This is a genomic window from Streptomyces sp. MBT65 (assembly GCF_016612545.1).
GTDB lineage: Bacteria > Actinomycetota > Actinomycetes > Streptomycetales > Streptomycetaceae > Streptomyces.
This window is the reverse complement of record NZ_JAENRY010000031.1, coordinates 1-44,276: the sequence shown is the minus strand read 5'-3', so window position 1 is coordinate 44,276 and position 44,276 is coordinate 1. Positions and strand designations below refer to the sequence as shown.

The following is a 44,276-nucleotide window of genomic DNA, read 5'->3' as shown; positions in this document are numbered from 1 at the left end:
CAGGGATGAACCGAGTGCTGGACCGGCGCCCCCGCTGGACCACCAGCCCCATGGCAGTGCTGGTCCGCCGGACCCTGCCGTTGGCCTCGGCGCTCGTCGTCGTGGCCCTCGGGGTCGGATTGGTCCTCAAGGGGGCGGCATCCGCACTCGGCTGAGCTACGTTTGTGGAGAATTGGCCCGGATGCGAATGGGAGTCACCCATGCCCGAAGAACCGGGCACTGAACGTGTGATCGCGAGCCGCTACCGGCTCCTGTCCCCCCTCGGTGAGGGCGGGATGGGCACGGTGTGGCGGGCCCGCGACGAAGTGCTGCAACGCGAGGTCGCGGTCAAGGAGGTGCGCGCCTGGATCGTCATGGAGCTGGTGCGGGGCGTGTCCCTGGCCGATCTCCTGGACGCCGAGGGGCCGTTGACGCCGCAGCGGACCGCGCACATCGGTGCCGAGGTGCTCGCCGCGCTGCGGGCCGCGCACGACGCCGGGGTGCTGCACCGCGATGTGAAACCGGCCAACGTACTGATGTCGAACGACGGCCGGGTCGTGCTGACCGACTTCGGTATCGCGATGGTGGAGGGCAGTTCGGCGCTCACCATGACCGGCGAGGTCATCGGTTCGCCCGAATTCCTCGCCCCGGAGCGGGCGTTGGGCCGTACGCCGGGTCCCGAGTCCGACCTGTGGGCGCTCGGCGTACTGCTGTACGCGGCGGTCGAGGGCCACTCGCCGTTCCGCCAGAACACCCCGCTGAGCACCCTGCGCGCCATCGTCGACGAGGAGTTGCCGACGCCCCGCCTGGCGGGACCGCTCACCCCGGTCATCGAGGGGCTGCTGCGCAAGGACCCGATCGACCGGCTCTCGGCCGAACAGGCGGAGCAGGATCTACGGCTGGTCGCCGCGGGCGGTGCCCCGCGCGCCTCCACGGCGCCGACGACGCCGTACACACCGACGATGGCGGGCTCCCCGCAGGACCCGTACGGGCAGCAGGACTCACGGACGCCGGTGCAGGGCTTCGGGCCGCCGCCCCCCTCCTACTCGACGCCGACGGCCGCGGACGAACCGCAGCGCAACCGGCGGGCGGGCGCCGTGATCATCGCGGGTCTGCTGGCGCTGGCGCTGGCGATCGGCGGGCTGACGTACGCGCTGATGAACCGGAACAACGACGGGGACAACACCGCGGGGACGGGCTCGAGCACCCCCAAGAGCCAGCCCTCGGACAAGACTTCGCCCAGTGCGAGCAGCGAGACCACGGCCGCGAGCGAGACGCCGAGCCCGAGCGCCAGCAAGTCCTCCTCGGCTCCGCAGTCGGTGCGGGTGACGGTGGAGGGCGCCAACACCGAGTACTCGGGCAGTTGTCCGCCGCCGACCTCGAAGGCGCCGACGTTCACGGCGAGCATCACGGTGGGGAAGGTGCCGGCCGAGGTGTCCTACCGGTGGGTGACGAAGACCGGTTCGCTCTCCGACTCCGGCTGGAAGACGCTGTCGTTCCCGTCGGGCGGCGGGAAGACCCAGCAGGACCGGGTGCGCCTGACGACGTACAAGAACAGCGGGACATTCACGAACGAGATCAGTGTCGAGATCCGGACCCCGGTGAGGACAACGTCCAACTCGGTGCCGTTCTCGGTGACATGCGTGGCGGAGACCCCGTCGGACGGGGCCTCCCCCTCGGATTCGGCATCACCTTCGGACGGGTGAGACCTCAGGCCGCGCTGGTCAGGACCGGCAGATAGCCGCCGGACTGGCCGGCCGCGGTCGGGTGGTACGACTCGCTGATGCTCAGCAGGTTGAGACTGTGCAGCCAGGAGCTGCCGGAGCAGATCTCGTGGCCGGTGAACGGGGTGCGTACGTCGCCGAAGGTGAAGCCGTGGTCGGCGGCGCGCTTGGCGAGGGCGGCGTCGAGGTAGTCGGCCGCGCCGTTGATGGCGGAGCGCTTGGTCGCGGAGAGGCCGAGGCAGGTGGTGCCGAGTTTGTAGAAGCGCGGGTAGCCGAGCACGACCACGTGCGCGGCGGGGGCCTTGGCGCTGATCGCCGAGTAGACCTTGTCGAGTTGGGCGGGAAGCGTCGAGTCGACGTACGCCTTGGCGGTGGCGATCCGGGTCAGGCAGGAGCTGTCGGACTGCAGGACGCAGGTCGTCATGACATCGGTGAAGCCGGCGTCGTTGCCGCCGATGGAGATCGACACGAGGGATGTCGCGGAGCTGAGCGGGCCGAGTTGACTCGCCAGAACATCACCCGTTCGGGCGCCGGAGCAAGCGGTGAAGTCGAACGTCGAGGGTGAATGCGCGGCCGCCCAGAGGTAGGGGTAGGCCTTGGTGCTGCGGTCGCAGGACCCGCTGGAGCTGATCTTGCTGCCCGCGCCGACCCCGGAGGAGTAGGAGTCACCGAGGGCCACATAGCCGCCGGTGGCGGCGACTTGGGATGCCTGCGCCGTCATCGCCCCGGTGAGGGCGAGGCCGGCGGCGAGGAGGAGCGAGGTCACGTATGCCGTAAATCGGGAACGTCTCATGGAACCTCCCTTAGCAGGATCTCTGCCACAACTGTCGTACCAACTACGCGCATTGCCGGGAAGTGTGCATGCCAAGGGAGAGCTTGCGAGCGTCCCAGATTGCGTGCTCATGACAGCCCTGTGACAGACCGCCAACTCCCTTGAACCACACCGGTTCATGACCCAGGCTTTGCTCAGCCTTGGTGCGGAACGCAACGCTCCAGGGTTGTGCGCGCGACAGCGTGCGCACCCCCACAGTCGCGCGCCGGACCCGGGCGCGCGCCGCCTGGAGGAGGACTCCCTCGTAATGGCACTCCTGCGTAGCAACAAGCTCCGGCTCGCCGCGATAACCGGTGCGGCCACGGCCGCTCTCGTCGGCGGGCTCACCGCACTCCCCGCCCAGGCCGCCCCGGCCACGGGCAAGGTCCTGGCCGCCGGCTCCCCCACAGCCGTCGACGGCAGCTACATCGTCACCCTCAAGAAGAGCGCCGGCCTCAAGGCCTCCTCGGCCGCCGGCAAGGGACTGATCAAGGAGTACGGCGGCACCGTCCAGAAGACGTTCGGCACCGTGCTGAACGGCTACACGGCGAGCCTCTCCGCGACCGAGGCCGCGAGACTCGCCGCCGACCCGGCGGTCGCCGCGGTGGAGCAGAACCAGCGCGTCCACCTGACCGACACCACCCAGTCCAGCGCGCCCTGGGGCCTGGACCGCATCGACCAGGCCGCGTTGCCGCTCTCGGGGACGTACACCTACCCGGACACCGCGGGCAGCGGCGTGACCGTGTACGTCATCGACACCGGCGTCCGGATCACCCACACCCAGATCAGCGGTCGTGCCTCCTACGGCTACGACGCGGTCGACGGCGACACCACCGCCTCCGACGGCAACGGCCACGGCACCCATGTGGCCACGACGATCGCGGGTTCGACGTACGGCGTCGCCAAGAAGGCGAACATCGTGGCGGTCCGGGTGCTCGACAACAGCGGTTCGGGTACGACGGCCGGGGTCATCGCGGGCATCGACTGGGTGACCTCGAACCACACCACCCCGGCGGTCGCCAACATGTCGCTCGGCGGCGGCGCTTCGACCACGCTCGACACCGCGGTCGCCAACTCCATCTCCAGCGGGGTGACTTACGCGATCGCGGCGGGCAACAGCGCGGCCAACGCCTCCTCCTACTCCCCCGCCCGGGTCGCCACGGCGATCACGGTCGGCGCCACCACCAGCACGGACGCCAAGGCCAGTTACTCCAACTACGGTTCCGTGCTGGACATCTTCGCGCCCGGCTCCTCGATCCTGGCGGGCTACAACACCAGTGACACCGCCACCGCCACCCTGTCGGGCACCTCGATGGCGACCCCGCACGTGGCGGGCGCGGCCGCCGTCTATCTCGCGGGCCACACCTCGTCCACGCCGGCCCAGGTCGCCACGGCCCTGGTGAACGGCGCCACTTCGGGTGTCGTGACCAGCGCGGGCACCGGGTCGCCGAACAAGCTGCTGAAGCTCGTTCCGTAGCACTCGTCCGCCCCACCCGAACATCCGTTTCCCCGGAGGCAGCACGCGCCTCCGGGGAACATTTGTACGGAGATGCCCGAGAACAGGTACGCGCGGCTTTTGTGTCTTGACGTCCCGGGTCGGGCTGCGCCACATTGAAGTCCGGCATCCGGCGCGCTGGGGGGCAAAGTCGCCAATGCAGACCTTGGGTATCAAGAGAACATCCACCGCTGGCACCGAGCGGGCGCGACCAGGACCGGGGAGGGACCTGTCGGCGTTGCTCGCGGGTGCGGCCGTGGCCCTGGGGGCGGTCGGCGCGGTGCTCGCGCTCGCCGACTCCGGATCGCCGCTGCGCGGGCCGTTCGCGCTGTTCTTCCTTTTCTCCGCGCCGGCCGCGGCAATCGCCGCGCTATTGCGCGGACTTGATCCCTTCGCCCGCTTTCTCGTCTCGGTGGCGGGCGCGGTGGTCGTCGACATGCTGGTGGCCCAAGGAATGCTGGCCGTGCACCGGTGGTCGGTCGACGGCGGAATCATCGCGGTGGCGGCGATCAGTTGTCTTGTTCCACTGCCGGTATTCGTGCGGCATATGCGTCGCCGTACAACGGCTGACAAAGGAGTGTAACGGGCAAACCAATAAAAACGTGAGGCCTCGTTGCAGGCCTTGCCATACAGGTTCAATCATCAATACCGTCGTACATCTCACCCGCACTGGTTCATCATTGAGCGGCTCTAGGGGAGGGCTCAAGGACCGCGATGAATCCGGGGCGGGGCGCGGTAGGGGGGTGCCGTGCTCGATGACCTTACTGGTCGTCGAGTCGTGCCGCGCGGCCGGCTTTCCTGTGTTTCGGGGGTCGGCCAGCTTTGCCAGCTCACCACGCGGGCACGGAGATCCATTGTTCCGTGGCGCCTGTGAGAACCCCCCTTTCGAACCGGAGCACAGAGCCGGGCCGCCCAGGGGCGGGCGGTCCGCCGGACGAGAGGGACCAGACTCGTGAGTTCTGTTCTGCGCCCAGCGACATCGGGCGGCCAAGATCCGTTAATGTCGGCCGCATATCGGCCGATCTCCTCTCACCTGGCGATCACACCGCCGGTGAGCGTGGTGATTCCCGCGATGAATGAGGCGGAGAATCTCCCCTACGTCTTCAAGACACTTCCCGCGTGGATACACGAGGTCGTTCTTGTGGACGGCAATTCCACCGACAACACCGTCGAAGTGGCCCGCGAGCTGTGGCCCGGGGTCAAAGTCGTCGAACAGCAGGGCAAGGGCAAGGGGGATGCCCTGATCACCGGATTCGAGGCGTGCAGCGGCGACATCATCGTGATGGTCGACGCCGACGGCTCGGCCGACGGGAACGAGATCGTCAGCTATGTCTCCGCCCTCGTCTCGGGCGCGGACTTCGCCAAGGGCTCCCGCTTCGCCAACGGCGGCGGCACGGACGACATGACGTTCGTCCGCAAGCTCGGCAACTGGGCGCTGTGCACGATCGTCAACCGCAAGTTCGGCGCCCGCTACACCGATCTCTGCTACGGATACAACGCGTTCTGGCGGCACTGCCTCGACAAGATAGACCTCGACTGCACCGGCTTCGAGATCGAGACCCTGATCAACATCCGGGTGGTCAAGGCCGGTCTCAAGGTGCAGGAGATCCCCAGCCACGAGTACCTCCGTATCCACGGCACCAGCAATCTGCGCGCCGTGCGGGACGGGATCCGGGTGCTCAAGGTGATCCTCAGGGAGCGCTCCAACCGGCGTGCGCTGCGCGGCCGTTCGCACTCCACGATGATCGACGGTCTCGACCGGAATCCCGATCCGCAGCTCACCTCGGTCCGGGGAGAGGTGTCTTGAGCGGTCCCGGCATCTCCGTCGTGATCTGCGTCTACACCGAGGACCGCTGGGAGGACATCCTCGCGGCGGTCTCCTCGGTGCGTACGCAGTCGCGGCCCGCGCTGGAGACGTTGCTGGTCGTCGACCACAACCCCGCTCTCCTGGACCGACTCACCAGGGAGTACAAGGACGTTGAGGAGACCGGTGAGGTCCGCGTGCTGGCGAACGCGGGCCCGCGCGGGCTGTCCGCGGGCCGCAACACCGGCATCGCCGTCTCGCGCGGCGAGGTCGTCGCCTTCCTCGACGACGACGCCGTGGCCGAGCGGGAGTGGCTGCGGTACTTCGCCGAGGCGTACGCCGATCCGAGAGTGATGGCCGTCGGCGGTCGCACGATGCCCATCTGGGCGTCGGGCCGCCGACCCCGGTGGTTCCCCGAGGAGTTCGACTGGGTGGTGGGCTGCACGTACAAGGGCCTGCCGCCGGGCCGGGTCCGGGTGCGCAACGTCCTCGGCGGCAACGCCTCGTTCCGGCGTACGGCCTTCGACGCGGCCGGCGGCTTCGCGTCCGGTATCGGCCGCGACGGCGACAGACGTCCGCTCGGCGGCGAGGAGACGGAACTCTGCATCCGGCTCACGCGGGCCAGACCGGACGCGGTGCTGCTGATCGACGACCGGGCGGTGATCCACCACCGGGTGCCCGAAGTACGCGAGCACTTCGGGTACTTCCGTACGCGGACGTACGCCGAGGGTCTCTCCAAGGCGCTGGTGGCCCGAAGCGTCGGCGCCGACAAGGGACTTGAGTCGGAGCGCCGGTACACGACCCGGGTGCTGCCGGCCGGGGTGGTGCGCGGGCTGCGCGATGCCGTGTTCGCCCGGCCGGGCGGCGCGGGCCGGGCGGGGGCGATCGTCGCCGGGGTGTTCACGGCAGCGGGCGGGTATGTCGTCGGGAGCTTCCGGGCCCGGCGCGGCGGGGTCACCTTCTCGGTGCTGGGGATCGAGGGGGACGTACACGAGCGTGGGGGGCGGACATGAGTGACACACCGGTGCCGATCCTGATGTACCACTCCATCGCCGCCGCCCCGAACGACGCCACCCGCGCCCTGTCCGTCGCACCGGAGGCGTTCGCCGAACAGCTGGCCCTGCTCGGCGACCTGCACTTCACACCGGTCAACACCGCTGATCTGGCGGCCAGTTGGCGCTCGGGCAAACCGCTGCCCGAGCGCCCGGTGCTGATCACCTTCGACGACGGCTACGAGGGCGTGCACCGGCACGCGCTGCCCGCGCTCGCGCAACACGGCTTCGCGTCCACCCTGTTCGTCTCCACCGGCTGGATCCGGGGCGCCCACGACACCGGGGGCGGCCTGGACACCATGCTCGACTGGGACCAGGTGCGCGAACTCGCGGACGCCGACGTCGAGATCGGCGGCCACAGCCACACCCACCCGCAGCTCGACCAGCTCGACGACGACAGCCTGTACGCGGAGCTGGTCCGCTGCAGGGAGATCGTCGCCGACGAACTCGGCGCCGTACCCGCCTCGTTCGCGTATCCCTACGGCTACTCCAGCCGCCGGGTGCGCGTCGCGGTGCGGGAGGCGGGGTTCGCGCAGGCGCTCGCCGTCGGCAACGACCTCGCCCGCCGTCGGCAGGGGCCGTACGCGCTGCGTCGGGTGACTGTGCGCCGCAGTACGGGTGTCGAGGAGTTCGAGCGGCTCGTCGAGGGCCGTGCGATCGCCCGCAACTTCGCCAGGGACCGGGTCCTCACCCAGGGGTACGCCATGGTCCGCAGAGCCCGACAGGTCCGCCGGAAGGCCAGCCGTTCCCGTGTCTGACACGACCACCACCACCCAGGCCGCAACGCCCGAGACCGAGGCGCCCCGGCAGCCGGGGCGCCGTCTGCGCCTGCCGGGGAGGGGCAACTCCCCCGGCGGCAGCCCGCTGTTCCGCAATGCCTACGCCCTGATGCTCAACACCGGGATCTCCGCGGTGCTCGGGCTCGGCTACTGGCTGATCGCGGCCCACTACTACTCGGCCTCCGCCGTCGGACAGGGTTCGGCGGCGATCGCCGCGATGAAGCTGCTCGCCGGACTCACCGCGGTGACGCTGACCGGCGCGCTGGCCCGGTTCATCCCGGTCGCCGGACGAGCCACCGGGCGCCTCATCTTCCGTACGTACGCGGGCAGTTCGCTCGTCGTCGCGCTCGGCGCCGGGATCTTCCTGCTGACCCTGAGCGACTGGGGACCCTCGTACCGCTTCCTGCACGGGCCGGTCCCCGCGCTCGGCTTCGTCGTCGCCGTCGTCGCCTGGAACCTGCTCACGCTCCAGGACGGGGTGCTGACCGGGCTGCGCAGCGCGCCCTGGGTGCCGGTGGGCAACACCGTGTTCTCCGCGGTGAAGTTGGCGCTGCTCGTAGGCCTGGCGTCGGTGTTCGCCGCGAGCGGTGTCTTCGTGTCGTGGGTCGCCGCGATCGCGTTCTCCGTGGTGCCGCTCGGCTGGCTGGTGTTCCGGCGGCTGGTGCCCCGGCACATCAAGGCGACCGAGGAGCACGCGAAGCCGCCGACGCTGCGGGAGATCGGGCGGTTCCTCGCCGGGGACTACACCGGCTCGCTGTTCTCGCTCGCCGTGGTCTACCTCGTGCCGGTGATCATCGCCTCGCAGGTCAGCTCCGAGGACAACGCGTACTTCTACATCACCACGACGATAGGCGGCACGGTCAACCTGCTCGCCATCAACATGGGTGCCTCACTGACCGTCGAGGGCTCCCACGACCCGGCGCGCATCGCCGCCAACACCCGCGCCGCGCTCAGGCGGATGGCCCGGATCATGCTGCCGATCTGCGGGCTGCTGTTCATCGGCGCCCCGTACATCCTGGGCGTGTTCGGCGCGGGCTACGCGGACGCGGCGACCCCGCTGCTGCGCTGGTTCGCGGTGGGCGCGTTGCTGCGGGTCGTCATGGAGACGTACTTCGCGGTGCTGCGCGCGCAGAGCCGTACCGGTGGACTCGCCTGGTTGCAGGGCCTGTTGTGCGTCCTGGTGCTCGGTCTGACGCTGCTGCTGCTCCCCCGTATGGGCCTGACCGGCGCGGGCGTCGCCGAGATCTCCAGCCTCGCGGTGATCGTGACGATCGCCGCGCCCAAGCTCTTCAGGACGCTCCGGGCCGCGCCGGCCGCGCCCGCGCCCGAGGACGCGGCTCCGGACGGCGACCTCGCCGACCTGGGTACGCGCGAGATCCCGGCCGCGCCACGTCGGCGCGGTCCGGCCTGGGCGCTCGACTCCGACACCCTCGCGCTCGGCATCCATGTCGACTTCGACCACCTGGAACGCCGGCCGGACGTACGCCCGGGCCCCGGCACCCCGCCCACCGGCACCCCGATCGTGTCCGGCGATCAGCATCCGACCTGGGCGCTCGGCATCAAACGGCCCGGGATCGTCGGACTGCCGGTGGAAGAGCGGGAGCCAGGCGCGGAGGCCTCGCTGAGTCCGTCCGCCGAGCCGGAGGTGGACGCGCCGTTCGAGCCCGCCAACGGCTCCGACCGGGTGGTCGTACCGGAGGCGGCGCTCGTGGCGGCGGAGATACGGGAGACGGAGTCCCGGGAGGCCGAAGTCCCGCCGCCCGAACGCCCGTTGTCGCTGCGTGAGCGCCTGGTGCCGACGCGCCCCGGGGTCGTCCTCGGCTGTCTGCTGGTCGCCGCGCTGCTCCTGTACTGGGTGCCCGCTGCGCGGCTGGGCGAGTCCGATCTGGACCGCATGGGCGGGCTCGGGCTGATCTCGGTGCTGCCGCTGCCGACCCTGGTCGGGGCCGCGCTGCTGATCACGGTGTTCGCCTCGCTGCTGTGGCTGGGCCGTGAGCACAAGACGCTGCTGCTGATCACCCTGCTCGCGACCGTGGTCTCGCTGCACGCGCTGCCCGCGGTGATCGAGCCCGAGCCGCGCTTCCCGACGGCCTGGCAACACCTCGGGTTCATCGACTACATCGACCGCACCGGGTCGGCCGTACCCGACCTGGACGCACGCTGGAGCTGGCCCGGCTTCTTCGCGGTGGCCGCGTTCATCGGCAAGGCCTGCGGGGTCACCGACTGGACCGAGGTCATCCGCTGGTGGCCCACCGCCATCCAACTCGCCTATCTGGCACCGATGTTCCTCCTCGTCCGCTCGCTGCGGGCGAGCTGGCGGGCGAAGTGGACCGGCATCTGGATCTTCGTGCTCAGCGGCTGGGTCGGCCAGGACTACTTCTCCCCGCAGGGCTTCACCTTCCTCCTCTACCTGGCCTTCGTGGCGATCCTCCTGGTCTGGTTCCGGGCGCCCGGGGTCCTGTGGACGAGGATCCGCCCCGGCGAGGCGGAGGTGGAACCGACCGACCGGCGCCAACAGGCCGTGCTGCTGCTGGTGTTGATCGGTCTGTTCGCGGCGAGCGTCCCGGCGCACCAGCTCACGCCGTTCGTGATGCTGGGCGTGCTGACGGTCCTCGTCCTGATCGGCCGCTCCGAACTGCGCGGTCTGCCCATCCTGTTCGGGGTGCTGGTCGCGGTCTGGCTCGGCTTCATGGCCGAGCCGTACTGGTCCGGGCACTTCAACGACCTCTTCGGCGGGGTCGGCGGCGTCGGCAGCAATGTCTCGACCTCCGTCTCCGGCCGTATCCAGGGCGGCAGTTCGACCCACAAGCTGGTCCTCTACACCCGCGTCCTGCTGGCCGGCGGCGTCATGGCCTTCGCCTGCTGGGGCTGGTGGCGCCGCCGCGACCACAAGTACCGCGAACGCTCCCTCCTCGTCCTCACCTTCGTCCCGTTCCTGGGCTTCGGCATGCAGTCCTACGGCGGGGAGATGGCGCTGCGGGTCTTCATGTTCGCGGTGCCGGGCGCGGCCCTGCTCGCGGGCCTCGCCCTCTTCCCGCGCACCGGCGCCACCGCCAAGGAGCGCGAGAAGGACCGGATGAGCCTCGCCCCGCTGGCCGCCCTGCTCGCGGGTCTGCTGCTCATGAGCGGCTTCCTGGTGGCCCGTTGGGGCAACGAGGGCTTCGAGCGGGTGCGGCCCGGCGAGGTCGCCGCCATGAACTACGTGTACGCCCACGACAAGCCGACCGTACGGCTGCTGTGGCTGACCAACGACACGGTCAACGACGTGACACCGGCGATGCCGTGGGGCGCGAAGGACATGGAGCGGGTCAACTACGTTCCCACGCTTGCCCCTTCGGACCCGGTGCTGGTGTCCGGTCTGGTCAAGGCGCTCAAGGACGCGGGCCCGAACTCGTATCTGATGCTCAACAAGAGCCAGGTCGTCTCGCTCCAGCTGGACGCGGGCTACTCGGCGACCTGGGAGCCCCGGCTCATCCAACACCTAGACAACCGGCAGGAGTTGAAGAAGGTCCTCGTCAACGCGGACGTGACCATGTACGCGCTGCGCGAGCAGCCGGCCGGCCCGGTGCCCAAGCCCGACCCCGGTCCGATCGGACCGCAGATCACCTGGACGCCGTGGTCGGTGGTCGGCGCGCTCGCCGCGCTCGCCCTGATCCTGATGCTGACGGCCCGCGAGGTGGTCCGGGTCGCGGTGCGGCCGAGCGTGCGTCAACTGCGGTGGCTGCAGAGCAGTTTCTGGTTCTCGCTGCCCCTGCTGGCGGTGCTGCTGGCCTCGCTGGTGCAGCGGTTCCTGACGATGAAGTAGCCAGGCGCTACGGGGTCAAGTGGCTTATCGCGTCAGCCACTTGACCCCGTAGGCCGTCAGGTCGAACTGCTGCCCGTCGACCTTCGCGGTGATCTGCCGGTCCAGGGTGTTCACGACCAGGACCGTCCTGTCGCTGGCGATGACCTTGACGTTGGGCACGTCGTCGGCGGCGACCGACACGGTCTCGAACTTCGTGCCGGGCCCGAAGGCCGCGTCGAAGCGCGAGAGCAGGTCGTACATGGGGAGTTGACGCCCGCCGTCGGAGCCGTCGGTCGGGGTCCACAGGCAGCCCGCGCAGGTCGTGCCCTTCTCGTCCTCCGGGTTCCAGTAGAAGCCGGAGGTGGCGCCGCCCTTGGCCATGGCGATCAGGCCGGCGGCCTGGACGGCGACGCGGTGGGTCTCGGACCAGCCCTTGCGGTCGTCGTTGCCGTCGGCGGGTTCGACGTAGTACTCGGCCCACCACAGCGGCAGGTCGTGCGTCTGCTCCCTCACCCACTCGCTCACCGCGGTGAGTTTGTCGGTGGCCCCGAACTCGTTCGGCAGCAGTTCGTCGTCGTTGGTGTAGCTGGAGCCGTCGACGACCACGAAGTCGGCGCCGACCTTGTGCTTGTTCCAGTAGTCGAAGGCGTCGATGCTCCGCTGGTCCATCGCGCCCCAACTGCCCTTGAAGGTGCTGGAGGCGTTCGCGTCACGCGGGTCGACGCTGTCCATCACCAGATACGGACCGCCGACCATGATCTTCGGGTTGACCTTCTTCAGCGCCTTGTAGACCAGGTTGTAGAGCCTGGTGTAGCCCTCGTAGTCCCAGCGCTGTTCGGCGTTGTTCCAGAAGCCCTTGAACTCGTTCCACACCATGAAGTGGGTGACGTCCGGGTACCGCTTGGCGACCGTCGCGGCCAGCGCGGCGAAGTCCGCGTAGTGGTCCGGCCTCGGGGCCGTCTCCAGCGACGCCTGGCTCCAATCGGTGTTGCCCACACCGGACTTGCCGCCCTTCATCCAGTCCGGGGAGCAGCACAGCGTGATGACGGGCGTACCACCGGACTTGCGGACGAAGTCGATACGGCGGTCCAGGGCGCCGAAGTCGTAACGCCCCTTCACCGGCTCGGGGTTGTCGGCGCCCCAGCCCATGATGGCCTGGTCCTGCGGCAGTTGGGACTTCTCCAACAGTCTCTCGACGCGCTCGGTCGCGGTGTCACTGCCCTCGTCGGCGCTGTACTGGGTGTGGGTGAAGCCCCAGCCGACCTCGGGCCGGTCCTCGTCGGGCGGGGTCGCCGGGGTGCCGTGCACCTTGTCGCCGTCGCGCGAGGTGCCCGCGGTGCTTCCGCCGCCGGGAAGCGTGTTGACCAGGGTCACGATCAGAGCCAGTGCGGCCGCACCTACGCCGAGCAGCGCGGTGAGCCGCCACCGAAGTGCCCCCGAATTCCACCCATGACGTCCCATCAAGGACAACACTAACGTCGGGTCCGGGTGGTGGGGCAGGTCTCCGCGTACACAGCCTTGTAACAGGGCGGAGGTGATACGCGGCGGACACGGAGCGGACACATCGGATGGACCGGGCGGAGCCGACACTCGGGGGCGCACTGCGGAAAGCGGGTGCACACGGCGTCGTCGTGCCGGATCATGGCCCCATGTCCACCAACCCGCACGACGCGCTGCCGATCCGGCTCAACGTCGACGACTCCGACTCCCCGTCCGATGTCGTCGACGCGCTGTTCCTCGGCCGCTTCGCGACGGGTGAGCAGCCGTACTCGCACGCGGCGAACATCGACCGCGTACGGTCCGGGGCGACCCTGCTCCCGCCGGGCGCCCGGGTGCTGCGCGCCGCCCGCGACGACGACCGCAGCGCGACGCTGGCCGAGGGCGACGGCTGGACCCTGCTGATCTCCCGCTGGAACCGGGGCGCCGACGTCACGGTCACGGCGACCAGTGAGGAACTAGCCGAGAAGGTCCTGGAGCAGGCGACCGACGGCGCGGCCGACGAGCCCGAACCCCAGCCGGAGAACGTGACGATGGGGTTCTGGTACGTCTCCCCCCGGCGCGGTCCGCACCGTACGACCCGGCAGATCTCGGCGGGTACGTGGGACGAGGTGCGAGCCAACTACACGCGTCCGGTGGCGGATGCGATGGACACCCTGATGAAGACGACGCCGGAGGACATCGCGGGCCGGCTGCTGTTGCTGCACGGCCCGCCGGGCACCGGCAAGACCTCGGCGCTGCGCACGCTGGCGCGTTCCTGGCGGGACTGGTGTCAGGTGGACTGCGTCCTGGACCCCGAGCGCCTCTTCTCCGACGTCGGCTATCTGATGGACATCGCGATCGGCGAGGACGACTCGACGGGGAAAGGCCGTTGGCGGCTCCTCCTGCTGGAGGACTGCGACGAGTTGATCCGCGGCGAGGCGAAGCACACGGCGGGCCAGGCCCTCTCCCGCCTCCTGAACCTGACGGACGGACTGCTCGGCCAGGGCCGCAACGTCCTGGTGGGCGTCACCACGAACGAGGACCTGGAGCGTCTGCACCCCGCCGTGGTCCGCCCCGGCCGCTGTCTGGCCCGTATCGAGGTCGGCGCGCTCACCCGCAAGGAGGCGGTGAAGTGGCTCGGCACCGAGGAGGGCGTCGGCCGCGAGGGCGCGACCCTGGCGGAGCTGTACGCACTCCGCCGGGGCACCCAGCCGACGTCGGTACCGGACCAGCGGGAGGGGGCAGACGCGGGGCTGTATCTGTGACGACTCCGGTCGCCACGGGTCTCGACTCCGGTCGCCATGGGTCGCGACTCAGATCGACACGGGTCGCGACTCCGGTCGACGCTGACGGCAACTCCCTTTGGGCTACGCCCCGTAGGCCGCCCGCAGGGCATCCCGCACGGCCGCCTCCGCATCCGCCTCCGCAAGCCCCAGCCGCCGCACCTTCTCCGCATAGGCCTGCGCGGCCAACGACGCCTCACGCTCCGCCGCCGAGCCCGCGGCAGCGACCAGCGTTCCGTTGCGGCCCCGCGTCTCGATCACCCCGTCCGTCTCCAGGGCCCGGTACGCCTTGGCGACGGTGTTGGCGGCGAGGCCGAGCGACTCGGCCAGCCCGCGCACCGTGGGCAGCCGGTAGCCGACCGGCAGTGCTCCGGACCTGGCCTGCTCAGAGATCTGGGCGCGGATCTGCTCGTAGGGCGCCGCGCTGTCATCGATGTGGATCTTCAGGGTCACGGCCCGATTGTCCCGCACCCGGCGGCGGACGCACCCCGGGAAAATGAGAGGCACTCCGGCCCGGCTCCGCCGTAGCGTGCGACTCCATGACCGTGATCGTGCGCGACCTCCGCCCCGACGTCCGAGCAGACCTGGACGGCTTCGTCCAGGTACGCCATGTCGCCCTCCCCTTCATGGTGTTCACCCCGGAGTCCGTCGCCTTCGACATCGCCCACGCCCATCCGGAGGCCGCGCTGCGCAGGCTGGTCGCGGAGGAGGACGGCGAGATCATCGGCACGGCCCAGGTGGGCATCGCCTACGACAGCCCGGAGCCGGGCCAGGGCTTCGTCAACGTGCACGTGCACCCGGAGCACACCCGCCGTGGCGCGGGCGGACTCCTGGTCCGCACCGCCGAGGAGCACCTGGCCGCCGCGGGCGCCACCCGGCTCCTCTCCTGGGTCCTCGACACACCGTCCAACCGCGCCTTCGCCGAGCACTTCGGCTATACGGCGAGCCGGTCCGCGCACTTCCTCCGCCTGGACCTGGCGCACGGCATCCTGCCTCCGCTCCAGGACCCGCCGTCGGACGTGGAGATCCGCCCGGGCTCGGCCTTCTCCGACGACCCGCGCCCGCTGTTCGCGCTGGACGCGGAGGCGACGCTGGACGAACCCAGCGACATCGACGCCGAGTTCAGCGACTACGAGGCCTGGCTGGACGAGACCTGGCGACACCCCCTGTTCAGCGCCGAGTTGACGTCCGTGGCCGTCGTCGACGGACGCCCGGCGGCCTTCAGCGCGGTCCGCGCGGACGGCGGCACGCGCTACTTCACCGCCATGACCGGCACCGCCCGCGCCCACCGCGGCCGGGGCCTCGCCAAGCTCGCCAAGAACGACTCCCTGCACCGCGCCCGCGCCGCCGGATACACGGAGGCGTTCACGGGCAACGACACCGGCAACGGGCCGATGCTCGCGATCAACAAGTGGTTCGGCTACGAGATCTGCGCCTCGGAGGTGCGCTATGTCCGTGAACTCACCTGATCCCACCCGCCAGTTGGACGTCGTCCTTCTCAAGGCGGGCCGTACGAAGATCCGTTACGCGGCGGAGCTGCTCTTCGACGACGGTGTCCGCCTCGCCGTCCGCGCCCCGTGGGCCGGTGACGGCGCCCGCGACTTCGGCTTCGTGCGCCTCGAGGGCGGCGACGTGTTCACCGAGTACTACTGGCGGGACCGCTGGTACGCGGTGAAGGAAGTCCGGGACAGCGCCGGGGAGTTGAAGGGCTGGTACTGCGACATCACCCGTCCCGCGGTGCTCTCCGGTGCCGAACTCGTCGTGGAGGACCTCGACCTGGACCTGTGGCGGTCCGCGGACGGTGCGGACGTGCGACGGCTGGACGAGGACGAGTTCGCGGAGAGCGGGCTGGCCGAGTCGGATCCCGTGGCCGCGGCGGCGGCCGTGGCGGCGCTCGACGAGCTGGAGCGGCTGGCCCGTGAGGGCGGGTTCGACGCGCTGCTGGAGTGACGGGGGGAGGCCGGCCGGGCTACGGCACGGCCACCACCGCGTACCGCTCGTCGGCCACGGTCCCGCCCCACAGCAGCGGGTCCTCGGACAGCCGCTCCACGCGCACGTGCCCGGCGCCGGGCACCAGGGGCGCCAGGAGCCCGGTGAGGCGGTCGGCGGGTATGCCGACCGGGCCGGCCGTCCCCCAGCGGCCCTCGATCAGCACGAGCCGGCCTCCCGGGCGCAGCAGGTCGCACCAGTGGCGCAGGACCCGGGCGGGGTCGGGCAGCGTCCACAGCACATGCCGGACGAGGACGACGTCGAAGCGCTGCTCGCCCACCGGCGGCGCCGCCGCGTCACCTATGAGGAACGCCGCGTCACGGCCGGCCAGCTTCGCGCGAGCGAGGTCGATCATCGCCGGGGAGAGGTCGACGCCGGTGACCCGGTGCCCCTGCTCGGCCGCGAGGAGCGAGAGGGTGCCGGTGCCGCAGCCGAGGTCCAGGACGTCGGCCGCGCGGGCGGGCAGCCAGCCGCGCAGCCGATCGGCCCAGGCCCGGCGGATCTCCGGGTCGCGCAGGCCGTGATCAGGCTGTTCGTCGAAGGCGGCGGCCTGCGCATCCCAGTCGACGTTCACTACAGGTTCACTCATGCGCCAAGCGTGACACCCACCACTGACAGTCGAATCGTGACAGCCGCCACAGACAGACCCGCGCCGATGAGTCACCCTCCCGGGAACGGTCCACCTCGTGAGAACACGAACCCGGGTGGACACAAGGAGGCAGCCATGCGCCGCGTGACCGTGCAGAAGCCCCTGAAGAAGTCGGACACCCGCCGCGTGCGGGACGAGCCCGACGAGCGCCCCACCGAGCGCCCCGAGGTCCGAAAGGACATCGCCCGCACCTGGTGGCCGGACGGCTGAGCCCGGTCCACCACCGGTCGGCCGAGCCGCTTCCGATAGTGGACGCGGTCGTACGGCCCGTCCGCGCGCGTGCGTCCACGAAGCGCAGGAGCAGCCGCCCGGCGGGCACGTCGGCGGCGACGGCCGCGCGAACCTCTTCCGGTCCACTCGTCCTCAACACCTCTCCGGGCTCCGCGAAGCCTTCCTCCCTGAGCCCTCGGTTAGCTCTGCCTTAACGCGACCATAAGGATCTCCCTCCCCCCTCTCCAGCAGGCGATGTCGCGGTTTTCAGGGGCTAGCTTCTGATCACCCCCACGGGATCAGTGCCCGCACCGCGAACCGTCCGAGGAGTTGGAGTCCGTCATGCCCGCACGCCGCAAGGCCGCCGCTGTCGCCGTCCTCGGTCTGACTCCCCTCGCGCTGACCGCGCTCGGCGCGGCGCCCGCGGTGGCGCACGGTTCGATGGGGGACCCGGTCAGCCGGGTCGCGCAGTGCTACGCGGAGGGGCCGGAGCACCCCGCCTCGGCCGCGTGCAAGGCGGTGGTCGCGGCCGGTGGGACACAGGCGCTCTACGACTGGAACGGCATCCGGATCGGCGACGCGAACGGACAGCACCAGACGCTGATCCCGGACGGCAGGCTGTGCAGCGCGAACAACGAGGAGTTCAAGGGCCTCGACCTCGCCCGCGCCGACTGGCCGGCGACCGACGTGAGCAGCGGCTCGTACACCTTCAAGTACCGCGTCACCGCCCCGCACAAGGGCACCTTCAAGGTGTACATCACCAAGTCCGGCTACGACCCCGCACGGCCGCTCGCCTGGGCGGACCTGGACCTGGAGCACCCGGTCGCGACGAGCACCGACCCGGTCGCCGCGGGCGGCTTCTACACCTTCTCCGGAACCCTGCCGCAACGCTCCGGCAAGCAGCTCCTGTACGCGATCTGGCAGCGCTCGGACAGCCCGGAGGCGTTCTACTCCTGCTCGGACGTCAGCTTCGGCAAAAGCGGAAGCGGAAGCAGCAACGCGGGCGCCAACGGCGGTGGTACCACCGGGAGTTCGACATCCACCCCGGCAGCTCCCACCACTCCCGCGCCCACCGCCTCCGCCCCTTCCGACCAGCAGATCGCGGCCGGTGCCGACAAGTCGACCGTCGAGCACCACGGCCACGGGGACGCGGACGCGAGCACCTCGGCGGAGCCGGTCGCCGCGACGGACCAGGTGAACGAGCCCCAGCCCGCGGGTAGTTCGCAGAAGCTCGCGGCGACCGGCAGCAACGACAACTCGCCGTATCTCGCCATGGGCGGCGCGGCCTCGCTGGCTCTCGGCTCGGCGGCCCTGTTCGCCTCGGTCCGCCGTCGCGCGGCCAACGGCGATGGACGGCACGGCCGTTAGGGCGGCTGTGCAGGGGGCGGGGCCTGTCCGGCGGCTCAGGTCGGACAGGCCCCGCGAAGGTGCGATCAGCTCAGCGCCGACAGGCAGTTGGTGGTGGTGGCGTGCGCGGGGTCGAGGGCGTTGGCGACCTCGTGGAAGGCGATCCGGTCCGTCAGCCCGAGCAGGGCGTGCTCGGAGAGATCGAGTGAACACAGGTTCTGGATCAGCACGTTGTGCACGTCGGACCCGCTCAGGAACTGGCTGCGGTACGGCGTGACCACCTCGTCGTACCGGGTGGCGATGACCGTGTAGTGGACGCCGGGGACGGTGTCGCCGCCCGCGTTCAGCTTGGTGAGGAAGGCCGAGCCGGCGATCTGGTCGGCGAGGCCGGGGGCGGTCGCGGAGATCACGTCCTCGGCGCCGGGGAAGTACGGCAGGAGTTTGGTGAGGCCGTCCAGGGTGGTGCCGTGGTTGTCGGGCGCGATGCCGACGAAGGTGTCCACCTTGGCGGCCCCGCCGAGGAACTTGAGGTAGTAGCGGGGCATCATCCCGCCCTGCGAGTGCCCGACGAGGTCGACCTTGGCCGCGCCGGTCGCGGCGAGCACCGTATCGACATACGTCTGGAGTTGCGCTGCCGACTTGTCGATGGCGCCGAGACCGTAGACGAGGGGGACGCCGGGGAGTTGGCCGTAGTCGAGGGAGAAGACGCAGTAGCCGCGGGCTTCCAGGTACGGCGCGAGAACCAGCCAGTTGTCGGTGCTGTTGGCGAACGTTCCGTGTACGAGGACGACCGGGTCGGGGTGGGCGGCGGAGGGCTTGCAGCTGTAGTCGTTCCAGCCGGTGCTCGGGGCGCTCGCCGCGTGGGCGGCGGTGGGGAGAGCGGCGACCGCGGCGGTCAGGAGCAGTGCGGTCAGCGGTCTGAGCACTCGTTTCCAGGGCAGCATCGTGTGATCTCCTTGCGGCTCAAGGGAGTTGCGACGGCCTTACGCCCTGTGATCCGGATCACAAGAATGCTGTTCACTCGTCAAGTTACGAGCGAGTAGGTGAAGTGTGAAGTTACGCGTCAGTAAAAACTGTCAGTGATAACCAGTCACCAGGTGGGCCTGATGGGACCGTAGGGCGCAATACGCAGCAAACGGTCACACAACACGCGCACTTCACTCTCGCCCAGCAGTTCGACCCACGGCCGCACGGCGTCGACGGCCGCCTCCTCCGCCGCCCGCGTGCAGGCCCAGCCCAGCTCGGTGAGCACGACCAGCCGGGCGCGCGCGTCGACGGGATGCGGGCGCCGCTCGACGTACCCCCTGCGCACCAGGTCGTCGACGAGCTGACTCGCGGCCTGCTTGGTCACTCCGAGGTGGGCGGCGAGATCGGTGACCGTCGCACCGTCCGGGGCGAGACGGACGAAGGCGAACCCCTGCGCGGGCCGCACCCCCTCGAAACCACGGGCGACGACGCCCTCGTGGATGCGCTGCGTGAGCTCACCGGCGACGGCGAGCACGGCGGCGGACAGGGCGATGGCCTCGGAGTTCTGCACGGAGGCATTGAAACACCCTTGACGAACTGGTCAAGCAGCTTGACCATGGGACCACATAGTCAAGCAGCTTGACCATCTTGAGAGAGGCCCACCCATGCCCGTCATCCGCTCGACCGAAGCCGTCACGCACGAGATCCACGGCGCCCGCTTCGTCTCGTACGCCCATCCCCGCACCGGCAGCAAGGAACTGTGCGCATGGCGCGGGGAGATCCCCGCCGGCACCAAAGCCCCTCTGCACACCGTCAACCACGAGGAGATCCTGCACATCCTCGACGGCGAGCTGGTGATCACGCTCGACGGCCGTACCGAACGGGTCGCCGCGGGCGACACGCTGATCATCAACCCCGGGGCCACCTTCGGCGCCGAGAACCCCACCGACCGGACCGTCATCACCTGGGTCACCACGTCCATCGGCCTGGAGGCGGAGCTGGCCGACGGCTCACGCATCGTCCCGCCGTGGGCCAACTAACCTACAGGCAAGGGGAGTCCGGCAACCTGCCACACGTGACGCATCCGGAAGTGATCACCACCCCGGTCGGTACGACGTTCCCGTTCCGTAAGGTTTTCGACCGCCCCGGGCACGCCGAACGGGGCGAAGCTGAGCGGTGGACGCGGGCGGGTGCCGCCGCGGACGTACCGGTGCGAGGAATGGAGTGACCATGTTGGTCCGTGGTGTCGGGGGGATCATCCTCGTCGTGCTCGGCGCGGTCTGGATCGCGCAGGGCACCGGCGCGATGAACGGCTCGGCCATGTCCGGCCACGGCCAGTACGCGGTGCTGGGCGTGGCGGCCGCGCTGATCGGGCTCTTCCTGCTGGTGCGGGCCTGGCGGGTGCGGAACCGAAACCCCCGCCAACACCCCTGAGCGCAGGGGCGGTTGTCGGCGGCGGAGATCAGTCGGCCAGCGCGGCCGGGCGTACGGCCTCCGGCCCGAAGCGTCGACGGGCCCGGTCCGCGGCGGCTTCGACCGCGCGGGCGCGATCGACGGCGGGATCCATGGAGAGCTGCCGGTAGGCACTCCCGGCCGGCCGCAGGTCGTCGGCGCGGAGCACGAAGGCGCGGACGCGGGCTCGTTGCAGCCCCAGGGAGGTCAACAGGCCCAGGGCGGTGGCCGCGAGGGCGGGTGAGTGGTCGGTGGGTTCCGGCAGGGCGCGGGTGCGGGTGGTGGAGATGGAGGTCCCCCCGCTCGAACGAAGTCGAGAGTGGGCGAGGTCGGCGTAGCGGACCGTGAGGGTGAGGCGGCTCGCGAACTGCCTTTCCCCGCGCAGGCGTTGGCCGATCCGGTCGGCAAGTCCCAGGACGGCACGGCGGTGTTGGGCCGGGTCCAGGCAGTCCCTGCTCAGGGCCAGGTCGGCGGCCAGGTGTGCCGCCGGTTCCGCGGGGACGACCGGGCGGGGGTCGTGACCGCGGGCGCGCTCGGTCAACAGCCGTGCCTGGCCTGCACCGAGGAGCCGTTGCAGGGTCGCCGGAGGCAGGTCGGTGAGCTGGCCGATGGTGTGCAGGCCGTATCGGTGCAAGGTGTCCGCCATGGTGCGGCCGACGCCGGGCAGCGCGGTGACCGGTCGGGGGTGCAGCCAGTCGGCCGCCTGCCCGGCGGGCACCCAGGCGGTGTCCCCCGGGGCGGACGCGTCGGCCGCCATCGCCGCCAGCATGCGGTTGCCCGCGAGCCCGGCACTGCTGTCGATGTCGTAGAACGCCTTCAGCCTCATCTTCACCGTCTGGACCGCGTCGTAGGCGGACATGTCGAAGTACCGGAGCGCCGAAGTCAGGTCCACCTGAAGGGCGTTGGGCGGGACGGCCTGGACATGGGGCGTGAATCCGGATACCAGTTCGATTATGTCGTCGTACTGAACCTCGCTCAGCGCGGCATGCAGATGGAAGTGGGCGATGTGCCGCTGACGTGTGCCCATCCCGTTCATCCCGCGCTCCCCGGGCTGCGGTGGCCGAACTTCTTCAGGTCGGCGGAGCGGGTGCAGGCGGGCTGGAGGTCGGCGTACGGGTGGAGGCGGGCGCCGGTGGTGCCGTTGGCCAGGGTGCGGTGCGGCTGGGCGGGCGTCGGGTGCGGGCGGTCGGCGCCCAGGAGGGCGAGGGCGGCCTCGGGGCCGTTGTCGCGGCGGGCGCCCGCGATCTCGTCCAGGTCCCAGGCCATGGAACCGACGACGGTACGACGGGTGCCGCGCACCTGGACCGTGCCGCGCACCAGCAGCAACCCGCTGTGGAAGACGGTGTACGCGCAGGCCGGGTGGGAGTCCTCGAAGAAGGCCAGGTCGACCAGGCCCGAGCCGTCCTCCAGGGTGACGAAGATGATCCGCTTGCCGCTCGCGATCGGCGGGGTCTGGGTGGAGGCACGGACACCCGCGACCAACACCTGCTGTCCGGCGCGCAGTTCGGCCAGGTGCGCCGCGTCCGTCGCACCGATCTCGCGCAGGAGGCGATGGTGATGTTCCATCAGATGCCGGGAGACGTCGATGCCGAGAGTCTCCAACTCCGCGCTCAGCGCCTCCCGTCCGGTCAGCTCCGGCAGCCCGCTCGGTTCCGCTCCCCCGACAGCCTCTGTATCCATGGGTAGTTGACCGGCCCCCGCGGTCCGGTTGCGGGACTGCCGGTGCAACTCGGTGATCTGGAGCAGGAGATCACGGCGCGTGAGGCGGCCGTCGTGCAGAGAGGTCAACGCGCCGATCTCCGCGAGCCGTTCGGCGACCGGTCTGCTGGGCCGGGCCCGCTGCCAGAAGTCGGAGAGCGATCCGTACGGCTGCCCCTCCTCGATCCGCGCGCACTCCTCCTCGCCGATGCCACGCACCCCGGACAGCGCGAGCCGCACGCCCCACTCCTCCTGCTCGGTCATCTCCACGACGTGCTTCACCTTCGACCGGTTGATGTCGACCGGCAGTACCTGCACCCCACGCCGCCGGGCGTCGGAGACCAGGACGCGCTTGGGCCACATCCCGGGGTCGTGTTCGAGCAACCCCGCCAGCAGGAACGCCGGATGGTGCGCCTTCAACCAGGCGCTCTGCAGGGCCGGTACGGCGAACGCGACCGCGTGGGCGCGGCAGAAGCCGTAGGCCCCGAAGGCCTCGACGGTCCTCCAGACCTCGTCCCGGACGGCCGGGCTGTAGCCGCGCGCGCGTGCCTTCTGGTGGAACCAGTCCTTGATCCGGGGCAGTTGGTCCTTGTCGCCGAGTGCGCGTCGAGTGATCTCGGCGAAGGCGCGGCTGCAACCGGTCAGCACATGCAGCGTGTCGATGATCTGCTCGTGCCAGATGGTCACGCCGTAGGTGTCGGCGAGCACGGGTTCGAGGTCCCGGTGCGCATACACCGGCGTACCGCCATGACGCGCGGCGATGTACCGCTCGGGCATGCCGCCGGCGACCGGGCCTGGACGGAAGAGGCTGATGTCGGCGATGACGTCCTGCACGTCACGGGGCTGGAGCCGGGACAACAGGTCCTGCTGGCCGGGAGATTCGAGTTGGAACAGGCCCAGCGTCTGGCTCTCCTGGATGAGCTTGAACGCGAACACGTCGTCGAGCGGCACCTGTTGGGGGTTGTCGAGGTCGATCCGGTCGCCGGTGGCGCGTTCGATCTCGGTGACGGCGTGGGCCATCGCGGACTGCATACGGACGCCGAGGACGTCGAGTTTGATGTTGCCGAGCGCTTCGATCTCCTCCTTCGCGGCCATCGCCATGGGGTAGTCGCCCTGCGGGGTGGGCTGCACGGGCAGCCGGTCCAGGAGGGTCGCGTCGCTGATGACCACGCCGCAGGGGTGCATGGCCATGCCGTGGACCAGGGAGTCGAGTCCTTCGGCGAGTTCCCACAGAGGGCCGAACCGGTGTGCCTCGACTGCCAGTTGGCGCAGTTCGGGCAGTTCTGCGAGCGCGCTCGTGATGTCGGAGGCGCGCAGGTGCGGGAAGCTCTTGGCGATCCGGTCGACGTCGGCCGGGGCGATACCCAGCGCAAGGCCGGTGTCACGCAGCGCCCTGCGTGCCCGGTAGGTCTCGGGCATCGCGGTGACCGCCACCCGCTCCTTCCCGAAGCGTTCGAAGATCGTGTCGTAGCACTCCAGGCGGCGGGCGGACTCCACGTCGATGTCGATGTCGGGCAGCGATTCGCGGCGGATGCTCAGGAAGCGTTCGAACAGCAGGCTGTGGTCGAGCGGGTTGGCGGTGGCGATGTCCAGCGCGTGGCAGACCAGCGAGCCGGCGCCGGAGCCGCGGGCGGCGACCCGGATGCCCTTGGCCCGGATGTCGGCGACGACCTGGCCGACGGCGAGGAAGTACGCGTCGTAGTTCCAGTGGGAGATGACGGCGAGTTCCTCCTCCAGCCGGTCGCGTGCCGCGCGGTCGCGGTCGAGACCGCGTCGGGCCAGGCCCTCCTCGGACCTCAGGCGCAGCAGTCCGGCCGCGCCGCCCGTCTCCGGCCCGGCGCCGAAGAGCGAGGGTTCCGGGAAGTGCCGCCTGCCGAGGCCGAGGTCCACGGGATCCATGACACAGGCCTCCGCCGTGTGCGCGGTGTCCGCCAGCAGGCGGTGGGCCCGGCGGGCGTCCGCTCCGGAGCACTCGGCGATCATCCGCGCCACGACCGTCATCTCCTTCTCGTCCTTGAGCCAGCGCTGTCGGCTGTCCAGTCGGCGCCGGTCGATCGGGCGCAGCAGCCGGGCCGCGTCCAGGACGTCGGCGAGGCGGTGCTGGTCGGGGTCGGCGTAGCGGACGGCGTTGGAGAGCACGGCGGTGGTGCGGGTGCGGTCGGCGAGCGCCAGGGTGCGGGCGGCCAGGCGGAGGGAGCCCGGACCTGTGCTGAATCGTTTCTGCGCGACGGCTTCCAGCCGGACCCCCCGCCCGAAGATCTCCTTCCAGGGCGCCAGCAGCTTCATCGCCACGTCCTCCCGGCCCACCGACAGCGCCCGCACCGGCTCGGAGAGCGGCCCGAGCAGGACGGTCAGCCCGGGGCCGCCGTACGCGCGCAGCGCCTCCCACGGCACCACCACCGGTGCCGCGCCGGACGCAGTGCCGGCGTGGGCGGCCGAGGTGATGCGGCACAGCCGCGCCCACCCCTCCCGGTTCTGCGCGAGCAGCACGAACCGCAGCGGCGGCTCGACCACATGCGCGCCACCATGTGCGGGGGTGCGCGGGCGCTGTGCGGGCGGCGGGGGCGCCAGGGCCTCCACCGCCAGGTCGATGCCGAAGATCGGCCGGACCCTCTCCTTCGCGCACGCCTGCGCGAAGCGGACGGCCCCGGTGACCGTGTCCCGGTCGGTGAGCGCGAGGGCCGCGATCCCGCGCTCGGCCGCCCGCCGGGCGAGCTGCTCGGGGTGGGAGGCGCCGTAGCGGGCGGAGTAACCGGACGCGACGTGCAGATGGGCGAAGCCCGCCATGCCGCACCTCCATCACTCCACCCCTTTTCGGCCATCCGCCCGATATGTTCATCGCACGCCCGTTCGATTACCCTAACCCCATCAGCCCCGGTCAGCGACCCACATCAGTCCCGGTCGGCGACCACATTCGAACACATCAGCGATTCCTTGGGGAGGTGCGCGATGTCCGAAACAGACACCACTCCGTCAGCTCCCAGCCCAGGTCGGGCAGTTGGGAAAAAATCTCTTCCGAACGCCTTTCTCGAACACGCGTACGACATCCGTTCGGCCCCTTTCCGCCTGCGTGAACACCCGGCCGCCGAGACCGTGGGGACATGACAGAGACCCCGGGTGCCGGTACGTCCCGTACGTCCTTCTTCGGGGAGGTGAAGGACGCGGTCAGCCTGCGGGCCACCCTGCTCGTCATCGGTGTGGTCGCTCTTCAGCTGCTCTTCATCGCCTCCTACGTAGGCGCGCTCCACAATCCGAAGCCCAGGGACGTCGCTTTCGGGGTCGTCGCCCCTCAGGTCACGGCCGAGCAGACGGTGGCCCGGCTGAAGCGGTTGCCCGGCTCGCCGCTCGACCCGCGCGCGGTGTCCGACGCGGCGACCGCGCGGAAGCAGATCCTGGACCGGGACATCGACGGGGCTCTCGTCATCGACACGCGCGGCATCAAGGACACGCTCCTGGTCGCCACCGGCGGTGGCACGGTCCTCGCCACCACCCTGGAGACCATCACCACGACCCTGGAGCGGACCGAGCAGCGCACGGTCCGGACGGTGGACGTGGCCCCGGCCTCCGCCCAGGACTTCGACGGGCTGTCGTCCTTCTACCTGGTCGTCGGCTGGTGCGTCGGCGGTTATCTGTGCGCCTCGATCCTGGCGATCAGCACCGGCGCCCGGCCCGCCAACCCGCGCCGCGCGGTGATCCGGCTGATCGTGATGGCGCTGGTCGCGATCGCCGGCGGTCTCGGCGGCGCGGTGATCGTCGGGCCGGTCCTGGGCGCGCTGCCGGGGAGCGTGATGGCGTTCTGGGGGCTCGGCGCGCTGATCACGTTCGCCGTGGGGGCGGCGACCCTCGGGTTGCAGGGTGTCTTCGGGGTGGTGGGCATCGGTCTTGCGATCCTGCTGGTGGTGATCGCGGGCAACCCGAGCGCGGGCGGCGCCTTCCCGCTGCCGCTGCTGCCGCCGTTCTGGAACGCGATCGGGCCCGCGCTGCCACCGGGCGCCGGGACCTGGGTGGCCCGCTCGATCGCCTACTTCCAGGGCAACGCCGTGACCGGCCCGCTGCTGGTCCTCTCCGCGTGGGCACTCGCCGGGATCGTGGTCACCCTGCTGGCGGCGACACTGCGGCACAAGCACGAGCGGCTGCTGGGCCGACCCGCGTTGTCAGACCCGTCTGCAACCCTGGACGAATGATCAGCACCCTCGCCGTCGAGAACTACCGCTCCCTGCGCCGCCTGATCGTCCCGCTGACCACGTTGAACGTGATCACGGGGGCGAACGGCACGGGCAAGTCGAGCCTCTACCGCGCGCTGCGCCTGCTCGCCGAGTCCGCGCGCGGCGGCGCCGTCGCCGCGCTCGCGCGGGAGGGCGGGCTGCCGTCGGTGCTGTGGGCGGGACCGGAGAAGATCAGCCGTGCGGTGCGCGAAGGGCTGCATCCCGTGCAGGGCACGGTCCGCTCGGGCCCGGTCAGTCTGCAACTGGGCTTCGCGGGCGACGAGTTCGGGTACGCGGTCGACTTCGGGCACCCCAGCCCGACCCCGGGGACGAGCGACGTGCCGTCGATGTTCAACCTCGACCCGGAGATCAAACGCGAGTCCATCTGGAGCGGCCCCGTCCTGCGCCCTGCCTCGGTCCTCTCCGACCGCGCGGGAGCCGCCGTCAAGCTGCGCGGCGCGAGCGGCGGCTGGTCCCGGGCCCACGGCACCCTGCGCCCGTACGACAGCATGCTCGGCGAACTGGCCGACCCCCAGCACGCACCCGACGTCCTGGCGGTACGGGAGTTCATCAGGTCCTGGCGGTTCTACGACCATGTCCGCACCGACGCGGACGCGCCGGCCCGCGCGGACCGGATCGGCACCCGGACGCCCGTGCTCAGCGGTGACGGCTCCGATCTGGCCGCCGCCCTGCAGACGATCCGCGAGGTGGGTGACGCCGAGGCACTGGACACGGCCGTGGACGCGGCCTTCCCCGGCAGCCGGGTCCACATCGCCGACCTCGGCGGACGCTTCCGACTCGGCCTGCGCCAGCACGGGTTGCTGCGTCCGCTCACCGCCGCCGAGCTGTCGGACGGCACGCTGCGCTATCTCCTGTGGGCGGCGGCGCTGCTGACCCCCCGGCCACCGTCGCTGCTGGTGTTGAACGAGCCGGAGACGAGCCTCCACCCGGACCTGATCCCCCCGCTCGCCGAGCTGATCCTCACCGCGACCAAGAACACCCAGATCATCGTGGTCACCCACGCCAGACCCCTCGCGGACGCCCTCCGGAAGGGCGCGATACGACACCGTCTCGACGTCAACTCCACAGAGCTGGTGAAGGAGTTCGGGCAGACGACGGTGGCGGGGCGCGAGGGCCCGCTCGACGAACCGCTGTGGTACTGGCCGACGCGCTGAGCCGGCCGTACGGACACGAAAGTCCCGCTCCCTCGCGCGCGGGAGCGGGACTTCGCACCACCCTGTGGGCAGGTCAGCCGATCCGCGCCCCGAACGTCGACAGCGCCTCGGTGACCGGTTGGAAGAAGGTCTCGCCGCCCGAGGTGCAGTCGCCGCTGCCGCCGGAGGTCAGGCCGATCGCCGCGTCGCCGTCGAAGAGGGAGCCGCCGCTGTCGCCGGGCTCGGCGCAGACGTCGGTCTGGATGAGGCCGTTGACGATGTCGCCGTTGCCGTAGTTCACGGTGGCGTCCAGGCCGGTGACCGTCCCGGTGTGCACCTGGGTCGTCGAGCCGCTGCGGGTCACCTTCTCGCCGACGGTGGCGTCGGCGGCGTGGGTGATGGCCTGCGAGGAGCCGTTGTAGAGGTCGACCGCGCTCGGGTGGGCGACGTCCGAGGTGTACTTGACCAGCCCGAAGTCGTTGTCCGGGAAGCTGGACTGCTCGTTCGTGCCGATCCGGTTGCCACTGGAGTCGGTCCAGGTGGAGATGGCCTCGGTGCAGTGTCCGGCGGTGATGAAGTAGGGCGCGCCGCCCTTGACCACGTTGAAGCCGAGCGAACAGCGGCCGCCCGAGCCGGTGATGGCGTCGCCGCCCGCGATGAAGGGTGTGAACTCTCCCTTGGTGCGCTGGAGTTCGGCCGTGCCGCCGAGTCCGGCGACGACCTGGGTGAGCTTGGTCCACTCGGCGTCGGAGACCGTGCGGTCGGCGGTGACGACGACCTTGTTGGTGGTGGGGTCGGTCGCCCAGGAGGTGCCGGGGATGGTCGCGTCCTGCTTGAGGGTCGTCCGGGCGCTCGTCAGCTCGGCGAGGGAGTTCTCGACGATTCTCGCCCGGGCGCCGGCCGAACGCACGGTGTCGGCGGCGGCCTTGTCGAGCACGTTGACCACGAGGCTCCTGGTCTTCGCGTCGTAGAACGTGCCGGCCGCGTCGGTGCCGAGGTCCTCGCCGAGTGTCGAGGCGAGCTTTCCGGCCGCCAGGGCCGAGAGGGTGTGAGGTGCGGCCGCCCGCGTGGTCTCGCTGGCGTTCGCACTCTGCAAGGTGACTCCCGCGACGACCAGTGCGGCTGCGCCCGCGCCCGCCACGACCGCCCGTCGCCGGAATATCCGTCGGTGCTTCAACTCGTGTCCTCCTGTGGGGGGTCGGCCCGGCAGGTCAGAGGGCCCGGCGGGCCGAAAGGTAGGTTGACGGGCACCCACTCTTCCCAAGCTCACAGGGGGCGCACAAGGTCGACTTCAGGTCGCGCGCGGGGCCGGGCCGCACGCCCTCATCGCTTTGAATGTTCACTGTCACCCCAGGCCGTTCGCACTGCAAACACCGCGTGCGAGCACCGTCCATCAGCCAGTGAGGTCTAGCCCTGTCCTGAATTCGACCCCTCGGACTCCGGACCCGAGTGGGGCTCGGCGGGCGGGAGTTGCTCCTGCACCGGTTGCGGCGCCACGGGGGCAACGGGTGTCACGGGCGCCGCGGGCGCGGCCGGGGCCGCGCGCTCCAGGAAGCGCAGCAGCTCGACGGGGAAGGGGAGCACGAGTGTCGAGTTCTTCTCGGCCGCGACCGCCACCACCGTTTGCAGCAGCCGGAGTTGGAGTGCCGCGGGCTGTTCCGACATCTGCTCGGCGGCCTCGGCGAGTTTCTTGGAGGCCTGCAACTCGGCGTCGGCGTTGATGATCCGGGCCCGGCGTTCGCGGTCGGCCTCGGCCTGGCGGGCCATCGAGCGCTTCATCGTCTCGGGCAGGGAGACGTCCTTGATCTCGACCCGGTCGATCTGCACGCCCCACCCGATGGAGGGGCTGTCGATCATCAACTCCAGCCCCTGGTTGAGCTTTTCACGGTTGGAGAGCAGATCGTCGAGGTCGCTCTTGCCGATGATCGACCGCAGCGAGGTCTGCGCCATCTGCGAGACGGCGAAGCGATAGTCCTCGACCTTCACCAACGCGTCGGCCGCGTCGACGACCTTGAAATAGACGACCGCGTCCACCCGGACCGTCACGTTGTCGCGCGTGATGCCCTCCTGCGCGGGCACGGGCATCGTGACGATCTGCATATTGATCTTGCGGAGCTTGTCCACGAACGGCACGACCATCGTGAACCCGGGTCCACGCACGTCCGACCGGAGTCTGCCGAGCCGGAAGACCACACCCCGCTCGTACTGTTTGACGACCCGCGCCGCCGCCATCGTGTACACCACTCCGACGGACGCGAGGGTCACTCCCGCCGTCACCAGCTCCTCGACCATCACGGCCCCCCAGGGTCCGACGTGGCGCATCAGGTGCCTTCTCCGATACGACGACGGTAACCCCGCCCCGCACACAAGAGCGAGCCCCCGCACGCCAGTTGCGTGCGGGGGCTCACCCGCCGCCGGCTGCAGTCCGGAGCGGAAGGGATTCAGGCGGGCGTCAGCCGACGCTCACGCCGTAGTAGCTCAGCGCCTCGGTGACCGGCTGGAAGAAGGTCGTACCGCCGGAGGTGCAGTTGCCACTGCCGCCCGAGGTCAGACCGTAGGCCACGGTGCCGGAGTACAGGGGACCGCCGCTGTCGCCGCCCTCGGCGCAGACGGTGGTCTGGATCATCTGGTACACCACGTCGCCGCTGCCGTAGTTGACGGTGGCGTTCAGCGCGGTGACCCGGCCGCTGTGCGTGCCGGTGGTGGAGCCGCGCCGGTAGACGGTGGTGCCCACGGAGGGCGTCGCCGCGCTGCTGATCGTCTGGGTGCCGACCGTGCTCGGGTGCGTGGCCGAGCCCGTGTAGCGCACCAGCGCGAAGTCGTTGGTCGGGAAGCTGTAGCTGACGTTGGTGCCCAGCACCGTGCTCTGACCGGAGTTGGAGTACCAGGTGGAGGCGACCTCACCGCAGTGGCCGGCGGTCAGGAAGTAGTACGTGCTCCCGCTGTGCACGTTGAAGCCCAGTGAGCAGCGGTAGCCACCGCCGTAGATGGCGTCGCCACCGGTGATCAGCCTCTTGAACTGACCGGCCGTGTGCTTGATGGTGAGCGCGCCTGCGGCGCTGCCCGCCTGCGCCTTGATCTTCGCGATCTCGGCCTGGGAGACCGTGCTGTCGACGGTGACGACGACACGGTTCGTCTTGCTGTCGACCGCCCAGGCGGTGCCTGGGACATCGGCCTTGAGCACGGACGAGTTGGCCGCGGAGAGCTGGGTCGCGCTGAACGTCTGTGCGGTGCTGGCGTTCGCGGTGGGGACGGCGAACGCGGCAGCGGCGGCGAATCCGGTGGCCACGGCGATCAGCCTGGTCCGTCTCGCGATTCCGCTGCGCGGGGTGGTGCGCTTGATCCTCACGTTTCGTTCCCTCCTAGGGGAATTCGGGGGCCCGCGTGGGGTCGGGGCCCGTGAGGCGCAGTCAGGGTCGGCCGTCCGGTTTGCGAACACGTCGTGTTCCTGACAAGCGCTGTGGGGGAGTATTCGGCCGCCCGGTCGCCGGGCGCAAGGGCGCCTTTCGGCCGTGCGGCCTTCAACTTGCCCACGATCTACGCGAGTTGATCACCCCTGAGCAGTGGTCCACAACCCGGTCCACCGCAGGTCACCGGCCCACCTGCCGAAGGGTCCGCTCCCCCGCCTCGATCGCGAGGCCCAGCGTATTCCCGGGCGGCGGGAAAGGGCAGATGAAATGTTCGGCGAACGCGCACAGCGGGAGCACCGCCCGGTTGAAGTCCACCGTTGTGCGCCCCTCGGCATCGGGCGCGGCCGGATACAGGAACCGGAACCGGTAACTGCTGTCCCCGCTCGTGGAGTCGGCGAACACCGCCCACAACCTGCCGTCGTCCTGCACCGCCACCTGGAGCGTCAGGTCCGACCCGTCGACCTGGAAGGCGAGTTCACCCGACAGCCCGAGCCCGCGCTCGACCCCGTCCGCCGTACCGACGCGCACGACGCGCCACATCTCGTACGGCGTGAAGCGCCCCGGCACCGAGAAGCGCGGATCGTACGGCGTGGTCTCGACGCCCCGGAACGCGCGGTGCGCCGCCGAGTCGGGGTCGTAGTCGCGCACGCACCAGGCGCCCTCGCGGATCAGGACGGCCAGCCGGCGCTCGCCGAGGCCGACGCGGGCCGCGCTCACCGGGCCGGTGTCCACGCCGAGGCGGATCTCGCCGGTGAAGGGTTTCCCGTCGACGGTCAGTCCGTTGCGCCCGTCGGTCGGCGCGGTGAGGACGACGGCGTCACCGTCGAGGACCCAAGTGCCGGGAATACCCGGGAGTCGACCGTCCGGACGGTCCTCCAGCCAGTGCGTGCCGGTCAGGGCGAGGGGTCCGTAGGGGGCCGACACGGTCTCCGTGCGGTGCTCGTGCCACTGCTTCCATGCGCCGGCCGCGTCCGAGGTCATGCCGTCAGCTCTCCGTCGTCGTGCGCTCGGTCCTGTCGTCGTGCGGTCACCCCTGCCGTGCCGGGTCGGGGAGCCCGAGATGTGAGCGCAGGGTCGTGCCCCGGTATTCCGTGCGGAACGCGCCCCGTTCCTGGAGCAGCGGCACCACCCGGTCCACGAACTCGTCGAGGCCGCCCGGGGTGAGATGCGGTACCAGGATGAAGCCGTCGGCCGCGTCCTGTCGTACGAACGTCTCCAGTTCGGCGGCGACCGCCTCCGGGGTGCCGATGAAGGACTGCCGGCCGCTCGCCTCGATCACGGTCTGCCGGATGGACAGCCCCTTCTCCCGGGACAGGGCCCGCCACTTCTCGGCCGTCGCGACAGGATCGCCGTGCCGGTTGCGCCCCTGGGTGAGCGACGCGTCCGGCACCGGGTCCTCGTCGGGGAACGGGCCGTCGGGGTCGTAGGAGGAGAGGTCCGTGCCCCAGATCTGCTCCAGGGCGAGGATCGCGTTCTGCGGGGAGACCTGCTGCCGCCGGATCTCGGCGGCCCGCTCCTGCGCCTCGGCCGCCGTGTCGCCGAGGACGACGGTGACCCCGGGCATGATCTTGAGGTCGTCGGCGCTCCGGCCGTACTTGGCGAGGCGGCCCTTCACGTCGGCGTAGAAGGCGCGACCGTCCTCCAGCGTGCCGTGCCGCGTGAAGATCACGTCGGCAGCCCGGGCTGCGAACTCCCTCCCCTCCCCCGAGTCCCCGGCCTGGATGACGACCGGGTGCCCCTGCGGTGCGCGCGGCACGGTGAACTCGCCCGCGATGTCGAAGTGTTGGCCCCGGTGGGCGAAGGGGCGGGAGAGTCCGTCGGGAGTCCAGGAGTCCCACAACTCCCTTGCTACGGCTACGAATTCGGCGGCCCGGGTGTACCGGTCCGCTCGGTCGAGGTAGCCGCCGCGGCGGAAGTTCTCGCCGGTGAAGGCGTCCGAGGAGGTCACCACGTTCCAGGCCGCCCGGCCGCCGCTGAGGTGGTCCAACGTGGCGAGTCTGCGGGCGAGTTCGTACGGTTCGTTGAAGGTCGCGTTGACCGTGGCGGCCAGACCGATCCGCTCGGTGACGGCGGCGAGCGCGTTCAGGACCGTGAGGGACTCCGGCCGGCCCACCACGTCCAAGTCGTGGATACGGCCCTTGTGTTCGCGCAGCCGCAGCCCCTCGGCGAGAAAGAAGAAGTCGAAGAGCCCGCGTTCGGCGGTGCGCGCGAGATGCTCGAAGGAGGAGAAGGCGATCTGGGACCTCGACCGCGGATCGGCCCACACGGTGGTGCTGTTGACGCCGGGGAAGTGCGCGGCCAGATGGATCTGCTTGCGGGCAGGCCTTCGTACGGTCATGACGCTCCCCCGGTCACCGCGTACCGGTTGACGGGCCGGGCCAGGCCCAGATGCTCTCTGAGCGTGCTGCCCGGGTAGAACGTGCGGAACAGGCCCCGGTGTTGGAGCAGCGCGACCGTGCCGTTGACGAGCCGTTCCAGGTCGCGGCGGGGTTCGACGGGCGTGAGGTGGAAGCCGTCGACGGTACGGTCGCCGTGCCAGCCGGCGATCAGTTCGGCGAGGTCGACCGGGCCGCCCCGGTACAGCGGGCCGTGCGCGGTCTGCCGGGGGCCGCCCCCGCCGTGGCCCGGCTCGGCCGCGTGCTCGCCGTCGCCGAGGTCGACGACGAGGCTCACCAGGACCCGCAGGCTGTCGGGGTCGCGGCCGAACTTCTCGGCGGCCGCCCGCAGTTCGGCCCGTACGGCGCCGGCCTGCGCGGAACTCGCGGCGCGGACGAGGGCCACATCGGCGTACCGGGCGGCCGTCCGACGGGCCTGGCCCTCGGTGGCGTCGACCACGCGGACCGGGTGGCCCTGTGGGGGTCTGGGCACGATCGAGGGGCCCTTGACGGAGAACCCGGAGCCCTGGAAGTCGACGTGGTGCAGCTTGTCGCGGTCGACGAAGCGGCCGGTGGCGGTGGACCGGATCTCGGCGTCGTCCTCCCAGCTGTCCCACAACTGGGCCGCGGCTTCGGCGACTTCGCCCGCTTCCTGCCACAGCGCGTCGGCGGGCGCGGCGTGCCGGCGGCCGAAGAGCCGGGCCTCGCCCTCGCTGGTCGACACGTCGATCCGCCAGCCGGCCCGGCCCCGGCTGACCCAGTCGAGGGTCGCGACCGCGGCCTGCACATGGAAGGGCTCGGTGTGGGTGACGGTCACGGTGGGCACCAGGCCGACGCGGTGGGTGACCGGGGCGACGCGGGACAGGACGGCGAGCGCGTCGGGTCCGGGGCGCGCGAAGGTGTCGTCGAGCGTCACGAAGTCGAGGCCGCCGCTCTCGGCGAGCCGCGCCAACTCGACGTAGGAGTCGGCGTCGTAGGCCGACCGCTGGTCGACGGCGGCGGCCAGATGCAGGCCCCGGCCGTGCGAGGAGGTCATGGGAGGAAAGCCTTCCTGTCGTTCGGAGCACCGCGGAGAGGGCCAAGGCCGTGCCCCTCGGAGAGGCCAAGTCCTTGATGAGGCCCGGGACTTCACCGACCGGTTCGGGCGTTACGCGGAAACCGGACACGCGAGGTCGCGCAGGAACGTCAGCAGGGCCCGCGCGGTGGCGTCGTTCTGCCGGAAGGCCGGCCCGCCGGTGCGCGGCCGGGTGAACGCGCCGGGCGTCCGTACGTCGGTGTAGGGCCCGAGCGCGAACCGCCGGGGGTGCGGCTGTCCGTCCCGGTCGAGGATCCGCCCGTCGGTGCGGTCCACCCGCAGCAGTCCCTCCGGAGTCTCCACCACGGCCCCGTCGGTGTGCAGTTCACGCAGCAGCGGGTCGATCGACCGCCCGACCGTGGGCTCGGGCAGCCGCGCCTCGACCAGCGCCCGCGCCTCGATCGTCACCCCCGGCACGGTCGCGCTCGACGCCCGGAACACCCCGTCCTCCGCCGCTACGGCCATGTCCGCGCCGACGAACCGCACGACGCCGGCCCGGGAGAGCGCGAGGAGTTGGCGCAGCCGGGGTCCGGGCGGTCCGGAGGCGAGATAGCTGAAGAAGCCGTGCCACCAGGGCCCGACGTCACCGAGCCGGATCAACTGCCCGTAGACGGAGAGCAGTCCGAGGAAGACCGCCAGGTCCGGGCTGTCGGACGGATCGTGACGGCGGCTCAAGTCCCCTTCCACATACGCCCGCAGGCCCTTCTGGAACTCCTCGTGCGAGGCGTACCGCACGCCGTCCAGCGGGTGGTCGAGTGCCGCGAGGTCGAGCCGGTCGGCGGGGTCGGGCACCGCGGACGCCACGAGGGCCGCGCGCTCCGCCGGCTCCGCGGTCGCGTACTTCTCCTCGAAGACGGTCCAGGCGATGCTCGTCCGCTCGGGGTGCACACCGAACAGCCGGTGGTAGTGCGCGAACCCCAACTCCTTCTCGATCAGCGGCCATACGTCCCGCCGGAAGTCGAAGCCCCCCGGCAGCGCGAGCACCGCGTCGACCTCGGCGGGCCCGAAGAACCGTGGCAGCGGCGGCCGTTCACCGCTCCACTCGTAGCCGATCTTCGAGTGGTACGGCACTCCGCGCCGCGATCCGACGTACAGCACCGGCTCCTGCCCCGAGGGGACGTAGGTGTCGCCGTCGTAGCGCCCGCCCCGCCCCTCCGTGAGCAGCACCATCAGGTCGACGAAGGCGAGGCCGAAGCCGCGGACGAGGACGGGTTCGCCGGGCGCGAGGGCGGACAGGTCGCTGTCGGCGGTGAAGTCGGGCGGCAGGTGGATGAGGTCGTGGGCGCGGGCGTAGGCCGCCAACTCGCGCTGGTCCTGGTCGAGTTCGGCGTCGAGGTGACCGAGCGCGAGGACGACGAGGTCGGCGGGGAGCGGGCGCGGGCGGCCCTCCAGCCACACCTGCTGGCGGCCCTCGCGCGGGCCGCTGATCCTGAGGGCGCGCCGCGGGTGGTGGTGGACGGTGATGCCCGGCGGCAGGGCGGCCACGGCCTCCTCGTGCACCCAGCGCAGATAGGCGCCCTGGAGCTGGCGGTCGGCGAAGGTGGAGCCCTCGACGGCCGCCCATTCGTGCAGCGTGGGGCCGGGGCGTACCGGACCGTCCATGACCACCGTCTCGTCGGTGAACATGGTGACGTCCTCGGCGTGCGAGTTCATCCACAGCAGCGGCGACTGGGCCGCGCGCCAGATGCGTCCGGCGCCGGGTGGATGGGGGTCGACGAGGTGGATGTCGAGACCCTCGGTGCCCTCGGCGTCCGCGTACAGCTCGGGAGCGTTGGCGGCGATGCGCTCGATGAGACCGGTCCCTCGCGGCCCGGCTCCGACGATCACGAGTGAGCGCCTGGTGCTCGGGGCGGCGGATACGGGGGTGGGAAGGTCGGCAGACATGCGAAGACTCCGTGACGTGAGCAACACGGGCGAATGCCTTCACACAGGGCGCCTGGGCGCCGTACGGCCGAGCCCCTCAGCAGGACCGTCCACCAACTGTACGGCGCCGTTTCCCGTCGCTGTCAAGGAAGTCCACACTGTGAGCAGTACGTCTCATCTCGGTTGACGCCCCACCGGATGCCTGTTCCACTTACCCCATGCATCCGCAGCAGTGGCTGGTCAAGCGCTCCCACATCGACCTCGGTCGAGTGTGGTCCTCTTCCTGTTGAGCTGACCCACTGCGCGTCCCGGTCGCCCGCGTCTCCCGCTGACCGTGCGCCTCACGTGTTCTCCCTCTCCACCCGTTCCGCCTTCACACACCCCTCCCCTCGGGTTCCGTCAGCACTTCCTCCACCACGCCTACCGCGTCAGCGCCGCCGCACGCCGACGTGGTGTCGCCCGGACCCCGATCACCCGGTCCATCAGCGCCCCCAGCACATCCCGTACGGAGTCCCGGTTCCGTGCGTCGCACTCCAGCACGGGCACGTCCGCGCCCAGCCCGAGCGCCTCCCGGACCTCGTCCACGTCGAAGCGCTCGGCGCCGTCGAAACGGTTCACCGCGAGGACGAACGGCGCGCCCTGCGACTCGAAGTAGTCGACCGCCGGGAAGCACTCCTCGATCCGCCGGGTGTCCACGAGGACCACCGTGCCGAGCGCACCCTCCACCAGGTCGTCCCAGAGGAAGGAGAACCGGTCCTGCCCGGGCGTCCCGAACAGATACAGCGCGATCGTCGGGTCGAGCGTGATCCGCCCGAAGTCGAGGGCGACGGTCGTGGTGGTCTTCGCCTCGACCCCCACCAACGAGTCGACGCCCACGGAGACTTGGGTGATCGCCGCCTCGGTGTCGAGGGGTTCGATCTCCGAAATGGCCCCGATGAACGTGGTCTTGCCGACCCCGAGGCCGCCGCTGACCACGATCTTCACGGCCAGCGGCACGATCTTGTCAGAGCGCCCGGACATGGTCCCTGATCCTTTCGAGCAGCGGGAGCGGTAGCTCCGCGGGTTGCCGGCAGGCGAGTTGCCCGGCGACGACGAGGTCGGAGATCAGCACCTTGGCCACTCCGAGGGGTACGCCGACGCGGTGCGCCACCTCGGCGACGGTCGTCGGCTGTTCGCACACCGCGACGATGTGGCGCCGCTCGAAGGTGAGCGACGGATCCGGCACGCCGACGGCGACGACCAGCGTCTCCAGCCGCAGATCGGCCTGGAGAGGCTCGGACCGGCCGCCGGTGATGATGAACGGCCGGACGAACGTCGCGTCCTCGTCAGGTTCTACGTCCCTGGGCTGTTCACCGTTCACCGTGGCAACGCCTGCCGCAGATCGGCGATGAGCGTCGGGGTGAGCAGATCACCCGCCCGCTCCGCGAGCACCGCCATCTCGTAGCCGACGAGGCCCAGTTCACCGCTGCTGTCGGCGAGGACACCGAGACAGCTGCCGTCCCTGATCGCCGAGACGAGCAGGAAACCCCGGCCCATCTCGATCATGATCAGCTTGACCCCGTCGAAGCTGTACCGCTTGGACGCGCTGCGCGCCAGACTGCTCAACCCCGAGACGATCGCGGCGAGATGGTCGGCCTCGGTCCGCCCGAGCCCGTCCGACACGGCGATCAGCAGCCCGTCGGAGGAGACGGCGACCGCGTCCCGTACGCCGTCGGTGCTCTTGACGAAGTTGGCGAGCAGCCAGTTGAAAGTCTGCGAGTCGTGAGGGGTGTCGACAGTGGTCACTTGGCGTCACCCTCACTGTGTCCGGCGGACTTCTTGGCCTTCTCCCGCTCCTTCTCCACGCTGATGCCGCCGCGCATGTGGGCGCTGCGCAGGGTGGAGAGCATTCCGGAGACCTCCTCGGGGCTGCGGTCGTTGGTCGGTCCGGTGGGCGCCGGGCGGCTGGGCCGGTCCGTCTCGGTGACGGCCTCCGAGATCGCGCTGCGCTGGGGCCGCTTGACGAGTCCGTTGCGGGTACGGGAGGCGGAGGTGCCGCCCTTGGCGCCGGAGGCCTTGCTCTCGACGGGCTTCGACCCGGCCGTGACGGTCACCGGCTCCACGGCGTCCTCCTCGTTGCGCGGCGCGGGCAGCACCGGCTTGTCCGCGGCCTTGCCCTGTGGGGCCTCCGTCAGCAGCCCCGCGGGGATCAGCACCCGGGCGACCACACCGGCCGCCGGCGCCTCGCCCAGCCGTACCTCGATACCGCACTTGCGGGCGAGCGCCCCGACCACGAAGTGGCCCAGGAACCGGGTGGGTTCAGCCATGAAGCTGGCGGTGCCGGAGAGCCGTACGTTGGCCTCGGCGAGCGCCTGGTTGTCCATGCCGAAGCCGTGGTCGACGATCGCGACCAGATAGCCGGCGCTGGTGCGCCGTCCCTCGATCTCCACATCGGAGTCCGGCGGCGAGAAGCTCAGCGCGTTCTCCACCAACTCGGCCAGCAGATGGGCGATCTCGACGACGACGGAGCCGGTGACGAACGCGGGCTCGATCCGGCGCAGGGTGACCCGGCGGTACTCCTCCACCTCGGACAGCGCGGCGCGCAGCACGTCGTTGACGGCGAGCGGGGTGGACCAGGGGCGGGGGCTGGACTCTCCGGCGAGCACGAGGAGGCTTTCGGCGTTGCGGCGCATACGGGTGGCGAGGTGGTCGAGTTCGAAGAGGTTGGCGAGGGTCGCCGGGTCGGCGTCCTCGTGCTCCAGCTTGTTGATGAAGCTGATCTGACGGCGCACCAGGTTCTGGTTGCGACGGCCCAGGCTCACCAGCGAGTCGGTGGCGTTGCGCCGCAACACGGCCTGCTCGGTGGCGAGATCGAAGGCGGACCGCTGCACCCGGTCGAACGCCTCGGCCACCTCCCGCACTTCGGACCCGGCCCGCTCGGCGAGGACCAACGGCGCGGGCGGCTCGGGCGCCCGCCCGGACGACCCGTCCTGTACGGCGGCCACGGCCTGCGGCAGCCGGGTCCCGGCCACCTGCCGTGCCTGCTGGGCGAGTTCGACGAGCGGCGTGGACACGGACCGTACGCAGTCGAGGGCCAGCGCGGCGAGCGCGGCGACCGTGCCGAGGGCGAGCAGCAGGAACAGCAGCAGATCGCGCTGGGCCGAACTCTCCAACTGGGCGGCCCTGTTCTCCACATCGGTGCCGAGGGAGATCTGTACGTTCCGCATCCCGTTGATGGTGGAGGTCATCGCGTCCCACCAGGCCATGGGCGGGATCGCGCTGGACCTCAGCTTCCCGGTGCCGTGCACCGCCTTGCTCTCGTACGCCAGCGCGCGCTCGGCGTCGGGTGTGGTCAGGGCGGTGTTGAGGCGCCGTTCCTGTACGGCGGTGGCCGACCGCGGGAAGGCGTCGAGGGCGGCGAGGCGCCCCGCGCGGATCTCCATGAACCGGCTGTAGTCGGTGCCGCGGAACTTCCCGGCGCGCACCGAGCCGAGCACGATGGCGCGCTCCTCGCCGGTGAACTCCTTGGCGTTGCCGAGGACTTGGAGCGCCTGGTAGGCGTCGCGCAGATTGCCGTCGTGGACGTCCTCGAGGCCGAGGTCGAGCCGGTCGAGGACGGTGATCGTGGTGGTGAAGTAGTCGAAGGTGTCCTTCACCACGCCGGTGCCGTCGTCGGCGTCCTTGCGGATCCCGGCGAGGCCGTCGAGCCGGCCGAGGGACTCGCGCACCGAACCGGCGGCCGAGTCCTCGCGCCCCTTCAGGGCCACGTCCAACTGCTCGCGCGCGGCGTCGGTCGCCTTGCGCTGGGTGGGCAGCTTGGCGCTGAACTGCCGGACGCCGCCGACGTATCCGGTGGTGAGCCCACGCTCCTTCTGAAGCTCGTGCACGAGTCCCTGGAGGGTGATCTCCAGGCGGGCGTTGTCGGCGGTCGCGGAGGCGTTGCGATAGGCGGAGATCTGGTCGGCGGCCGCGATGCCGAGCAGGGCCAGCAGGACCGCGAGGGCGAGGATCAGAATCCTCAGCAGCCTGGTGCGGATGCTGGTGGTCGCTTTTGTTGTGACGTCCACTGAAGTGCCTTAAGTGGGTGGCGAGTTGATCGGGAGCAGAACCCGAGGCAGAAATGGTTCTGCTCCCGCCCAACGACCCTCACGGCATACCGGTCACCGGATCATGTTTTTGTTTTACCGCGCCGAAACACGGACCGTCGGACCTCGCAGGTCGACAAGAGCCCTCGAAGCGGTCGTATACAACGATGGTGACTGTCCGTCACGTACGACGGTGGTGGCTGCCCGTCACGGTCAGCAGTCGCAGCACGACGCGCATTCACAGCACTCGCAGCATTCGCAGGCGTCGCAGCACGAGCAGTCGCAGCTCGACCGGCATCCCTCGCGCCGCCGCCCCGACCACGGTCCCTCGAACTCGTCGGCGCAGCACACCTTGCAGGTGCAGCAGAGGCCGAGGGCGGCGGCGCAGCCGGCCAGGAAACCGCGCCCCTGGGGACGCGGGGGCTCGCCGCCGTGGGGGCTGCCGCCGTAGGGATTGCCGTCATGTCGCGGATCGCCCGGCAGGTAGGGGGTCTGCGGCGGTCCGAAGGCGGCCTGTGCCTCCGCCGCACCCCCGAGCCCCGGCCCGTCCCCGAGCCCGTGTCCATGCCCGCACGACTGGGTGCCGAAGGCCCGGTCCACCGAGCGGCTCAGCTCGTGCGCGAGCAACAGATGGGCGAGCTTGCCGTCGGTGAACTCGGTCTCGCGCAGCGCGAGCCGTATTCCGTGCAGCGCGTCGTCGGCGAGGCGGCGGGCCTCGGTGAGTGGGGTACCGGTCGCGGTGAGCGGGTTCCAGGCGCCCGACGCGGCGTCGGCTTCCCTGTCCTCGACGGCGTCCAGGAGATGCGCGAGCCGGCCGAAGAGGCGGCCGGCCTCGGCGAGCGGTACGGCGTTGCCTGGCCGGCCGGCCAGGAGCGCGGTGTGGGCGAAGGCGGCGGCGGTTGCGGTCTCGGTCGGTTCGGTGACGGTCAGGATCGGGGTGCCGGGCCCGGCGAGCGCCTCGATGCCGAACTGCCGCTCCACCGCCTCGACAAGGACACCGGCGTCGAACCCGACGGACGAACCGGTCCGGGCCCCGGCACGCCCCCAGCTCCCGGCAACCCGCCGCGCGGCCAGCGCCACCGGTCTGCGGGCCAGCAGCCCGTCCCCGTCGGCGACATGGTCGCGCACCTTGGCGGAGGCGAGCACCAGCGAGACGGCCGCCGCGAGCCGTGCCCCCTCGCCCTGCGCGACGGACGCGGTCCGCATCCCGCGCAACGGGCACGGCCCGGCCGTACGCCGCCAGCCGCCCGCCCGCTCGACCTGAGCCTCCGTCAACACCGAGAGGAGCAGACCGTCGTAATTGGTGACAACCCTCGCGAACTGACCGTGATCGCCGCGCAGCGCGAGACAGAGCCCGCACAAATGCGCCATCCACTGCGACTTGAGGTTCTCCCCCAGCCGATGACTGCACGGCCTGACCATTCCGAACACGACGACCCCCCGTGGCGTGAACGACATCTGACTGGGCATCCGGAGATCGACATGGCAGCTGACCGGGCGTTGAGCAGCGGCGTCCTGTCGACCACCCCGTTCACCCGTACGCACCAGCCGTCACCCGGTCGCCGTGAAGAATCATATTTCACTCTCAGTCAGCAGCCCTGTCCAGCAACACCCTTGATACACGGGGGCCCTCGACGTATTGGCTGTGCACCAGTAGCGTCACAAACCCCCCGCGCGGCGTCTATCCACTTGGCGCGCGATCCGCATCATGGATGACCATAGGGATGCGGATAGCAATAAAGACCGCTGTGAGAGGAGGCGTCCATGGGATCGGTACGCAAGGCGAGTGCCTGGCTTGGGCTCGTTGACGACAACGATGACGAGCGCTACTACGACGACGACTACTCCGAAGGGACCGAGCAGCCCGGGGATGCCTGGGTCACGGATCCGCGAGTGAAGGTGGCCGAGGACGTCGCCGAGGTGAAGGGCCGACGGATCGGCACGGTCACCCCGGACAGCTTCCGGGACGCCCGCGCCATCGGTGAGCTGTTCCGTGAAGGGGTTCCGGTGATCGTGAACCTCACGGCGATGGAGGCGACCGACGCCAAGCGCGTGGTCGACTTCGCGGCCGGCCTCACCTTCGGCCTGCGCGGCACCATCGAGCGGGTCGCGAACCGTGTCTTCCTGCTGACCCCCGCCAACACGGAGATCGTCAGCGGCGACCCCGCCGTGCGCCGTGAGGACGGTTTCTTCAACCAGAGCTGAGGCAGGGCCGCTCATCGGCCCTGCCTCCCGCAGGGTTGAACCGAGACCGAGGTCTCCGGTGTCTACCGGAAGGCGTCGAGCCCGGTGAGCGCCTTGCCCAGCACGAGCTGGTGCATCTCGACGGTGCCCTCGTACGTGAGCACCGACTCCAGGTTCGTCGCGTGCCGCATCACCGGGTACTCCAGTGAGATCCCGTTGGCACCGAGGATCGTCCGTGCGGTACGGCAGATCTCGATGGCCTCCCGTACGTTGTTCAGCTTGCCGAAGCTGACCTGCTCGGGACGCAGGCGCCCGGCGTCCATGCGCCGCCCCAGGTGATGGGCGAGCAGAATCCCCTTGTGCAGTTCGACCGCCATGTCGGCGAGCTTGGCCTGGGTGAGCTGGAAGCCGCCGATGGGCCGCCCGAACTGCTCCCGCGTCTTCGCGTATTCGACGGCCGACTCGAAGGAAGCGCGCGCCGCGCCCATCGCACCCCACACGATTCCGTAACGGGCGTGCGACAGACAGCTCAGCGGCCCCTTCAGCCCGACGACCTCCGGCAGCACCGCATCGGCGGGCAACCGCACGTCGTCGAGGACGAGTTCGCTGGTGACGGATGCGCGCAGTGACCACTTGTGCTTGATCTCGGGCGCGGAGAATCCGGCGCTGTCGGTGGGCACGACGAAGCCGCGGATGCCGTCGTCGGTCTGTGCCCATACGACGGCGACACCGGCCACGGACCCGTTCGTGATCCACATCTTCCGGCCGTTGAGGACCCAGTCGCCGCCGTCGCGCTTCGCGTACGTCCGCATCGCGCCCGGGTCGGAACCGTGGTCGGGTTCGGTCAGCCCGAAGCAGCCGATGACGTCACCGGAGGCCATGTTCGGCAGCCACGTCTGCTTCTGCTCCTCGCTGCCGAAGCGGTGGATCGCGTACATGGCGAGGGAGCCCTGCACCGACACCAGCGACCGGATCCCGGAGTCGGCGGCCTCCAACTCCAGGCAGGCGAGCCCGTACTGCACGGCGGAGGCCCCGGCGCACCCGTACCCCTCGAGCGACATCCCGAGCGCCCCGATCCCGCCCAACTCCCGCGCGAGTTCCCGGATTCCGGGCAACTCCCCCTTCTCGTACCACTCGGCGACGTACGGCAGCACCTTGTCCGCGGCCCATGCGCGGACGGTGTCCCGGATCGCCAGGTCCTCGGGGTCGAGCAGGTCGTCGATGCCGAGGGGGTCGGTGGGGTCGAACGGGGGCAACTTCGGGGACGCGGGCATGACACAGCCTCCGGCAACTGAAAACTATCACCGCTAGTTACGACAACGGGGTCGACGTTACGACGACGGGTCGAGCGCGTCCACCACCCCCAAGCGTTCTCCCACCCGTCTCCGGTCCGCAGGCCGCCGACGGCGAGCAACCCCCCACGGAACACGGTCACCTCTTGGATG

The 44,276-nt window shown here is 70.6% G+C and carries 38 protein-coding genes; 17 read left to right on the top strand and 21 right to left on the bottom strand.

The features are described 5' to 3' along the window. Positions 1 to 200 precede the first annotated feature (200 nt). The gene (locus JHN63_RS09830; protein WP_200678881.1) at positions 201 to 1,685 is read left to right on the top strand and encodes a serine/threonine-protein kinase; all 1,485 of its coding nucleotides are present in this window, start codon (positions 201 to 203) and stop codon (positions 1,683 to 1,685) included. Positions 1,686 to 1,689: 4 nt separating this feature from the next. Here the strand turns inward: JHN63_RS09830 and JHN63_RS09825 are convergent, their stop codons facing one another. Then, entirely contained in the window at positions 1,690 to 2,496 is an 807-nt protein-coding gene (locus tag JHN63_RS09825) for an SGNH/GDSL hydrolase family protein (protein WP_200678879.1), read from the bottom strand. 286 nt (positions 2,497 to 2,782) lie between these two features. On the opposite strand from JHN63_RS09825, the gene JHN63_RS09820 reads away from it, so the two are divergent. The 6 genes from JHN63_RS09820 to JHN63_RS09795 all read left to right on the top strand — a co-directional run bounded on the left by JHN63_RS09820 (position 2,783) and on the right by JHN63_RS09795 (position 11,449). Next, the gene (locus JHN63_RS09820) at positions 2,783 to 3,991 is read left to right on the top strand and encodes a S8 family peptidase (RefSeq protein ID WP_200678877.1); all 1,209 of its coding nucleotides are present in this window, start codon (positions 2,783 to 2,785) and stop codon (positions 3,989 to 3,991) included. Between the two features lie 175 nt (positions 3,992 to 4,166). Continuing rightward, on the top strand, positions 4,167 to 4,592 hold the full coding sequence (locus JHN63_RS09815) for a hypothetical protein (RefSeq protein WP_234476374.1): 426 nt from the start codon (positions 4,167 to 4,169) through the stop codon (positions 4,590 to 4,592). Positions 4,593 to 4,961: 369 nt separating this feature from the next. After that, on the top strand, positions 4,962 to 5,816 hold the full coding sequence (locus JHN63_RS09810) for a glycosyltransferase family 2 protein (RefSeq protein WP_200678875.1): 855 nt from the start codon (positions 4,962 to 4,964) through the stop codon (positions 5,814 to 5,816). After that, on the top strand, positions 5,813 to 6,826 hold the full coding sequence (locus JHN63_RS09805; RefSeq protein ID WP_200678873.1) for a glycosyltransferase family 2 protein: 1,014 nt from the start codon (positions 5,813 to 5,815) through the stop codon (positions 6,824 to 6,826). Before JHN63_RS09810 ends, JHN63_RS09805 begins: the two co-directional genes overlap by 4 nt. Further along, positions 6,823 to 7,623: a polysaccharide deacetylase family protein gene (locus tag JHN63_RS09800; RefSeq protein ID WP_200678871.1), complete on the top strand. Its 801-nt coding sequence runs from the start codon at positions 6,823 to 6,825 to the stop codon at positions 7,621 to 7,623. Before JHN63_RS09805 ends, JHN63_RS09800 begins: the two co-directional genes overlap by 4 nt. Then, positions 7,616 to 11,449 carry a lipopolysaccharide biosynthesis protein gene (locus tag JHN63_RS09795; protein ID WP_200678869.1) on the top strand — a complete coding sequence of 1,278 codons (3,834 nt, stop codon included), beginning with the start codon at positions 7,616 to 7,618 and terminating at the stop codon, positions 11,447 to 11,449. Before JHN63_RS09800 ends, JHN63_RS09795 begins: the two co-directional genes overlap by 8 nt. 24 nt (positions 11,450 to 11,473) lie before the next feature. Here the strand turns inward: JHN63_RS09795 and JHN63_RS09790 are convergent, their stop codons facing one another. Further along, positions 11,474 to 12,889, bottom strand: a complete 1,416-nt coding sequence (locus tag JHN63_RS09790) for a xylan 1,4-beta-xylosidase (protein ID WP_200678867.1) — start codon at positions 12,887 to 12,889, stop codon at positions 11,474 to 11,476. A 188-nt stretch (positions 12,890 to 13,077) separates the two neighbouring features. Between JHN63_RS09790 and JHN63_RS09785 the strand changes: the two genes are divergently transcribed. Then, positions 13,078 to 14,172: a DUF5925 domain-containing protein gene (locus JHN63_RS09785; protein ID WP_200678865.1), complete on the top strand. Its 1,095-nt coding sequence runs from the start codon at positions 13,078 to 13,080 to the stop codon at positions 14,170 to 14,172. Positions 14,173 to 14,274: 102 nt separating this feature from the next. Here JHN63_RS09785 and JHN63_RS09780 read toward each other — a convergent pair whose 3' ends face one another. Then, the gene (locus JHN63_RS09780; protein ID WP_200678864.1) at positions 14,275 to 14,643 is read right to left on the bottom strand and encodes a GntR family transcriptional regulator; all 369 of its coding nucleotides are present in this window, start codon (positions 14,641 to 14,643) and stop codon (positions 14,275 to 14,277) included. Positions 14,644 to 14,729: 86 nt separating this feature from the next. Here JHN63_RS09780 and JHN63_RS09775 point away from each other — a divergent pair, with 86 nt between their 5' ends. Beyond that, positions 14,730 to 15,659, top strand: a complete 930-nt coding sequence (locus tag JHN63_RS09775) for a GNAT family N-acetyltransferase (protein WP_200678861.1) — start codon at positions 14,730 to 14,732, stop codon at positions 15,657 to 15,659. Next, positions 15,640 to 16,140, top strand: coding sequence for a DUF402 domain-containing protein (locus tag JHN63_RS09770; protein WP_200678859.1), 501 nt, complete (start codon positions 15,640 to 15,642; stop codon positions 16,138 to 16,140). Before JHN63_RS09775 ends, JHN63_RS09770 begins: the two co-directional genes overlap by 20 nt. 19 nt (positions 16,141 to 16,159) lie before the next feature. Here the strand turns inward: JHN63_RS09770 and JHN63_RS09765 are convergent, their stop codons facing one another. Further along, a complete protein-coding gene (locus JHN63_RS09765) occupies positions 16,160 to 16,768 on the bottom strand; it encodes a bifunctional 2-polyprenyl-6-hydroxyphenol methylase/3-demethylubiquinol 3-O-methyltransferase UbiG (RefSeq protein WP_200678857.1) in 609 nt (202 codons plus the stop codon). 135 nt (positions 16,769 to 16,903) lie between these two features. On the opposite strand from JHN63_RS09765, the gene JHN63_RS53895 reads away from it, so the two are divergent. Together JHN63_RS53895 and JHN63_RS09760 are read left to right on the top strand one after the other, a co-directional pair. After that, the gene (locus tag JHN63_RS53895) at positions 16,904 to 17,038 is read left to right on the top strand and encodes a hypothetical protein (protein WP_267953737.1); all 135 of its coding nucleotides are present in this window, start codon (positions 16,904 to 16,906) and stop codon (positions 17,036 to 17,038) included. 342 nt (positions 17,039 to 17,380) lie between these two features. Beyond that, positions 17,381 to 18,406: a lytic polysaccharide monooxygenase gene (locus tag JHN63_RS09760; protein WP_200678856.1), complete on the top strand. Its 1,026-nt coding sequence runs from the start codon at positions 17,381 to 17,383 to the stop codon at positions 18,404 to 18,406. A gap of 65 nt (positions 18,407 to 18,471) precedes the next feature. Here the strand turns inward: JHN63_RS09760 and JHN63_RS09755 are convergent, their stop codons facing one another. Next, positions 18,472 to 19,329, bottom strand: coding sequence for a triacylglycerol lipase (locus tag JHN63_RS09755; RefSeq protein ID WP_200678855.1), 858 nt, complete (start codon positions 19,327 to 19,329; stop codon positions 18,472 to 18,474). A gap of 146 nt (positions 19,330 to 19,475) precedes the next feature. Further along, on the bottom strand, positions 19,476 to 19,922 hold the full coding sequence (locus JHN63_RS09750) for a MarR family winged helix-turn-helix transcriptional regulator (protein WP_200678854.1): 447 nt from the start codon (positions 19,920 to 19,922) through the stop codon (positions 19,476 to 19,478). A gap of 94 nt (positions 19,923 to 20,016) precedes the next feature. On the opposite strand from JHN63_RS09750, the gene JHN63_RS09745 reads away from it, so the two are divergent. Together JHN63_RS09745 and JHN63_RS09740 are read left to right on the top strand one after the other, a co-directional pair. Next, positions 20,017 to 20,391, top strand: coding sequence for a cupin domain-containing protein (locus JHN63_RS09745; RefSeq protein WP_200678853.1), 375 nt, complete (start codon positions 20,017 to 20,019; stop codon positions 20,389 to 20,391). Between the two features lie 190 nt (positions 20,392 to 20,581). Continuing rightward, positions 20,582 to 20,785: a hypothetical protein gene (locus JHN63_RS09740; protein WP_200678852.1), complete on the top strand. Its 204-nt coding sequence runs from the start codon at positions 20,582 to 20,584 to the stop codon at positions 20,783 to 20,785. Positions 20,786 to 20,813: 28 nt separating this feature from the next. On the opposite strand, the gene JHN63_RS09735 is transcribed toward JHN63_RS09740, so the two are convergent. Next, positions 20,814 to 21,830: an ImpB/MucB/SamB family protein gene (locus JHN63_RS09735; RefSeq protein WP_200678851.1), complete on the bottom strand. Its 1,017-nt coding sequence runs from the start codon at positions 21,828 to 21,830 to the stop codon at positions 20,814 to 20,816. Between the two features lie 5 nt (positions 21,831 to 21,835). Further along, positions 21,836 to 25,288 carry a DNA polymerase III subunit alpha gene (locus JHN63_RS09730; protein WP_200678849.1) on the bottom strand — a complete coding sequence of 1,151 codons (3,453 nt, stop codon included), beginning with the start codon at positions 25,286 to 25,288 and terminating at the stop codon, positions 21,836 to 21,838. A 314-nt stretch (positions 25,289 to 25,602) separates the two neighbouring features. Here JHN63_RS09730 and JHN63_RS09725 point away from each other — a divergent pair, with 314 nt between their 5' ends. Beyond that, on the top strand, positions 25,603 to 26,685 hold the full coding sequence (locus JHN63_RS09725) for a DUF3533 domain-containing protein (protein WP_200678848.1): 1,083 nt from the start codon (positions 25,603 to 25,605) through the stop codon (positions 26,683 to 26,685). Then, complete coding sequence (locus JHN63_RS09720; RefSeq protein ID WP_200678847.1) at positions 26,682 to 27,881, top strand: AAA family ATPase; 1,200 nt, start codon at positions 26,682 to 26,684, stop codon at positions 27,879 to 27,881. Before JHN63_RS09725 ends, JHN63_RS09720 begins: the two co-directional genes overlap by 4 nt. A 73-nt stretch (positions 27,882 to 27,954) precedes the next feature. Here JHN63_RS09720 and JHN63_RS09715 read toward each other — a convergent pair whose 3' ends face one another. From JHN63_RS09715 to JHN63_RS09660, 12 genes are all read right to left on the bottom strand, one after another. Then, the gene (locus tag JHN63_RS09715; protein WP_200678846.1) at positions 27,955 to 29,037 is read right to left on the bottom strand and encodes a S1 family peptidase; all 1,083 of its coding nucleotides are present in this window, start codon (positions 29,035 to 29,037) and stop codon (positions 27,955 to 27,957) included. A gap of 230 nt (positions 29,038 to 29,267) precedes the next feature. Continuing rightward, the gene (locus JHN63_RS09710; RefSeq protein ID WP_200678885.1) at positions 29,268 to 30,152 is read right to left on the bottom strand and encodes a slipin family protein; all 885 of its coding nucleotides are present in this window, start codon (positions 30,150 to 30,152) and stop codon (positions 29,268 to 29,270) included. A 160-nt stretch (positions 30,153 to 30,312) separates the two neighbouring features. Beyond that, a complete protein-coding gene (locus JHN63_RS09705) occupies positions 30,313 to 31,209 on the bottom strand; it encodes a S1 family peptidase (RefSeq protein WP_200678845.1) in 897 nt (298 codons plus the stop codon). 241 nt (positions 31,210 to 31,450) lie between these two features. Next, positions 31,451 to 32,251, bottom strand: coding sequence for a DUF1684 domain-containing protein (locus JHN63_RS09700; protein WP_200678844.1), 801 nt, complete (start codon positions 32,249 to 32,251; stop codon positions 31,451 to 31,453). A 46-nt stretch (positions 32,252 to 32,297) separates the two neighbouring features. After that, positions 32,298 to 33,608, bottom strand: a complete 1,311-nt coding sequence (locus JHN63_RS09695) for an NtaA/DmoA family FMN-dependent monooxygenase (RefSeq protein ID WP_200678843.1) — start codon at positions 33,606 to 33,608, stop codon at positions 32,298 to 32,300. Continuing rightward, positions 33,605 to 34,681 carry an LLM class flavin-dependent oxidoreductase gene (locus JHN63_RS09690; RefSeq protein ID WP_200678841.1) on the bottom strand — a complete coding sequence of 359 codons (1,077 nt, stop codon included), beginning with the start codon at positions 34,679 to 34,681 and terminating at the stop codon, positions 33,605 to 33,607. The genes JHN63_RS09695 and JHN63_RS09690 overlap by 4 nt, the downstream gene beginning before the upstream one ends. Before the next feature lie 111 nt (positions 34,682 to 34,792). Next, positions 34,793 to 36,604 (bottom strand): FAD/NAD(P)-binding domain-containing protein, encoded by a 1,812-nt coding sequence (locus JHN63_RS09685; protein ID WP_200678840.1) that lies wholly within the window; start codon positions 36,602 to 36,604, stop codon positions 34,793 to 34,795. 399 nt (positions 36,605 to 37,003) lie between these two features. Then, positions 37,004 to 37,603, bottom strand: a complete 600-nt coding sequence (locus JHN63_RS09680; protein WP_200678839.1) for an ATP/GTP-binding protein — start codon at positions 37,601 to 37,603, stop codon at positions 37,004 to 37,006. Next, on the bottom strand, positions 37,587 to 37,943 hold the full coding sequence (locus JHN63_RS09675) for a DUF742 domain-containing protein (RefSeq protein WP_200678837.1): 357 nt from the start codon (positions 37,941 to 37,943) through the stop codon (positions 37,587 to 37,589). Before JHN63_RS09675 ends, JHN63_RS09680 begins: the two co-directional genes overlap by 17 nt. Continuing rightward, positions 37,940 to 38,368, bottom strand: a complete 429-nt coding sequence (locus JHN63_RS09670; protein WP_033286269.1) for a roadblock/LC7 domain-containing protein — start codon at positions 38,366 to 38,368, stop codon at positions 37,940 to 37,942. The genes JHN63_RS09675 and JHN63_RS09670 overlap by 4 nt, the downstream gene beginning before the upstream one ends. Then, entirely contained in the window at positions 38,365 to 40,629 is a 2,265-nt protein-coding gene (locus tag JHN63_RS09665; RefSeq protein WP_200678835.1) for a nitrate- and nitrite sensing domain-containing protein, read from the bottom strand. Before JHN63_RS09665 ends, JHN63_RS09670 begins: the two co-directional genes overlap by 4 nt. Positions 40,630 to 40,860: 231 nt before the next feature. After that, positions 40,861 to 42,078 (bottom strand): DUF5685 family protein, encoded by a 1,218-nt coding sequence (locus JHN63_RS09660; protein WP_200678883.1) that lies wholly within the window; start codon positions 42,076 to 42,078, stop codon positions 40,861 to 40,863. A 333-nt stretch (positions 42,079 to 42,411) separates the two neighbouring features. Here JHN63_RS09660 and JHN63_RS09655 point away from each other — a divergent pair, with 333 nt between their 5' ends. Beyond that, entirely contained in the window at positions 42,412 to 42,852 is a 441-nt protein-coding gene (locus JHN63_RS09655; RefSeq protein WP_019059292.1) for a cell division protein SepF, read from the top strand. A gap of 62 nt (positions 42,853 to 42,914) precedes the next feature. Here JHN63_RS09655 and JHN63_RS09650 read toward each other — a convergent pair whose 3' ends face one another. Then, entirely contained in the window at positions 42,915 to 44,105 is a 1,191-nt protein-coding gene (locus JHN63_RS09650) for an acyl-CoA dehydrogenase family protein (protein ID WP_200678833.1), read from the bottom strand. Positions 44,106 to 44,276 lie beyond the last annotated feature (171 nt).

Bases quoted from the DNA above. Each gene is read 5' to 3' on its own strand.
- JHN63_RS09800 (WP_200678871.1), top strand. From the start codon at position 6,823: ATGAGTGACACACCGGTGCCGATCCTGATGTACCACTCCATCGCCGCC.
- JHN63_RS09770 (WP_200678859.1), top strand. From the start codon at position 15,640: ATGTCCGTGAACTCACCTGATCCCACCCGCCAGTTGGACGTCGTCCTT.
- JHN63_RS09785 (WP_200678865.1), top strand. From the start codon at position 13,078: ATGTCCACCAACCCGCACGACGCGCTGCCGATCCGGCTCAACGTCGAC.
- JHN63_RS09700 (WP_200678844.1), bottom strand. From the start codon at position 32,251: ATGACCTCGGACGCGGCCGGCGCATGGAAGCAGTGGCACGAGCACCGC.
- JHN63_RS09655 (WP_019059292.1), top strand. From the start codon at position 42,412: ATGGGATCGGTACGCAAGGCGAGTGCCTGGCTTGGGCTCGTTGACGAC.
- JHN63_RS09685 (WP_200678840.1), bottom strand. From the start codon at position 36,604: ATGTCTGCCGACCTTCCCACCCCCGTATCCGCCGCCCCGAGCACCAGG.
- JHN63_RS09710 (WP_200678885.1), bottom strand. From the start codon at position 30,152: ATGGTCGAGGAGCTGGTGACGGCGGGAGTGACCCTCGCGTCCGTCGGA.
- JHN63_RS09740 (WP_200678852.1), top strand. From the start codon at position 20,582: ATGTTGGTCCGTGGTGTCGGGGGGATCATCCTCGTCGTGCTCGGCGCG.
- JHN63_RS53895 (WP_267953737.1), top strand. From the start codon at position 16,904: ATGCGCCGCGTGACCGTGCAGAAGCCCCTGAAGAAGTCGGACACCCGC.
- JHN63_RS09760 (WP_200678856.1), top strand. From the start codon at position 17,381: ATGCCCGCACGCCGCAAGGCCGCCGCTGTCGCCGTCCTCGGTCTGACT.
- JHN63_RS09755 (WP_200678855.1), bottom strand. From the start codon at position 19,329: ATGCTGCCCTGGAAACGAGTGCTCAGACCGCTGACCGCACTGCTCCTG.
- JHN63_RS09680 (WP_200678839.1), bottom strand. From the start codon at position 37,603: ATGTCCGGGCGCTCTGACAAGATCGTGCCGCTGGCCGTGAAGATCGTG.
- JHN63_RS09720 (WP_200678847.1), top strand. From the start codon at position 26,682: ATGATCAGCACCCTCGCCGTCGAGAACTACCGCTCCCTGCGCCGCCTG.
- JHN63_RS09820 (WP_200678877.1), top strand. From the start codon at position 2,783: ATGGCACTCCTGCGTAGCAACAAGCTCCGGCTCGCCGCGATAACCGGT.
- JHN63_RS09650 (WP_200678833.1), bottom strand. From the start codon at position 44,105: ATGCCCGCGTCCCCGAAGTTGCCCCCGTTCGACCCCACCGACCCCCTC.
- JHN63_RS09790 (WP_200678867.1), bottom strand. From the start codon at position 12,889: ATGGGACGTCATGGGTGGAATTCGGGGGCACTTCGGTGGCGGCTCACC.
- JHN63_RS09690 (WP_200678841.1), bottom strand. From the start codon at position 34,681: ATGACCTCCTCGCACGGCCGGGGCCTGCATCTGGCCGCCGCCGTCGAC.
- JHN63_RS09725 (WP_200678848.1), top strand. From the start codon at position 25,603: ATGACAGAGACCCCGGGTGCCGGTACGTCCCGTACGTCCTTCTTCGGG.
- JHN63_RS09695 (WP_200678843.1), bottom strand. From the start codon at position 33,608: ATGACCGTACGAAGGCCTGCCCGCAAGCAGATCCATCTGGCCGCGCAC.
- JHN63_RS09765 (WP_200678857.1), bottom strand. From the start codon at position 16,768: ATGAGTGAACCTGTAGTGAACGTCGACTGGGATGCGCAGGCCGCCGCC.
- JHN63_RS09825 (WP_200678879.1), bottom strand. From the start codon at position 2,496: ATGAGACGTTCCCGATTTACGGCATACGTGACCTCGCTCCTCCTCGCC.
- JHN63_RS09815 (WP_234476374.1), top strand. From the start codon at position 4,167: ATGCAGACCTTGGGTATCAAGAGAACATCCACCGCTGGCACCGAGCGG.
- JHN63_RS09830 (WP_200678881.1), top strand. From the start codon at position 201: ATGCCCGAAGAACCGGGCACTGAACGTGTGATCGCGAGCCGCTACCGG.
- JHN63_RS09745 (WP_200678853.1), top strand. From the start codon at position 20,017: ATGCCCGTCATCCGCTCGACCGAAGCCGTCACGCACGAGATCCACGGC.
- JHN63_RS09775 (WP_200678861.1), top strand. From the start codon at position 14,730: ATGACCGTGATCGTGCGCGACCTCCGCCCCGACGTCCGAGCAGACCTG.
- JHN63_RS09735 (WP_200678851.1), bottom strand. From the start codon at position 21,830: ATGGGCACACGTCAGCGGCACATCGCCCACTTCCATCTGCATGCCGCG.
- JHN63_RS09730 (WP_200678849.1), bottom strand. From the start codon at position 25,288: ATGGCGGGCTTCGCCCATCTGCACGTCGCGTCCGGTTACTCCGCCCGC.